This window comes from Aneurinibacillus aneurinilyticus ATCC 12856 (assembly GCF_000466385.1).
Lineage (GTDB): Bacteria > Bacillota > Bacilli > Aneurinibacillales > Aneurinibacillaceae > Aneurinibacillus > Aneurinibacillus aneurinilyticus.
In genome coordinates this window covers 1-57,671 of sequence record NZ_KE952804.1, presented here as the reverse complement: position 1 = coordinate 57,671, position 57,671 = coordinate 1, and the positions used below count along the sequence as shown (strand labels likewise).

Below are 57,671 nucleotides of genomic sequence, written 5' to 3'. Positions count from 1 at the left end.
ATATCAAAAAGAGCGATTTTCTTCTTTTTTACGTGAAAAAGGGTGCCCCAAAGTTACTTTTGGGACACCCTCGCTTCTTAAATTTCAAGCATAACCTTGCCGCTATGCTTTCAGTAACAAATTAGTAGTTCATATATTGTTCGCGCTCCCACGAATGAACCGTTGTGCGGAACATATCCCACTCGATTTCTTTTGCCTCTACGAAGTGCTCCAGCGCGTGCTCACCCAGTGCACTGCAAATAACTTCATTTGCTTTCAAATCTTCAATCGCTTCTTTTAATGTCGCAGGAAGACTGTCAATACCCGCTTCTTTACGCTCTGCTTCATTCATCACATAAATATTGCGGTCCACTGCGGCCGGAGCCTGTAGTTTGTTTTTCACACCATCAAGGCCTGCAGCCAGCAGAACTGCCAGTGCCAGATATGGATTCGCTGCCGGATCCGGGTTGCGCACTTCGATACGGGTGCTCATACCACGAGAAGCCGGAATACGAATGAGCGGACTGCGGTTTTGCGCCGACCATGCCACATAACAAGGTGCTTCATAACCTGGAACTAGACGCTTGTAAGAGTTTACAGTTGGGTTGGTGATGGCAGCAAAGCCACGTGCATTTTTCACGATACCTGCAAGGAAATGCATGGCCGTCTCGCTTAAACCAAGCTCTGTGGAAGGATCTTCGAATACATTCTTGCCGTCAGAGAACAAGGACATGTTGCAATGCATACCTGATCCGTTAATGCCGAACAGCGGTTTCGGCATAAAGGTCGCATGCAGACCGTGTTTACGTGCAATTGTTTTAACAACAAGTTTGAATGTTTGGATTTGGTCAGCTGCTTCTACCGCACTCGCATATTTGAAGTCGATCTCATGCTGGCCTGGTGCCACTTCATGGTGGGACGCTTCAATTTGGAAGCCCATTTGCTCAAGCGTCAGCACAATATCACGGCGGCAGTTCTCACCGAGATCCAGAGGCGCAAAATCAAAATATCCACCTTGGTCATTTAATTCATTGGTCGGCTGCCCTTTCTCATCAAGCTTGAACAGGAAAAATTCAGGTTCCGGTCCGATGTTGAAGGCATTGAATCCGAGACTTTCCATATCTTTCAGTGCAAACTTCAGAATTTGACGGGGATCTCCCATAAAAGGCCGGCCATCTGGAGTATATATGTCACAGATAAAGCGGGCAACCTTGCCTCCCTCTGTCGTCCAAGGGAAGATAACGAATGTGTCAACGTCCGGATACAGATACATATCAGATTCTTCGATACGTACAAAGCCTTCGATGGAAGAGCCGTCGAACATCATTTTGTTGTCGAGCGCTTTTTCAAGCTGGCTGACTGGAATTTCTACGTTTTTAATCGTTCCGAGCAGATCTGTGAACTGCAGGCGGATGTATTTTACGTTCTCTTCTTTTACCAGACGATAAATGTCTTCTTTCGTATACTTTGCTGCCATCTCCAAACTACCTCCTTAAATTCTCTCCTTAGCAAGGAGACTCCCTGTATATTTTTATAAGTTATTAATGGAAGAAGCGGGAAAGCTCCCCCCGATTAAGCAACGTTTGTCCCGGACGGCTCGTGAACATCTGTTGCTTTAGCATGTCGCGCAGTTCACGGTCGGTCAATTCCTTGCGCTTTTGTTCAACTTTCTCATCAAGCACATTACTATCATGTTTGCCTTCTTGCTTCATCGCGAGCACTTGCTTGATACCAGCGATATTGAGCCCTTTTTCAAGCAACGCCTTAATCTCCAGCAGGCGATCTACATCATTGAAGGAAAACAGGCGCTGATTGCCTTTCGTACGCGCCGGAGCAATTAACCCCTGCTGTTCGTAATAACGGACTTGACGCGCAGTTAATTCTGTCAGCTGCATAACAATTCCTATCGGAAAAAGGGCCATATTGCGGCGAATTTCATCTTTCATACCGTATCTCCTTTTACCGGTGAATCTCCTTGCTTCCTTGGTTTCATTCTACACGTGTCAGCTTTCCTCGTCAATACATGTCAGCTAACTTTACATGTATTTTTTTGATTTTTTTAGATTTTTAACAAATGTTTTTCTACCATGTCATTTAACGCAGTCAATATACCAACTTTTACATGTGAAGCAGTAAGTCCTCCCTGCACAAATCCAAGATAGGGCGGGCGAAGCGGGCCGTCTGCAGACAATTCAATGCTTGCTCCTTGAATAAAGGTACCAGCAGCCATAATTACAGGATCCGCATAGCCCGGCATATCACCCGGCTGCGGTACGACATGCGAATCGACAGGAGATGCCTTCTGAATCCCCTGACAGAATGTCACCAGACCTTCAGGCGTTCCGAATTCAACGGATTGAATTAAATCGGTACGTGGCGCGTCCCACCGCGGATTCGTCTTGAAGCCAAGCTTTTCCAGAAGACCGGCAGTAAACACAGCACCTTTCAATGCTTCTCCTACTACATGCGGAGCAAGGAAAAATCCCTGGAACGTTTCTAGTGTACCGTACTGGGTTGACCCGATTTCCGCACCTAACCCCGGAGCTGTCATACGATAGGATGCCATCTCCACCAGATCCGCACGGCCCGCAACATAGCCGCCACTTTTCGCCAGGCCGCCTCCCGGATTTTTGATAAGCGAGCCAGCTATAATATCAGCGCCGGCTTGCAGCGGTTCCCTCTCCTCAGTAAACTCACCATAGCAATTGTCCACGAATACGATAATATCCGAACGAATGCCTTTCACGAACGCAATCATTTCTTCGATTTTGGCAATAGTAAAGGAAGGGCGATCAGCATAGCCGCGCGAGCGCTGGATGCCGATGACCTTCGTATTCTTATGTATGGCCCGGGCGATTGCCTCTTTATCAATATCACCTTGTGGATTCAACGGTACAGCCGTATAGCCCACACCGAACTCTTTAAGCGACCCCTTGCCATGCCCGCGCGCCCCCACGATTTCCTCGAGCGTATCGTACGGTGCACCGGTAATGTACAACAGCTCGTCTCCCGGTCGCAACATACCAAACAATGCGATAGCAATCGCATGTGTACCGCTCAAAATATGCGTACGCACCAGCGCCGCTTCTCCGCCGAATACTTCCGCATACACCTTTTCCAGCGTTTCCCGGCCCATATCGTCATATCCATAGCCGGTTGATGGCGCAAAATGAAAATCACTCACCTGATGCTTTTGAAAAGCACGTAATACTTTAAATTGATTATAATCAGCCATTTTTTCAATTTCACGCAGACGCGGTCCAATGTCCGCTTCTACTTGCTCTACATATGGTGCCAATTTCTCTCCATGCTTTAAATATGAAAACACTCTATCTACCCTTTCCATGTAAATTGCATTTACTGATTGAATATATATGGGACTGTGCGAGGCAGGAATGAAGATGAAGAAGAGGAAGCGCCCCGCAGACAGGACGCCATACCTTCTATTATACCTGTCACCTTATAAAAATCGAGGCTCTAAATAAGATAAACTCACGAAAGGAATGTAACAAGCTCAGGAGAAATCTGTCCAATATCCTTTCCCTTTACCTCCAGTTCGTAGTGCGTACCATCCTCGTCAACCTCTTCGCGCAGTACATGCAAATTCCGGCGCACAAGGGCATACAAATCGCCGCGTACCGTCGGTAACCTCAATATATATCGACTGTACTGGCTTTCGATATGCGCTTCGACAGCCTCCAGCAGACGCTGCATATCTGCTTCTGCGTAGGCACAAAGATATAACACTTCACCTGACACCGTGGAAATAGGCCGTTCTTCTACCTTGTCCATCTTATTGAATACAGTTAGGCGAGGAATGGAACCGGCTCCAAGCTCAGTCAGAACCTCATCGACTACTTCCATATGAATCTGGTAATCAGGATGGGAAGCATCAATCACTTGCAGAATTAAATCCGCTTCCGCCGCCTCTTCCAGCGTAGAACGAAATGCAGCAACAAGCTGGTGCGGAAGATGCTGGATAAAGCCAACGGTATCTGTAACAATAATTTCTTCACCGCCTGGCAAATTCACACGACGCGAGGTGGGATCCAGCGTAGCGAACAATTTGTTTTCTTCAAGAATACCCGCACCAGTCAGGCGATTAAGAATGGTCGACTTGCCCGCATTCGTATAGCCTACAATCGCTACCTGAAATACGGCGTTTTTCTTGCGACGCTCACGATACAATTGGCGATGCCGCTTCACCTCAGCCAGATGGCCCTCGATTTCACCAATGCGACGACGAATGTGTCGACGGTCTGTTTCTAGCTTCGTTTCCCCCGGTCCCCGCGTACCGATTCCTGCACCGAGCCGGGATAGTTCAGCTCCTTTTCCTGTCAGACGGGGCAAGCGGTACTGTAGCTGGGCAAGTTCTACTTGCCACTTACCTTCTCGCGAACGGGCACGCTGTGCAAAGATATCAAGAATAAGCTGTGTTCTGTCAATAACCTTGCACTCGATAACATGCTCCAGGTTACGGATCTGCATCGGCGTCAGCTCATCATTAAAAATAACAAGATCCGCCTCCAGTTCCTGAACCAATGCATTAATTTCCTCCACCTTGCCTTTGCCAACATACAGGCGGGAGTCGGCCTGATCACGCCCTTGGGTCAGCGTAGCAACGACTTCCGCCTCTGCGGTACGTGTAAGCTCGGCCAACTCCTCCATCGAAAGTTCGAATTGACGCTGATTCTCACTTTTTTTATAATAACCGACTAATATGGCACGCTCGGTCTTTTGTTCGTTTACAATGTGTATCACAAACGCCTCCTTGAATAGAATAAAGCGTAAAATCCTTCACTTACGCGCCATTTTGCACGAAAGCACTTTGTTATTATACCATTTTACCAAATGCAACCTTTCGACAAATGTATCTGCTTGATATATCGGTGCTCTTTTTTTGGTATATGGATAATCAGCATGTACAAGTCGAAATATAAAGTGTTATTTATTATACTTATTTAATAAAGCGGGCAGCTTCACTCTATTGCCTGCCTGCAATCCAGAAGGGGGGGCAGCATTACGTGGCTTTCGGCATTACACGCACAGAACTTGCCGCCTGGAAGGCAAAAGTACGGCAAGGGGAAGTATCACTTCTAACTCATTTCTGGCTGCATCCGCGCTATCCGAACATCAAAACGGTCACAAAAGCAGGGTGTGCAGATTTGAATGCTCTGCTCAACTGGGGAGAAGCGTATGGACTTGAGCGTAAACACCTGCATCTGCGTGAAGAATTTCCACACTTCGACTTAATCGGGGACAAACAAGCGGAGATTCTCGCTCGTGAAGGCCTTTGGGATCAAATCACCCGGTTCCGTATTCAAGCATAAACAAATAAGCGTTTGTAAGTCTTTTGCAACTTTTCCCAACAAAGTACCGTCATACAGATAACGATACGGACAAAGGGGAGAAGAATAATGATTATCTCAAAAAGCATAAAGACTTTAGGCTGTACAACGCTACTTGGTGCCGTACTCTTCACAGGGCTGGCCACAGCTCCTGCTGCCCATGCTGCGACAGCCGAATCGCAGGCAAACGCTGTAAGTACGGTAGGATTGCGTACGATTACCGTGAGTGGCTATGGTGAAGTAACCGTACAGCCGGATATTGCCTATATTCAGTTGGGCCTTAACACTACCGGCAAAACTGCCCAGGAAGCACAGGAGAAAAACGCTGTACAATTCAAGGCAATAAAGACAGCACTAGAAAAACGAAACGTTCCGGCCAAGGATATTCAAACCGTCCGTTTCTCCACGATGCCGGACTATTCCTGGGATAATAATAAGCAACAGCTAAGGGGCTATCAGGTAGAGCAGATCATTCAAGTAACTTATCGTGATCTGGCAGGAGTCGGCCCGCTAATGGACGCGGCAACAGCAGCCGGGGCAAATCGGATTGACAATGTCTCATTCAGTTCTGAAAAAATGGAGGCGCACCGGTTGGATGCAACAGATGCTGCACTCGATAATGCCCGTCAGAAGGCCGAGCGCATCGCCAAACGAGCAGGCGTAACAATTAAGGGCGCTGTACAAATCTCAGACGGCACCTCACCGACACCACCTATTATGTATTCCCAGGTACGCGCAGATAGCATGCCCGCTAGCGAAAAAGCCATAAACGGCGGAAGCCAGGTCTATCCAGGCGAACTAAAGGTGGGAAGTTCCGTTACTGTAACGTACTCTTATTAAACCTTAGGTTTTCGCAGAATAGGTGTAAAACCTGAACAGGCGATTGCGTTCGAAGACTCACCTAACGGGGCACTGGCTGCCAAACGAGCAGGCATGTACTGCGTTATCGTACCTAACTTCGTTATCGAAACACTGCCATTTCATCCGATCGATGTTCGGCTGCAATCTATGGCAGAAACCGCTCTTGAACAATTGCTCGATAAAATTGCATCGTCTTCTGAAACATAGATTATTCAAAAAAGAAGCCCCACGGTGTCTATATACCGTAAGGCTTCTTTTTCATTTGTTACTATTCCCGGCCCTCTTCAGCTTCCGCCATAGATACTGCTTTTGGCGGCTCCTGTCCTGTGAGAGGAATCTCCCCATCCCGGCCATACTGATCAAGGCGTGACGGTTGGCTGCGCGGATGCGTCATCTCCATCGCCTGTCGCTTGTTTCGGTCGGTCATTGCTGCGCCTCCTTTATCCAGACACTGCCTTTAGTATGACCGAATTCTTTCTAATTACACTACTAATTTATCGATAACCTTAACCAGATTTACGATTTCCGGCTTGCTGACCTGTGCATCTGCCCCTACCTTCTCACCCTTATGGCGAAGATCGTCCGTAATCAATGAAGAGAAGATGACAACCGGCAGTTTACGAAGCTCCGGGTGTTCTTTAATGCGCTTGGTCAGATGGTGTCCGTCCATCTTGGGCATCTCGATATCGGTAATAACGAGCTGGATATGCTCAGTTATGTTCTGCTCAGTACGGGCCAAATGTTCCAGGTAGTTCCACGCTTCATTGCCATCCTGGCAGATTTCGATATGCACATATCCTGCCTCATGCAGCGTCTCTTCGATTAATTTACGCAAAATTGCAGAGTCTTCTGCCAACAGAATACGCTTAGCAGACGTATCGCGTGCTCCAAGATCTTTTAACTGCCCGACATTAATCCCTGCTTCCGGACTGATATCTACCACTACTTTCTCAAAATCAAGCAACAGAATAAAACGATCATCCATTTTCACAACACCGGTTGTACTGCTTTCCACGCCACGTGCCAAATCGGACGGCTTCTCGATTTGTTCCCAGGAAATCCGATGGATGCGTGATACAGAATGCACATAAAACGCGACTTTCATCTGATTCAATTCAGCGATAATCAATTTATCCTGTTCCGGATGATCAGACGGCGGATAGCCCAGCGCCTTTGCCAGATCGATAACTGTCAGTACTTCACCGCGCAATTGAATAATTCCCATCACATGGGGATGGATTTTCGGTGTACGTGTTACCGGTACAGGATTGATGACCTCGCGTACCTTGATTACATTAATACCGAATGTTTCTCCTGAGATGCCAAATTCGATAATCTCCAGCTCATTTGTCCCACTCTCCAACAAAATTCCCTTTTTATCGTCTATTGCCATTTGTTCCGGCTCCTTTCCTCTATCCCACTTCTGTCTCTATTATGTTATCGGCAAATTTAAGTAAGAATCTACATTATCTGCTTACCAATTGGTACGTAAGACTCTTATCCACTAGTAATATAGTAACTTATCACTTGGTTTCAGGCTAGATATTAATTATTATAATTTAATTTCACTGCCTTAAAATAAGAAGTCTTAAATTTTAAATCCGCAACTTTTCCACCTTGTGCTACATACTCTTTTCGAAAAGCAAGCTGGGAGGCGGTAATGGAAATCCAGCCCATTCCTATTAGCTCTGTTCCCTGAAATGCAAAATTCACAGTTATTGCTGTTAATAAAAATCCTGTAATACCGTTCGGCAGCCATCCTGATTTAACCAATCTTTGTTTTCTTGATGCAAAATGCATTTGCTATTTTTCGAATTATTTTTTGCATTCACTTGTTTACTCCTCCCGTTCTATTCTTTCTCCATCAAGGCACATTATTTCACTCTCCATTTGAAGGATTAGCCAATATTCAGGTAGCTGGAATTTCAGGTTTATTATCAAAAAGACAAAAATATATTTAAAAATGCAATATATATTTGTCATAAAGACATGTATGTTATATAATATCACTAAAGCAGCTTAAGGAATAATTAAGGAGGTTGGTTAAAAATGAAATTATTTAACACCAAAAGGGCAGCAATGGATGAAAGAATTGTACACACTAGAAACATGCTTTATAAAGAAGCATATATAGTAGCAATATTATTATGTTCCATATCCGTTGTCACAAAATGCATTATTTATGGTCTAAACATAGGATCTGCCATTACGGAACTAAGCATCTTATTCTTAACCGCTCTATACTATGGAATTAGAGCAGTGTTCCTTGGCTTATACTCAGATGAAGTAGAGGTGCACGATCGAACAAGTAAACTTTCCATGAACAAGAAAAATATGATTTGGGGTTTAGGTTTTGGTGTTGTTATGGCTACATTTTTTGGGATAAAAAGCGCTCTAATGTATGGAGAGGGTAATGCGCAATCATTATGGTATTTCATTCTCGTATTTTTTGCTTCTTTAATGATTTACATTCCATTTTTTGTTGGCATTTTGGCAATCTTACATGCTTTAGCATATAAGGCTAGTAAAAAAGTAATCGATAAAGATTTAGACGAGTAAGGGATAGAGCTAGGCGAGGTGATAACTCATGAAAAATATGCGATTAAAACTGGCGAGGGTTGAGAAAGACTTGTCACAAGAAGAGTTAGCACAGCTTGTGGGGGTATCAAGACAAACCATTGGACTCATTGAGCTAGGTAAATATAATCCGAGCCTCAGTTTATGTGTTGCCATTTGTAAAGCATTATCCAAAACCTTAAACGATTTATTCTGGGACGAAAATGCCTGACTGCTGTTCGAAATACGGCAGTCTTTTCTCATTTTCAATTGATTTTTAGTTAACCAATTTATACGCCTTTTGATTATCCATGTACATACTATGTTACAAGCGCAAAAAAAACAGCATTTCTCCGCCATTTTTTTTGCTTTTTTACAGTTTTTTTGCAGGATAAAATTGTAATTATATCCACTCAACTTCTTCCAACAAATCAATAAAAGCCATAAAGTAATAAAAATAATGTTATTTCAAGCATTTTCTCTCAAATTAATTACATTTTTTAACTAAAAATACATATTTACTCTCAAATGATAAGCGTTACGTCTCCTTATTAAAAATTGGCGCATGATTTGCGATAAAATTTAGTTAATTCTATTATTTCTTGCTACAAGGAGGTTGATAAACAATACATTCATATACTTTCACATTTTGGCGTTCGCTTATTATTGCGCAACGACTACATTAAACGAGGTGTTACATGAGTCAACTTCCATTACGAACAGAAGACACGGCTGACACGGCTGCTCCTGCAACCGAGTCACACCATCTGCACCGTGGTTTAAAAGCACGGCACATGACAATGATTGCTATCGGTGGTTCTATTGGAACCGGCCTTTTTCTTGCAAGCGGTGCCACCATTAACTCCGCCGGGCCGGGTGGAGCACTTGTGGCGTACCTGGCTATCAGCATTATGGTTTATTTTCTAATGACTAGTTTGGGAGAGATGGCTACGCTTCTCCCGGTATCCGGTTCGTTCAGCACATACGCGACCCGCTTTGTTGACCCGGCCCTGGGCTTTGCACTCGGATGGAATTACTGGTACAACTGGGCAGTCACTATCGCAGTGGAAATCGCAGCCGGTGCTCTTATCATGAAATTTTGGTTTCCGGACAGTTCTTCCTTATTATGGAGCGTACTATTCCTGGGCATTATGTTCGGCTTGAACTTCCTATCTGTTAAAGGGTACGGGGAAGGCGAATATTGGTTTGCCCTTATTAAAGTAATTTCAATTATCGCCTTCATTGTTATAGGGCTTGCGATGATAGTCGGAATTATGGGTGGAGAAGCGGTCGGATTCAAAAATTTCACGATAGGTGACGCACCTTTTCATGGCGGCTTTATGGCCATTCTTGGTGTATTCATGATCGCCGGCTTCTCGTTTCAAGGAACAGAGTTGGTTGGTATTGCGGCCGGAGAAAGTGAAAATCCGAGAAAAACCGTACCGAAAGCAATACGTCAGGTTTTCTGGCGCATTCTTCTTTTCTATATTCTTTCTATTATTGTAATTGGTCTGCTTATTCCATACACAGATAACCGCTTGGTCAGTGCCGATATCGAAAACATTGCTGTAAGCCCTTTCACTCTTGTTTTTGAAAAAGCAGGCTTCGCATTTGCTGCAGCAGTTATGAATACTGTCATCCTGACATCTGTGCTTTCTGCAGGAAACTCTGGTATGTATGCCTGTGCTCGGATGCTGTGGGTATTGGCAGAGGAAGGTAAAGCACCAAAATTTCTTTCAAAAGTCAACAAACGCGGCATTCCGGCTAACGCGCTGTACGTTACCTGTCTTGTAGGGATGCTGGCTTTTTTAAGTTCACTGTTCGGCGATGGCGTAGTATACATATGGTTGCTTAACGCCAGCGGTATGTCCGGTTTTATTGCGTGGGTGGGAATTGCGATTTGTCATTATCGGTTTCGCAAGGCTTACGTAGCCCAAGGAATGGAGTTACGCGATTTGCCGTATAGGGCAAAGTGGTTCCCGTTCGGACCGATCTTTGCTTTCATCCTGTGCATCATCATCATATTTGGTCAAAATTATAATGCGTTTCTCGGAGAGACTATCGATTGGAACGGCATCCTTGTATCTTATATCGGCCTGCCCTTATTCTTACTCCTTTGGATGGGCTATAAATTCATCAATAAAACAAAGATAGTTCCTTTGAAAGCCTGTGATTTCAGTCAGGAAAGTAAATCGTAATATACAATAACAAGAAGCAGGGCGGGCACCTTTTCTCCTCCATCCTGCTGCGTCCATCGTTCTGTGCCTATATGAAAAAACTCCTGATAAGAACATATCTTGTCAGGAGTTTTTTCTATAAAAGATAAGACATATTCGTGAACAAAAAAGACAGCTCCCTCCCTTCCATTTAATAAAAGTAGGTATTTACGTAAGAATGGTGTCATTTCCTATGCTGTAAGCATACCAGTATAACATTACAATTATGTATCAAAAGTTTTTTCGTTTTATGAGCATTTGCTTTTTTTATTATTTTTCCTTCACTTTAATGTTTTGGCTGGTTACAGCTGTCAAATCCCCAGCTGTTATTCTTGCTTTAATCGTGTAGGTACCTTTTTCAGAAAACGTCTTTTCAATCGCATATACCCCATTTCCTTTTGCGCTGGCTACCACTTCTTCATGGTTTTTCTCATTATGTTTGCTGATTTCGAATACGGCTTCGTTCGCATCTGCTACTTCTTTCTTACCCTGTATGACCATGGCTTCGATTGTTGCTTTTTCACCTATATGTATCGTTTCCGGTTTTATGGTCAGTTCGATTTCCAGTGGCATGACAGCAGGTGCTTTATCTCCCTGTGCAGCGCATGCACCAACAAACATCAGCAAAAAGGCTACGAAAAAGACATATCTTCTTTTTTTTCTTTGCATGTCTCTTCTCCTTTCCATGCTATCTTTCATCCTCCTCTGCTGGCCTAATCATTTCTTCTATTTTTTCAGACGGCCTGAACGATTGGACTGCTAATTTTAAAAAGCTCTGTTTTCATTGGCCTTTCTATGGGAAAAATAAACAAGTAAGCCAACCTACATTGCATGGAGGAGGAAAGCTTTCTTACTTTACTTATTATACACCGTGGAGGGGACAGCAAGTGAACATTCTTTTTTTCTTAACCGGTTTGCTACTGGTATTCATATTGGGATATCTCGCAAGCTACAATCGTAAAGGAATTCGTGTACGGCCTATCGTTGCTATGCTGCTAACCCAAATTGTACTGGCCTTCTTATTGTTGAACACCAAAGGAGGCGTGGTCTTAGTCAGCTATGTTGCCAAAGTATTCGCCAAGCTGGTGGAAATCGGCATTCAAGGGGTTGACTTCGTATTTGGCGGTCTTGAAAACCCGGGTGTATCAAACTTTTTTCTAGATGTGCTACTACCGATCATTTTCATCTCCGTGCTTATCGGCATCTTGAATCACTTGAAAATTCTACCACTCATCATCAAATATGTCGGTTTTGCCATTAGCAAAATTAACGGCATGGGACGACTCGAGAATTATATTGCCGTTTCTTCCGCCATATTAGGACAATCAGAGGTGTTCCTGACGGCCAAGCGGGAATTGGATCTCATCTCTAAGAGACGCTTATATACATTGTGTACATCAGCGATGAGTGCGGTCAGTATTGCGATTGTCGGTGCTTATATGACGATGCTAAACCCACGTTATGTCGTAGTGGCCATCATACTCAACATCTTATCAGCCTTAATTGTCGCCAACATTATCAATCCGTACCGCACCGAGGATGAAGATGATGTACAATTAGTTGAGGCTGCGGAAGAAAAAGAGGAGAAGCTAACCTTCTTCCAAATGATTGGCGAAAGCATTATGGATGGGTTAAAAATCGCCATTATTGTGGCAGCGATGCTCATCGGCTTTATTGCGCTAATCAATTTAATTAATTACTTATTTACGCTTGTTTTCCATATCTCTTTCCAGGATGTATTGGGCTATATTTTCGCTCCGATCGCATTCTTGATGGGTGTACCAGCAAGCGAAGCGGTGCGGGCTGGTAGCATTATGGCAACTAAGCTTGTGACGAACGAATTCGTCGCCATGCTCAGCTTTAAGGATATCGCTGGACAGCTATCGGAAAGAACGATAGGCATCGTCTCTGTTTTCCTAGTTAGCTTTGCCAATTTCAGCTCAGTCGGTATTATTACCGGTGCTGTACGGGCACTAAATGAGAAGAAAGGCAATGAAGTAGCTACATTCGGTATGAAACTGCTGTATGGTTCCACCTTGGCATCCATTCTGTCGGGGACAATTATCGGGCTATTTCTGTAAAGACAGAAAGCTCCGTGTATCTTCTACGCGATACACGGAGCTTTTTATAAAACAGCAAAGGTCGGTTACACTTCTTCTTCAAAATGCTTCAGATCATTGTTTTGACCAATAACGATTAAAATGTCCCCTTCTTTAATGACATCGGACGGATCAGGTGCAATATTAAAGCTGCGACCGCTTTTAATGGCTACGACGTTCACACCGTATTTGGCCCGTACATCCAATTCAATCAGGCTTTTGTTATGCATTTTTTCAGAGATCGCCACTTCGGCAACGCTATAGTCTTCCGCTAGCTCGATGAAGTCGAGCACATTGGGCGATATTAAATTATGTGCCACACGAAGACCCATATCCCGTTCGGGAAACACAACCCGATCAGCTCCAACTTTGTACAATACCTGTCCATGTCGTTCGTTTTGCGCCTTCACTACGATCCGCTTCACACCCATTTCCTTTAGAATTAATGTGGTCAGAATGCTGGCCTGAATATCAAGGCCAATGGCTACAACGACAACATCAAAATTCCGAATACCAATCTCCCGCAGTGCCTGTTCGTCAGTCGAGTCGGCCTGTACAGCATAGGTGACGATTTGAATGCTGTTTTGTACACGTTCCGCATTCTCATCGATTGCCATGACATCATAACCTAAAGAATAAAGCTGCTCGGCCAAGCTGGAACCGAAACGCCCCATTCCGATTACTGCAAAGGACTTTTTTTCCATCTTATTAAACCCCTTCGGTACCTTTTAGTTAATACTTCTATTTACATTCAGTACTTTCTATAAAAAGCAACTTTGATACATTTACACTCTTTTATGGATAAATGAAAATGAAAAAAGCAGCCGACATCATTCGGCTGCCTGAAAAAGCAAGCAAACTTTACAAAAAATTACGCATTCATTATCACATTGGCCTCGACCATGACCTCTACATTACCATGTATGGCTTTGGAGATCATACACGCTTTTTCGGCGCGCTCAGCAAGAAGAGCCACTTTGTGGAACAGATCTTCTGGCACATCATTGGCTAACATAATAGCTGGACGATGGATAATTTTATCGAAACGTGGTCTATTTCCTTCGACCGTCACGATTCCCTCGGACTCTAATGTAATGTCTATCGGAACAATGCCTCGGTTCTCCAATACAGCGGCTAATGTTATTAAATAGCACGTCGCCGCTGCCCCTACCAGCATCTCATCCGGATTCGTCCCCACACCGGGACCATTCATTTCCAATGGAATTGAAACGGCGGATACAAGATTACCAACAGAAATCCTTCCCTCACCAAGACGTCCTCCCTTCCACTGTGCGGTCAAATGAAAGTGATGTTCAGCCATCTTTCTCCTCCCTTTCTTTACATAAAATGTAATCAATAGTTCATCAACTAAAATGTTACATTCAACATATTTATTAGAGTTCCTTCTCAAAAACTCATAACAAAAAAAGTCAGAGGCCCTTATGCCTCTGACTTTCTGTATGCCTATATAGTAAGCGAGCTTACAGCTTTACAACATTTGCAGCTTGTGGTCCGCGGTTGCCTTCAGTAATATCAAACTGTACCTGCTGTCCTTCTTCCAATGTTTTAAAGCCTTCACCTGTGATGGCGCTGAAATGAACGAATACATCGTCGCCACCTTCAACTTGGATGAAGCCGAAACCTTTTTCTGAGTTAAACCATTTTACTGTACCTGTAGTCATGTATAGACCTCCAAAAAAATTACTCTAATATGCGCTTTCTTAACCGTATAAAATAAAAAATTCGCATATTATCACGGATTGTAGTGTTGAAAATATAATCCCTGATAACATGCGAATTATATGTTCTTGCTGCACCCAATTTATTATGTTTTTATCATATCATGTGCATTTATCGATTGCAAATATATTTTCACTACCGTTTGCTCTATCCATGTTATCTCTTCTTAAATCTCTTCGGCTGTTCTACATACCCTTCAACAATAAAGCCGCAATGGGTACAAATTATGTAAATAATTTTTGAACCTAGGCCAAAGCGCTCTGCCGGTGCCATAGAAGCATAACCGGAATGCATGCCTTTTCCAAGTTCATTAGAGCCGCATTTTGGACACTCAGTTGCCTTTTCTACCCTATTCATATGCTTATCTCCCCTCATTAAATATGTAGCTTTCCACGCCTGTTGATCGTCCATATATCGGAAGAAATAAGATGTACGCGCCGGATAACACAAAGAAAAACTGACGAGATACTACAAAAAACATACTTGACTATTAAACATTAGTACTATACAGTTCTAAATATGAATAATAAGAAAAAAATGTCTCAACCAGCGAATCGCCGTCATGTTGTCGAAGTCGCGGCTCAATTATTTTTAATAGGCGGCTATACTTATACAAGCATGGATGAAGTGATGCGAGAAAGCAAGGTATCAAAGTCAAATATTTACTACCATTTTAAAAGTAAGGATGACTTGCTGTTCGCAGTTGTGGAGTATTGGGTGAAGCAATATGAAGGCACTCTATTCTATTTTTTGAGTCAAAATGAGCAAACTGTGGAAGAACGCATTTTTGCATTTTTGGATTCACTTTGCAAAGGCATTTCGGAGAGAAATTACCAGGGTGGCTGCCCGTTTATTACACTGTATATACAGTGTCCTGAGCATGCAGAGCAGGTAAAATCGAGAATTTCTCGCTTCTTTATCGAACTGCAACCACTGATCGCAAAACTGTTTGAGCAAGGAATCCAAAAAAACGAGTTCCGCACTACTATCCAACCTGAACAAGCAGCATCCCTATTTATCACATCCATGGAAGGAGCACTTATGCTTGCCGAAACCAGGCACGACGTATCTGTCATTATAGAAACAGCACACAGCTTTTTTAATATGCTTCGCTAGCAGAAGCATATTTTTTTCACTAAAAATAGAACTAATTAGTACTAATTATAGTAAGGGGGATTATGTATGAGTGTCATCTTCATTACGGGAAGCACCGGATTTATCGGTAAGGAAATATTGAAGCAACTTACGGCTGGAGAAGAGAAACTGCTGCTACTTGTTCGTTCACTAAAGAGAGCCACTGCGATGCTAAACGAGCTCGGTCTAGAACAAGACGAACGTATTTGTTTGTTAAAAGGCAATTTAGCGAAACCCGAGTTGGGTATGTGTGACGCTGATCTTAATCGTGCGCTTGAAGCAGACATTGTTATTCACGCAGGTGGACCGATGAGTGTAACGCTCGAAGAAGGAGCAGCAAAACAGACGTTTTTGGATGGCGCGTACCATATCACTGAATTGGCTAGGCGTATTCATCATACACGCGGTCTGCATCACTTCATTCATGTTGTCGGCTTTATGAGTCCGTTTCATGAAGGTAACATCGACATGGAAGCGGACGTGTTCGAACTAGAAGGCTTTATGAAAGGGGAAGGGGCATATGAACGAATGAAATTCCTGGCCGACCTTTATATCCGCCAACAGGCAAAACGTCTTGGTTATCCGCTATCTGTTGTCAATCCAGGTACTGTCATCGGTGCCAAGCCCGCAGGGGTGACAGAACAAACTGGGGGAATCGGTATTCTTGTCAATGCTGTTCGTCGGCGACTCATGCCGGTAGTACCTGGAGGCCGGTCCCATTGGATTCCATTCGTCGCAAATGACGACCTCGCCCGTATGATCATTCATCTGGCCCGTAAAGTCGAGCCGAGCAGTAACACATATACTATACTCGAGGATAAGGCTTCCGGGCCAGATATGCATGAGCTGCTAACCACCATCTCGAATGAACTGCATCTTTCATCGCCCCGGTTATCAGCTCCCATGCCCTTATTACGCTCATTTATGAAAGCGGGATTTGGCCATCTAGCCGGCATCCCTGCCGAATCAATGTCATTCATCACGAACCGTTCGTTCCAAACCGCTGAGACCAAACGAGTGCTCAGAGAAATGGGAAGTGCTGACATAAATGTTAGGGACGTCATACCGATGGTTATAGCTGATCTAGATTATCGCTTCACACATCCCAATTACATATCCCCTGTCAATTTTACGAGGGAACGCAAAGGAGACATGGCCGCCTTGGTTCGGAAAGGGGATGGAATACCTTGGGTTATCATACACGGTCTGCTTAGCAGTGCGGACGATTTTGTGCCGCTCGCCCAGCATCTGCATGAGCGTACCGGTAGCCCGGTATGGCTACTCGATCTTCCCGGTTTCGGTCGCTCACCTTTCCTGGGGCATAATGATGTGCCTGATGCTTATATCGATGCCTTACACCAAATTATAGCTACTGCTCCTGGGCGTATTAGGCTAATCGGTCACTCTTTCGGTGCTATTATCGCCGCTAAAGCAGCACAGATGGCGCAGTCTCACATCGAGCAATTGTTTTTGCTTCAACCTGTACTACATCGTCCACAAAGTCTGGGCCTGCAACACTGGCTAAGCGCTTCTACTAAGCTTTCCAAATTTCTGCTCAAACGGCTCACTCCTAAAGCATTAACTAACATGATGCTGCGGGAAGGAGTATTTTCAGAAGCCAGCGAAATTCCAGAAAAATACGTGGAAACCATTGTCCGAAATTTATCCTCCCCGCGCATCGCGGCGGCGAATGCCCGGGTATTGCAGGCATTGCATTATCGATTACCATCGATATCACCGGTGGATTTTTCTAATATAAACACAACTATTATTTGGGGAACAAAGGACAAGGCCTACACATTGCCAGAACCTTTTCATTGCTTTAGCCATTTACAACTTGTTCCTTATGCACATCATTTCCCTATGTCTTACCCGCAGGAAACAGCACAATTGCTGAATAGGCTATAACATATAGTGATAGTACGGAAAACTCAAAACATCCCACAAGTGCAATGGATTTTGTCGCACAACCTGTTTTTTCCTACAGGATGACTTTCATCGCAATATGCTGGAATCACAACAGGCTGGTCTTGCTTACTATCTTTTTGCCGTTGCGGAATCATTGGCAACTCAATGAGCCGTTGAAAAAAAGAACCATTACCGTACACTCCGGTTAATGGTTCTTTTTCATCTTGCCCTACACTATTGATTAACGAACATTGTTCATCTTCTGCATACTCATACGCTTCTGCTCTTTGATTTTATTAAGAGCCTCCTGTATCCTCTTTCTATCAATTTCCCGTGAAATACTTAATGTAACTCCTATACCGATTAACGTGACCAATAATGATGAACCGCCGTAACTAATAAAGGGAAGCGGAACACCTGTAAGGGGGATCGCACCTGTTACCCCTCCAATGTTAATAAAGGCTTGAATAAAAATCATGCTGGCGACACCGCATCCAACCAGCTTTGAAAACAAATCGTCTGAATGGATACCTATAACAAGCATTCTCCAAAGTAAACACAGGAAGGTAAAAATAAAGCACAAGACACCTATAAAGCCGAATTCTTCTCCAACAATAGCAAAAATAAAATCAGTATGAACTTCAGGAAGATACAAATATTTTTCTATACTCTTTCCAAGCCCAGTTCCGGTAAGTCCTCCGTGCGCCAGCGCACTAAAAGACTGGGTAAGCTGGTATCCCCAATGAAGCCCCCCCATCCCATCATTCCAGGGGTCTAAAAAAACCAGTATACGCTGCAAACGATATTGCGATGAAAGTGTGTAAATCACACTAAATACAAGTAAAGGCATACTCAATACCAAAAGATATTTCAGACGTGCTCCACCAACATAAATGACAACACCTGCAGTAAGCGCGAGTATGGCTGCTGAACCAAAATCGGGTTGAATCGCAATTGTAAGGAAAAACAGAACGACCACTACAACCGCAGGAATAAACCCTGTTTTTAATTCCCAGAACGCTTTCCCTTTCTTTGCAATAATGCCTGCCAAATAAATAATAAGGGCAATTTTTGCAAACTCTGCAGGTTGAATTTGCAAAGGTCCAAAATCAAGCCAGCTTCTTGCTCCATTCCTCTTCGCTCCTATCCCCGGAATTAATACAATAACAAGCAAAAAATAGGCAAAAGAAAGAATATGAAAGAAATGTTTTTTATAAAATGTAAATGGGATATTCATAGTCACAAGCATAACAAAAACACCAAGCAATATGCGTGCCATATGCTTTTTTGCATAATATGCAGCATCGTTATGTGCATTAATAGCTTCAATCGAACTTGCGCTATAAACCATAACCATACCAAATCCTAATAGCCCAAAGGTCAAAAACAAAAGCAAGAAATCCGGTCTTCCCCTTCTTTTCATGTAAAAAATCTCCTTTATCAACCTATAGACATATTATGGTTCAACCTAGCAATCAAAGATATAAAGTTATATTATACTATGTTAGGGAATATTTGATGAAATTTCACCATGTATAGTTGAAGGTAGAGAGTATAACAATTTTCCCCACCTTCTAAACCTCTTTTTCTTTCCTACTCCGCTCTGCGAAAAAGAGCCCATTTATCAAAGCATAATACGAAAAAGCCTATAAGCGAGCAGAAGGGATTGAATATTTGGTCTATTGACAATAAAATATAAAACGATAATACGAAAGGAACATCATGATAATGTCTAAAGCTGACAATATGCTCTCTATTCTATGGCTACTGAAGACAAGAAAACGAATAACCGCCAAGCAATTGGCAGAGGAATTAGAGATTAGCATTCGAACTGTTTACCGATATATTGACGCACTATGCGCTAGCGGGGTTCCTATCATCTCCGACTCAGGTCATAACGGTGGCTACAGCCTGCTTCATCAATTTACGGAAGCTCCTCTCACTTTTAATTTGGAAGAGCAAAAAGCGCTTATGCATGCAGCAATATTTGCACAGGAAGCGGGCTATCCTTTCGGTGATGCCTTACATAAAGCAATTACTAAGTTGAAAATGTATACAAATCAAAACCAATTAGCTGAAATCAATCGTCATATACAGGGATTCGATGTTATTATTCCACCATCTGATGTTTCATTAAAAACAGTGCTACAAGAACTAGAGATATCTGTAGCAAATGGCTGTACCCTCTTCATCGAGTACCATAAAGGAAGAGAGGTGCCTTCTACGGTACGTCACATCGATCCTTACGGACTCGTTTATTGGAAAGACAAATGGTATACGGTCGCCTATTGCCACCTCCGCCGTGAGATCCGAAGCTTTCGTGCGGATCGTATCCGTTCTTTGTCCCATACAGCAGCCCTATTTCAACGACCGTTGGAATTTTCTGCCCGTCAGTTCTTTCTCAAAGGCATTCTATCTGATACAGGTAATAGGGAGCAATTAACCTCCCTCCGTATTCGTGGAAAGCAGCGGGCAATTGCTGATATGTGCGAGCATTGGCTATTAGGTCACGGCCTTGTAGAACGTTCAATGGATGAAGCACATTTCAAACTCGATGAACAAGCCATCCTGTCTTATGTGCCGTATCTTCTTCTTTCATACGGAAAATCGATTCAAGTACTGGAGCCCCTTGTCCTAAAGGAAAAAATGATAGCCCTTACTTCAGAATTGCTGAATTATTATCAAACGTTCTGATTTCACTGACCGCAACTGTCAGCTAAGTCCCGTTATGATACGCTTATACCGATTATACGAGGAGAGATTCTGGATGAAACACAACACATTGCAATTATACGATTATCATGTATGGGCAAATGACAAAGTATTGCAGCATCTGAAGGAATTACCGGAGGAAACGTGTCGTGCGGAAATCACAAGCGTTTTTCCTTCTATACATGATGCGCTCGTTCACATGTTTGTCGTAGATACGATTTGGCTGGGCGCCATATCCGGTGATAGCTTTGAAGAAATACGCATATCGGCAGCGTCTTTGCCAGAAAAGCTGAAGGATAATAGCATCGGGGAAATGGAGCAGCTGTTCTTCGATTTATCCTCCCGTTACCAGACGTTTTTCCGTCATCAACAAGATTTGGGTGCTGTCGCTTCTTACGATCATCCTCACTTCGGAACACTTATGGCCCGTTATTCGGATATTATACAGCATGTTGTAAACCACGGTACATATCATCGAGGAAATATTACCGCTATGCTGCAGCAATTAGGCCACTCCGGAACTTCAACCGACTACGTTTTTTACCTATATTCTATAAATAATCGCTCCTAACAAAATGCCCCCTGCCTAGTCATGGCAGGGGGTATACTATCAAATAGCAGCATACGTACCGATTACACTACGCTTTGAGCATAGTCATGCAAAGCTTTCTCACTACTATAATAGAAAAAATGCAGCAAAGTCGGCAAATCAAGAATGAAAATACTCATCTGAATGGTCGCTCCCCTCACGATATATCGATAGGAAAGAGCAGGATTTCGTAGTGGATTTACACACTCGTATACTTGCAAGCGCCTGCTGCTTTCTTCTGTTCCTCGTAACGTATAGGAAAAATTACACGGGATATAGCCGTTCAATAATAATTCACCCTCTCCCTCCTGTGCTAGACAAATCCACTCCACTTCTTTTTCATATATCGTGCCATCCCATTCGTATTCAAGTCCCTTTCTGTTTGCCACCGTGCCTGCTTCCATGATCTTGCTCTCCCTCCCGAAATAAATATACAAAATCGGCTGGCAGGGGGAATTTTCGCTTTCAGGAAACAAAAAATAACGCCCCCTTACCTCACGAGAGATAAGAAGGCGTTATACATAAACGTTTTCTCATCTCTCAGGATATGCTCCTGCAGGATTTGGCACCTTCCTTATACACCTCCGCTCATGCGTGAGATGCAAGGGGTTGCCGGGCTTCATCGGGCCAGTCCCTCTGCCGCTCTGGATAAGAAGACAACACTATTTTATTTTCGTTCATTCTATCATAGCCCATCCTGCTGCAGAATGTCTACCCAGCAAACTTTATTGCGGCCTGTCCGTTTGGCCTCATATAGCAGTCTGTCGGCAAAATGGTACATCTCTTCTGCATTCGTCTCAGGAAACGAAGCACCTCCGATGGAGATCGTGATATGAATTCTGTCTCCGTCAAGCGTCGTGAATCCGTGCTGTTCTATCATAGCACGAATATGTTCGGCATGCTCCTTTGCCTCCGTATACGAACAATCGATCATAAGAACGGAGAACTCCTCTCCCCCGTTACGTGAAACAATATCCACCGGTCGTGCAGCATCAGATAGTATCTGGCCAAGCTCTTGTAAAATCTTGTCTCCATTAGGGTGGCCATACGTATCATTTACCTCTTTAAAATGATCAATATCAATCACAAGCAGCGAAAAAGGCTCCCCCCGCTCTTTCGCCCTTTGTACATATGTATTAAAAAAAATAGTAAACTGTCTGGAATTGTTTAATCCTGTAAGAAAATCTTTCGTTGAGTACTCTTTTAGTTTTCGGAACGCTTCGTTCGATTGGTCGATATAAATATATGTATAAAATGCGAGAAAACCTGCTATGATAGAAATGCACCAATGATAAAGTGCTGTTTCAAAGAAAAGAGAAGCATCTGGAATGTTGATGAATAAGGATGTCGTGATTATCAGTAGAGAAAATAAGTTCATGAGCGTAAATTTTACTAGCGGACGCGCTTTACTGTATGTTAGTAAACCACAGCCAAGACCGATAAGCAGCATGCCGCCAAATGCTACAAGCGCTTCAGGGCCTGCCGGAAATAAAATTATCCTCGCCATGGCAATAATCAACGCGGAGACAAGTGCGGTCGGAACCCCTCCATATAACGCGGCAAAAGCTACAGGAATATGGCGCAAATCAGCAATAACACCAGGTACTATACGAATGGAAAACTCCATTAGTACCGCACCAATCAATCCGAATAGTAAGGCAGCTAGCAGCTTTAATTTTAAGGAAGAATGCGGCCTTACGGGATGATTTCTAAAAATTTGTCCCATAATAAACAATCCGGAAATAACAATCGTTCCATTAATTACAAAATCCTTCAGCATAGATTCTCCCTTTTTCATCTCTCTATCCTAAATAATACGTATTCCAGTTGCACACCAACAACAACCTAAGGTAAAAATATGACATCCTTATTATAAATTAAATAAGTGAAAAGTCCTATATTTTTTGTGTGGTACTCTTCCTTTTCATTGGCTCTAACGAGAGACATACTTACTTAACGTTGCAGCTACATCTAACGAAAAATGCATAGTAAAAAGGACGCCCCGTTATAATCAACCTGGTTCGTCCTTCTTTTCCTGCCTTAAATTACTTATGAACTGCATTATGGAACGCGAATCGCTCCTACTTCTACTGTCCAGCCAAACGTATCTTCAATTTGTCGGCTTTGAATTCGTGTAATCGTATCATACAATCTTTTAGAGATATTGCCTATCTCCCCTTTATTAACCACTATCCGCTTGTCTGTCCACTGCAGTTCACCAATAGGTGAAATAACGGCAGCTGTTCCCGTACCGAAAGCTTCTTCCAGCGTTCCATGCGTATAAGCTGAGTATAATTCATCAATCGATATTCTTCTTTCCGCAACCGGAACACCCCACGCTTCCAACAGGCGAATAATCGAATCCCTTGTTACCCCGTCTAAGATGCTGCCATTCAATGCCGGAGTCACTACCTCTCCAGCAATTTTAAAGAATACATTCATACTCCCGACTTCCTCGATATATTTCCTTTCTACACCGTCCAGCCATAAAACCTGAGAGCATCCTTGTTCCGCTGCGTTTATTTGTGCCTTTAAGCCGGAAGCATAGTTGCTTGATGTTTTAGCAAATCCTGTTCCGCCGCGTACAGCCCGGACATACTTATTTTCCACATGGATTTTTATCGGCTTGATTCCTTCTGGATAGTAAGCGCCAACAGGTGAAAGAATAATGATAAATGTATATTGTGTAGCAGCACGGACACCAAGGCCAGGCTCCGTCGCAATAATAAACGGTCTAATATAGAGGGAAGTTCCTTCCGCCACAGGAATCCAGTCTCTATCTACACTTACTAATTCCTTTATTGCTTCTATCAAAAACGCTTCATCAATCGGAGGGATATTCAGTCTTTCATTCGATATGTTGAGCCTTTCCATATTTTTGTCCGGCCGAAACAAAAGAATGTCATCGTTTTTTGTTTTATAAGCCTTCAGTCCTTCAAATACAGCTTGCCCATAATGAAATACCATCGCAGAAGGATCAAGCATCAATGGTGCATACGGAACGATTCTTGGTTCGTGCCACCCTTCTTCCTTTGTGTAATCCATTAAAAACATATGGTCTGTAAAATATTTTCCAAATCCTAAATGCCTTTGATCGGGCTTCTGCTTTGGATTTTGATTCCTTTCTATTGAAATCCGGCTCCCCATAAATATTCCTCTCCTTTGTTCTTTTAAATCATGCTTATTATAATTGTAGTACTTTTTTGATAATAAATAAAATATATATAACCTAATTAATTTATAGGCAATACCTATACGGCTCTATTCATTCACTTTTTGCTTTTTTTCCTGCAATCCTTTTTCCACAGCGAGGTCAAACGACCACCTTGTGCCACTCCTAAAAAATGCAAAACCGCTCATCATCCGAGCGGTTTTTGCAACTATCCTTATGTGGCTTTTTTCAGGCGGCGTTGCTCCAACACCCGGGATACCACGCCGTATCTTGGCGAGAACAAAAAGCAGAGCATAAAAAGAAGGCCAGCCGACGTTGTCATCGCTCCTGAGATGGAAACGTCAAAATACACAGCTATTATATAGCCTGCACATGCCGAAACAATACCAAAAACAATGCTAAGACCTAACATAGCTCCAAGTCGATCGGTCAACAGATACGCCGCAGCTCCAGGTACGACAAGCATCGCAACGACCAAAATAGCTCCTACACTTTCGAAGGCCGCTACTGTATTCATAGAGACGAGCGCCATCAGCAAGTAGTGGATAAATACAACTGGAATACCTGCGGCAGCAGCCATTTGCGCATCAAATGACACCAATTTCAGTTCCTTATAAAATAATCCTACAATAAGCAAGCTTAATGCGAACACGCCACTGATCATCCATACCGCACGCGGCATTTCCACGCCAGCCAAAGTTGCCATATCCCAGGGTACGTATGCAATTTCGCCATACAGCACATGCTGCACATCAAGATGAATATCGGAAGCAAATAGTGAAACAAGTACAACACCTATCGCAAACAACGAAGTAAACACCACACCGATAGCTGCATCCTCCTGCACACCAGCCGTATGCAATGTTTGAATGAAGAAGGCCGTCAGGACACCAATAACGGTAGCTCCCATGAGCATAAACACATTATCCGTACTATTACTGAGGAAGAAAGCAATCACAATCCCCGGAAGAACCGCATGACTAATCGCATCCCCGAGCATTGCCATCCGCCGCAAAATGAGGAAGCAGCCGACAAAGCCGCAGGATGCAGCCACAAGCGAACCGGTTATGATAATCCACAATCCGTGTGACATACTATGCATCGCCTCCTTTGGAGACGGCACCGCCATATGGTACACGTGCCCGCTCCGCTTCGCGGGAAGCTCGTTCTTCGGCCACTCTCCGACGCACTCTCATCCTCTCCACCTGCCGGACAATCAATCCTCTGCGTGGAGCAGCCAGCATGGAAAACAGGAACAAAACGGCAGCAGCCAGTACAATAACCGGACCAGTAGACAGCTTGGGAACGAAACCGCTGATAATTGTCCCGAAGACGCCGGAAATAGCACCGAAAATGCCGGAAATTAGAACCATACGCGACAGCTTTTCCGTCCAATAGCGTGCGGCCAACGGCGGAATGATGAGCATAGCTGACATCAGTACAACACCAACTGCTTGCAGGCCAATCACTACCGTCAGCACGATCATAAGCATTACCATCGCGTCCAGTATGCCCATAGGGAATCCAAGCCCTCTTCCGAAATTGGAGTCAAAGCACAGTAATTTAAATTCTTTAAACAGCAAAAGTACGAGAACCAACAGGATACCCGCTGTCGTCGCCATCATCGAAACGTCCGCCTGTACAAGTGACGCTGCCTTACCGAATAAAAAGGCGTCAAGCCCACTTTGATTGGCTGCCCCTGTCTGGGCGATGCCAGTAAGCAGCACCGTGCCGAATCCGAAAAATACAGACAATACAATCCCCAGAGCCGTATCAGATTTAATCCTTGAATGACGAACAATCGAATGGACGCACCATGTACCAAGAAGTCCGGTTCCCAGTGCTCCGAGCATGAATAGCATCGTATTTTTTTCTCCCTGCAACATAAAAGCAAGGCAAATGCCAGGCAACGCAGCATGAGCGATAACATCCCCCATCAGGCTCTGCTTACGCAAAAAGGCGAAGCATCCCAGCACACCGCTGCTGATTCCGAGCAGAAAGCAGCCGGCGATGACCCAGCGGGCATTCGGATCCTGTATTACACTAAGGAGAAAGTCCATCTTCTATCTCTCCTTCCTTCTATCATTGGGCATTGTAAGCTGCACTTTTCTGAAATAATAGCTTTCCACCGTACGCTTCCTGTAGATTGTCCGGGACAAACACTTCGGATGTAGGACCAAAGGCTACTTTTCTAATGTTCATAAGCAACAGCCAATCAAAATATTCGTTAACCGTTTGCAAATCATGATGGACGACCAGCACGGTCTTCCCCTGACTTTTCAGCTCTTCGAGCAGCAAAACAATCGCCTTCTCCGTCGCCGCATCAACACCTGTAAACGGTTCATCCATAAAATATACGTGCGCATCCTGTGCCAGTGCCCGGGCAAGAAATACACGCTGCTGCTGACCACCGGAGAGCTGGCTAATCTGTCGTTTCGCATAATCGGCCATGCCTACCTTTTCCAGGCAAGCATAGGCAAACTCCTTATCATACGCGCGAAGGCGCCGAAACATTCCTGCATGACCATAACGTCCCATCAGCACTACATCAAGCGCATTGGTAGGAAAGTCCCAATCCACGCTTTCCCGCTGCGGCACATATCCAATCAGCTTACGTTGGCTTTTATACGGTTTTCCATAAATGGATACTTCTCCAGACACAAGCGGAAGCAAGCCGAGAATCCCTTTAATTAACGTCGACTTGCCCGCTCCGTTCGGCCCCATAATACCGACAAGTTTTCCTTCGGGTACGGTAAAGCTTACTTCCTGTACGACCGGTTTTTTGCGATAGGCAATCGTTACATCCTTTACAGTTATAGCTGTCGTCATTATGATTCCTCCTTACTTAAGCGCCGCCACAATGGAATCGATATTATGGCGAACCATGCCAATATACGTCCCTTCCGGTGTTCCTGCTTCACCCATCGCATCCGAGAACAGTTCGCCACCGATTTTTACTTCATGGCCTTTTTCTTTGGCTCCCTGCACCACCGCCTCAATTGCCTTCGGTGACACGCTTGACTCGATGAATACTGCTTTGATTCGCTGATTTACAAGAACATTCACTAAGTTCTGTACATCTTTTAACCCATATTCCGCATCCGTACTGATCCCCTGAAGCCCCATCACTTTAATTCCGTAGGCATCCCCGAAATATCCGAAAGCGTCATGGGCTGTTACAAGCACACGAGATGCTTCTGGAATAGACGCAATTTGTTCTTTCGCGTAAGTATCAAGTTCTTCTAGTTTTTTCAGATAGGCAGCAGCATTTTGCTCATAGTCTTCTTTATGGGCCGCATCCTCCTTGATGAGCGCTTCTTTCACGCGCTCAGTCGCCTGCATCCACAGTTTTACATTGAACCAGATGTGTGGATCATAATGACCTTCGAATTCCGGAGGCTCACGCAATATGCCAGGGTCAATTTTTTCAGAAACCGCAATGGTCGGCTTCTGATTGGCCATTCTTACAAAAATATCCCCCATCTTCCCTTCAAGATTCAGTCCGTTATAGAAAATAATATCCGCTTTATCCAGCTTACCGATATCGCCCTGTGTCGCTTTGTAAAGATGCGGGTCCACTCCGGGGCCCATCAGCGGCATTACTTCTACATGTTCTTTGCCGACATTGGCTACAATATCCGCAATCATTCCTATCGTAGTAACAGCTGTAAGCTTTTCCTTGCTCTTTCCTTCATCAATATTTCCCTGAGTCGTGCTTTTTTCTGAACATCCGATAAGTGCCCACCCTATAAGAAAGAAAATCATTATCAATTTTGTTGCTCGATTAATCACTTTTTCCCTCCTGACATTTTATTTACGAAAAACAATTTAATTTTCACAAGCTAAATATTTTTCATTAAGCAAACATTTTACATAAAAAAAAATGGACTGCTCCCTTATATCTTTTTTCGCCCCCCTTTTCTTTTTATTAGGGCATGCTATCTTACTACTCCTTCATTTATTCTATATGAGCATCCGTTCTCCCTTACGATTTTACATCAAGAAAAAAAATTTGTATATACTAAATATTTTTCCTTAGGGCAAAAATAAACTATCATCCCCGTCCAATGCCTCTTGCAGCCGGTACGGGGATGATATGAAACAACATTATTTTCTTACTTGAAGCAATGCCTCCGCAATTCCGATAAAATACTCAGATTCACGCCGTATGTGGTTTAATACCGTAATGGCCGTTGGGTTCGTCTTGAGCGCTTGACTTTCAAGGCCCAGCTGGTTTAGTAACTGGACAAACTGCCAGCTTTGTTCCAACGCAAAATAGAGCAGATTCATAATTTCTCCGTACACTGCTGGACTTATCGGGTGTCCCATCCGCACCACCATTTCTATATATCGAACAAACACTGCCTCCGTTTGTGATAACGCCTGTTCCCATACCTTGAGCGCCTGTACAAAAGGTGCCTCAAGATTGGGCACCAGTGCACGGATAACGTCTGTATGCTCTGCCTCCTGACGCTTCCAGAACTCTCCTTCATCCAGAATTCGGAGCGGCATTTTTTCTCCATAATAAAACTGCATAATGTTTTCCCCTTTCAACTTTGAAGATGGGCCCACCCCAGTGTATGTCGGTGGACCACAATCCGTGAAAAGGTTCTTTATTCTTCAAATTGTAAATTCAACGGCTGCTCGGGAAGCTGTATATCTTCTTCCATATTTGTAGAGGGAACTTTCTCATCTACAATATCAAACGATAGACTGTCCAACCATACTTGTCCCGGGCCTTCCAATAACAGGCCGAAAGCGATCGCCATACTATCATTCGGCACATCCAGCACGACACTATAATGGTTCCAATTAGTCGTTCCCTTAATTGGACGATTGTACATGTTATCAAACTGCAACAGCTCGTTATCCTTCCCATCCACACGCATCCACAAGCCTGCCCACCGCTCCACTTCCTCTGTTTTTACGAATCCGGAGAGGCGAAGGCGATGACCTTTATAATTATCTGCCTTGAATTTTTGCATCATCGTAGCGAATCCGGATGCTTCCTTCTTGTTTGAACGTATATATCCAGATGCCGTTCCCTGATGCACGTTTTTACGATCAACTCCCATTGTATAGTCGAACGGATGACTTCCGCTCTCAATCCATCCTTGCGGTAAATTCGTTGCTGTCATATCATTTCCTCCTTTATTTTCTGTGGTTCCATCAACCAATTGCATCAGATAAGTACGATATCTTCCCGGCGGCATATAAAACATTTTCTTGAAAGCACGCGTAAAGGATTCCTGCGTAAGAAATCCGTGTTCTACCGCGATTTCAAGAATCCGTTTGTCTGTGCTGAACAACTCGTATGCCGCATGAGTCAATCTTCTCTTCCGTACATAGTCCGTTACAGTCATACCGGTGATCGTTTGAAAAATACGGTGAAAATGGTACATCGAAAACGACGAATACGTAGCAATTTGTTCTAAAGAAATGTCTTCCATAAGGTGGGCTTCGATGTATTCAATCGCCTTCTGTACACTTACCGTATACTCTTCATATGCCATAAATCCTCTTCCTTTTTGCTTGATTCTCTTGCATCATATCATGTGGCAAAATCTTGGATTTGATTTTTTTTGCGCAATGTTCCTAACTATTAAAAAAGAAGCCGCCTCTTCGAATAAGAGACGGCTCCTTGCTACAAATTCCAAAAAAACATAACATGGGCAAATACAAAAACGACCAACAAAAAATTATAGATACTCAAAAAAAACTTTCGCTTAAACACTGTTACAAGAATGGCAATCACGCCAAGAACGAACGTAGACATCGCTGCATACACAGTCGCATACAGACTATCTATGCCATAAGCCACCGCATAAATAATAACGCTGGCAACTAGTAGCACTTCCAGAATAGTAATCATTTTTTCTTCTTTAAACATAGCTTCCTTCCTTATTCAATCACGATTCGTTTTCTGTACTATACAAACATTTTAGCATACTCGCTCCATAAATACAGTTGCCATCAATACGTTCGTTCATTTGGAAACGCGGCTTTACAAACGTACGTTCCCCTCATATAATAAAAACAGTTTAAAGAAACGAAAAGGGGACAAGATGATGATACATTTTTATTATCTGGAAGAAACAGCAAAATATCAGACTAAGCAAATCGAGAAAGCGGCACGTGAAGCCTGGAAAACTGCAAGCATAAAAAACCCGGAACACACGGACCAAAACTCTTCCTATCACGGGGTAGTGCTGACCGCAAAAAACGCTGCCAAGCGTTCTTATCCGTTCCGGTAAGACATGAGAATAAGCCGTGAATATTGTCGCTCGTTTTTTTCTCATAAAAAAGAGACAAGCAAACTGTTTATATGTTTGCCTGTCCTCTTTTTCAGCATCATATTTGCTGCGCGATCTGCAATTCCTTTACACAAACGAAGTTAAGCTAATCATTCCCATTGCGACTGCAGCCGTAAGAATCCCGCTCCAGACAACAATGCCAATGACCATCCAGATAAACAATGTAACAGGCTTCGCACCGAATGATACACCGATCGCAGCGCCAAGCGGTGCCCCGGTAAGCAAAGGCGAAGCTAATCCTAGTCCAATAACACCGTATTTTTCCCAAATTCTTCCCATGCGTCCCTGTTTCTTGTTTTTACGTTCCATTCGCTTCATCAGCCAATTGCGCAATGATTTAGCTAAGAAAATAACGACTGCCGCAGCGATAATGGAGCCGAAAGCACTTGCTATAGCAATAACAACAGGATGAAGACGAAGAGCAAATCCAAGCGGAATCGCCATCCATAACTCCAGAATGCTTGCACCGATAACGGAAGCGATTTTCATCCATATTTCCACATTTATCCCTCTCTACCCTTTTTATTTCATTTAAGTTATACGTAAACAAAAGCATATTGGTTTCACATTCTTTTTTCTGAAAACAGAATGAAACCCGGTGCGTAACCGGGTTTCATTTACTTCTTCTCGTTATTTTTATACACGACAAGCGGCACTTCTGTAGTATTTGTGCCCACGACGGACTTTGTTCCGGCAATCTTTCCTTGTTCGATTTCTAAAATTCTATTTCCCAGTCTCTGCGCTTCTTGTTCATCATGTGTAACGAGAAGAACGGGGATTTGCCAAAGCCGGTGCAAATCCAGTAATTCATCCTGACATTGACGCCTCGTCCCCGCATCAAGCGCGGATAACGGTTCATCCAATAATAGCACATCAGGCTTGCCTGCAAGCGCCCGAGCCAAGGCCACCCGCTGCTTTTCCCCGCCCGAAATCTGGTGCGGGTATTTCTGCAACAGATGGCGAATACCAAGAATGCTAAGCAGCTGCGAGAGAAAGGCTTGCTGGTTACCATCAGGGTTTCCTTTCATCCCATATGAAATGTTTTTTTCTACCGTCATATGAGGGAAAAGCGCATAATCCTGAAACAGATAGCCAAGCCGGCGCTTTCTCGTAGGCAACGGCTTCTTATTCGTCTCGAAAAAAACGGTTTCATGCAATTGAATCAATCCTGCGTCCGGCTGAACTAACCCTGCAACACTATTCAGGATAGTAGTCTTTCCCGCTCCAGACGAACCAAATAACACAACTATTTCATTTCCGACTTCCACCGTAACATCAAGCTGGAAATAAGGGAGCGTTTTTTGTATGTTTACATAAAGCACGTATCCTCATCCTCCCTTATCTCTCCCGCTGAGCAAAGCGGCGCATATTTCTTCGTCCCCACCAGTTTAGCCACATCATGGCGCTAAATCCGAGCGCGATAATAATTATCACCCAGCCGGTTGCCTGCTCCATCTGTCCCGCTTCCGCCGCAAAATAAATGGCAATAGGAAGCGTATCCGTTTGTCCCGGAATATAACCGGCTATCATCAATGTAGCTCCGAATTCGCCAAGCGCCCGAGCAAATGATAGTACCAGCCCCGCCAAAACGCCCGGCCAGGCCAACGGAAAAGAAACAGTCCAGAATACTTTCCATTCAGAAGCACCCATCGTACGCGCTGCCTGCTCCAGCTTCTCGTCCAATGTTTGAAAAGCAGCGGACGCTGCCTGATACATCAATGGAAACGCAACTACTACCGAAGCGATAACAGCTCCTACCCACGTGAACACAATTTGAATGTCGAACCAATCGATAAGCCATTTTCCAATCCAGCCGTTTTTTCCAAACAGCACAAGCAATCCGAAACCAACAACGGTAGGAGGGAGGACAAGTGGTAGCAGGAACAGTGATTCTATGACGCTTTTTCCGATAAAGCTACGGCGTGCAAGCAAAAATGCCATGCTTACCCCGACTATGAATACGATTACCGTAGCAATTCCCGCCACCTTCACCGACAATATGAGTGGGTGTACATTCATCTCCATCACTTCCTATCCGTTCATTCCTTCTTATTGAAAGCCGTACTTCTTCAACACTTCCTGCCCTTTCTCGCTTTTCAAGTAATCTAAAAATGCCTGTGCTTCCTTCGAATGTTTCGTGCTGGCCACTACGGCACCTGGGTAGACGATAGGTTTGTGCCATTCCGGTTTTGCCGTTGCGAGCACGTTTACTTTTTCCGATGTTTTCGCATCGCTCGCATATACGACTCCAGCATCCGCATTTCCGGATTCTACATACGTAAGCACTTGGCGCACATCCTTTCCGAGCACAAGCTTATTTTGTAGCTTTTGCCACATGTCAAGCTTCTCGAACGTTTCCTTCGTATATCTTCCCACCGGTACACTTTCCGGTTCGCCGATTGCCAAATTTTTTAATTGATCAGGGTTAATATCCTCGAAGGACTTGACCGCCAATTGACTATTCTTTGGTACAATAAGAACAAGTTCGTTTTTGGCGAAATCAGCACGCGAATTTTTTGCGATCGCATTTTTATCCTGGAGCGTGTCCATATCTTTCTTGCTGGCTGACAGAAATACGTCCGCCGGTGCACCCTGCTCGATTTGCTGAGCCAGTTTGCCTGAGCTTCCAAAGCTGTATGTAACGGATACATCGTTATGTTCTTTCTCAAAAGCCGGTTTCAATTCATTGAGCGCATCGGTTAAGCTGGCTGCAGCCAATACCATCACTTCTGTTTTATCAGAAGATGCGGCCTCTTTGTTTGCTCCGGTATCGCTGCTATTGCTCCCACAGCCAGCCAAGGCTAACATGCCTACTACTAACATAAAAATAAAAGCGATTCGTTTCAACATTCTTCTCTTCCTTTCATCATTTATAACTGGATATATTTAATTATAATTAAATATATCCAGTTATAAAGATAAATTTTTAAAATAACTGTTTTTAGTGGAGGAAAACCATGAATGACATTTCTTATACAACCGAGGAAATCGCGGCCATCCTAAAAGTTTCTAAACTTACCGTATACGATTTAATCAAAAAAGGAGAATTGCCCGCCTACCGTGTCGGCCGGCAAATGCGGATTGATGCACTAGATTTGGAGGCGTACAAAACGAGGGCAAAAAAAGGGGCTGCATCCATATCACATACAGATCAAACACAGTTTACGCCTGATGCAGCTTCACCTGCCGGATCAGTTATTATTTGCGGACAGGATATTAGTCTTGACATATTAACCAAGCATATGGAGAAGCCCGGAATTCCCTATCGTCCGCTCCGTTCATACATAGGCAGTTTAAATGGCCTGCTTTCCATGTATAAGGGAGAAGCGCACATCGTCAGCACTCATCTCTGGGATGGAGATACGAATGAATATAACATTCCTTATATTCGAAAAGTCCTCGTCGGGCATCGTTACCTCGTCGTCAACCTGCTGTGCCGCCGGGCAGGTTTCTATGTATCAAAAGAAAATCCGAAGAAAATTAAAAACTGGGCCGACATAACACGGAAGGACATTCGCTTTGTAAACCGGGAAAAAGGGTCAGGGGCACGCGTTCTGCTGGATGAACAACTGCGCCTGCATAACATCCGCGTATGGGATATTTCTGGATATGAGAGAGAGGAAACAAATCATTTGGCGGTGGCAGGCGCTGTCGCAAGCGGCGAAGCGGATGTAGGACTCGGTATCGAGAAGGCTTCCTATATCGTGGGAGTAGACTTCATTCCACTTATTGAGGAACGGTACGATCTGGTCATGTTAAAGACTAAAGACAATGAGCCCTTGCGCGATCTGCTTCTCAATACACTGCGCTCCCCGGCTTTTCAGCACGAGCTTGCAACAATTGGCGGCTATGATTTATCTTCAACAGGTACCATTATGTATGAAACGTACTGACCAACTGCATATGCGCTATACCCAGAACACAAAACCAGGAGAAAAAAGGAACTGTTAAATCGCTCATCCTTGTACCTATGGCTGTAATCCCGGGTAAACAAAGAACACCGCCCATCAATAAATGAACAAGGGCGGTGTTTCTTCCTGGTAGCAATTGTTACATACACTGATTCATAGTTACCATCCTAAACAGGACGGAATAAAAGGCATTTAATGTAGCTATTACACCATTATTTTGCAAATATCATTTGTAAACTCTACCGGATCATCGATTGGCAATCCTTCGATTAGAAGTGCTTGATTGTACAATAAACTTGTATATAAATTTAATTTCTCTTTATCTTTTTCAAAAGCATCCTTTAATGATTCAAATACCTCATGATTTATATTAATTTCCAAAACTTTTTCAGCTTTTATATTTTGGTTATTTGGCATTGATTTCAGTATTTTTTCCATTTCTATCGTTACTTCACCATCGGTAGATAAACATACAGGATGATTCTTTAATCTTTTTGAAATTCTTACATCCTTTACTTTGTCTGATAATATCTTTTTCATGTGGTCAAAGAGAGCTTTGTTCTCCTTCTCTTCTGCATCAGTATTATTTTGATTCTCTTCTGTTTCAATACCTAAGTCACCACTTGATACAGATTTGAATTCCTTATCTTTATATGTCATTATCATTTTTATAGCGAACTCATCTATATCATCGATAAAATATAAAATTTCATACCCTTTTTCTAATACTAACTCTGTCTGTGGCGATTTTTCAATTCTTTCATATGTTTCTCCTGAAGCATAATAAATATATTTTTGCTCTTCAGGCATTCTTGAAACATATTCATCCAGGGTTATCATCTTCTTCTCTTTTGATGAGTAAAACATCAATAAATCCTGTAATGCCTCTTTATTACTTCCAAAATCACTATAAACGCCATATTTTAATTGTCTGCCAAAGGATTCATAAAATTGTTCATACTTATCCCTATCATCTTTTAATAAACTTTGCAGTTGACTTGTTATTTTAGTTTTAATGTTTTTGGCAATTAGCTTCAACTGTCTATCCTGTTGCAAAATCTCTCTGGATATGTTAAGAGATAAATCTTCCGAGTCAACCATTCCTTTGACAAAGCTAAAATAGTCAGGCAGCAGGTCTGAGCATTTGCTCATGATTAATACACCATTGGAATATAGCTCTAATCCTTTTTCGTATTCCTTTGTATAATAATCAAAAGGTATTTTCTCTGGAATAAATAAAATTGCATTGTATCTTACTGCACCATCGACGCTAATATGGATATGCTTTATAGGTTTGTCAAAACCGTAATGTTTTTCTGCATAAAAATTCTCGTAATCTTCAGATGTAAGCTCACTTTTATTTTTTCTCCAAATCGGAACCATGCTATTTACAATCTGTTCTTCCTGGTACTCTTCAAACTCATCTTCGCTACCTTCTTTAAGCTTTCTTCCGGTAATATCCATTTTTATTGGATATCGAATGAAATCAGAGTATTTTTTAATAATCGCTTTTAATCGATACTCTTCCAGGTACTCGTCATAGCTCTCATCTTCCGTATTTTCTTTGATTTTGAGAATAATCTCTGTGCCCACTGAATCTTTCTCGCATGGAACAATCGTATATCCATCAGCACCCTCAGATTCCCACTTGTAGGCATCATCACTTCCTAAAGCCTTGCTAATTACGGTGACGACATCAGCTACCATAAAAGCTGAATAAAATCCGACCCCGAATTGACCAATAATATCATGTCCATCTTTTAGTTCCGTTTCATTTTTAAATGCTAAAGATCCGCTCTTGGCAATAACTCCAAGGTTATTTTCAAGTTCTTCTTTAGTCATTCCAATACCGGTATCTGAGATTTTCAATAGTTTATTTTCCTTGTCAGCAACCACTTTTATATAGTAGCTGTCTTTATCAAAATGTAAAGTATCATCGGTTAATGCTTTATAATATATTTTGTCAATTGCATCACTGGCATTAGAAATTAACTCCCTTAAAAATATCTCCCGATGAGAATAAATGGAGTTAATCATCATATCCAATAGTCTTTTGGATTCTGCTTTAAATTGTTGTTTTACCATTCAAATCTCCCCTTTCAACATAAAAATCATTCAAACATACCATGAACATAATAACTATGATTGTACAAATATCAAATGATTAGCACTCGTATAAATAGAGTGCTAATCATTATTTTAATAGCATATACTTTAGTTTGCGTCAATATGTTGCAGGTTTTTTTGAGATGAAAACAGGTGGATATTTACCTGATCTTTTCTCGTCTGCTGCTCTCAAAGGGGCTAATACCGCTCTGGCCGTAGCCAGCGGATCAAGCATCTGTTGAAATTGTTGCATATTCTGTTCAAGAAAGGATATGGCCTGTGGATAGCAAAGAAGCTTATCTACCCAGTCAGCAATTTCTTCTTCGGTATCAATGCGGATTGCCAGTTTATGTCTGATCAAAAACTCGCAATTGTTCTCTTCATGCCCGGGAAGCGGCTGATAAATAAACAAAGGAAGTCTTTTAGCTAAAGCTTCAAAGCAGGTGATTCCTCCCGCCTTCGTAATCAGCCAATCAGATGCGTCCATCCATCGATCAATATTATTAACAAACCCAAGAATATGCACGTTCGGATGATGCAGCTCCGCCTCCAGCACACGTCTCAGCCTCTCGTTATGGCCTGTACAAATAACGATTTGCAGAGAATCTCGCCATTTTGCGAGAATGTTAGCCAGCCGCTCCATCCCTCCCAATCCTAGCCCTCCGCCCATAACCAGCATCGTAGGCATATCTTTAATACCCAGTAATTGCCGCATTTCCTGTTTGTTATGCTTTATGCGAAAATTCATCGTTAGAGGAATTCCCGTGATACTAACTTTCTCCTTTGGAACCCCCATCTTCATAAGCTGTGTGTATACTTCTTCTCCGGAAACAAGATAATGATCCACCTCTGGCTGCACCCACGCCCCATGTGCATGGAAATCCGTAATCATTGTACATAGCCTAAGCGTATAGCCTGCCCGTTTCAAGCAGGCAACGGACGAACTGCTAAAAGGGTGCGTACAAATAATCAGATCTGGAGAGATCAGATTAAGCATATCCTTCATCGTCCTGTGGAACATTCGATAAATGAATGACTGCTTCCACAAAGAGAGAGGCTCATTTTGTTTATAATCGTACACTTTACGCCATACGCCCGGATAACGAGTCACCATATTCAAATAACAGCGATATAAAAGCCCAGCCGAAACAGGATGGAGCTCACGTCCTAACTCCAGCACCTGTACCTCAATCGAAGGATCCAGGAGCTCTATCCCTTGCATAAGTGCTTCTGCCGCTTTCGTATGTCCCACTCCGACCGCTTCCGATAAAATTAGCACATTTTTATTCAATGAAAGCTCCTCCGCTAATGGAAGTTTTACTTTATTTGTCGGCTTCCCCTTTTTCTTTTATACACAAAATCTTCCTTTTGATGTTTATTCTGCAGCAAAAACACCAACACTGAAGAACAATGAATATGAGAATTTATGTATATACATATGTACATGCTGTATATTTCATGTTTTGATATTTGTATCAAGGAGATAGGAGTACATATGAGTAAACAACGGATCCTTGCTCTTGAATGGGCTATTTTGTTTCTTTTTATTCTTCCTCCCATAGGGATTATATGGCTAATTGGCATGGGTATTTGTCATGGAATTAATCGAATGCTGCGTAAAGAGAACCTTCACATTCTTCATCCTCCTACCTTCTTCTTTTTTGTAGCATCGCTTGCTTCTATAGGAGCGTGTCTCAGAACCGAAAAAGTGGTATACGCATGTATTCCTGTTATGATATTGGGCTATTTCGGCATGTACCTGTACATAAAAGATAAACGTTCAGCATGGAGACTACATCATTTTAGTCGAATGCTTATTATTGGTGGCCTTTATGTCGCTATGGTAGGACAATTCCAGTTGCAGGAAGAATACACGTATGGCGGGGATTGGCGGATCGGCATGCTGACCGGACTTATGCCACTGGGACTTGAAGAGACAGGACGACTGTTTGGCAGCGCATATAACCCCAATTTTGCCGCATTTCTACTTTTGTTAGCTCTATCCAGCCTAATTGTAGGCGCACTTCAAGCATCTGAGAATTTCAAAAGAAAAAAGATATCTTTCATCCTTCATACCGCTCTTACGCTTCCAATTGGAACGGCGATTATCCAGACGGGGTCCCGGACCGGTGTAGCCATTATGATCGTTCTGCTTATTTTATTTGCATGGAAAATAAGTCGGTGGGTCAGTGCATCCTTGCTCGTATTTTGCTGCATTTGCCTGCTTTATACCGGATCTCTTTCAAACGTTATTCCACGTTTTGAAAGCATGTCGCAATCATTCGAAACAAGGCAGATCATCTGGAAGCATAGCATGCAGGTATGGCAAACGTCGCCTCTTTTCGGAGTAACGCCCCTTGGGTTCCAGGAAACGTACGCGTTGTTTGACAAGGCAGGGGTTGCCCATGCTCACAACTTACTTCTTGGCCTTTTTTGCGAGTATGGAGTACTCGGAGGCACCGCGTTTCTTTTCTTGGTTATTTGGTATATACATAAGGCAGTCAAAGCGATTATGCCGTCGCAGCAGCACAAAAAACCAGGACTATTTCTCTTTTCTCTGCCAATACTTCCACTCACAGGTATTTTCGATCATCCGCTTGCCTCTCCACAAACGGCATTGCTTGCCATTATTCTGCTCGCCGGGTGGGAACGCGAAGCCGACGAGGTGCAACTCAGTTCCCTCGCTTTCCCTGTCAGAAACACGGACATCGCCCGCATCGAACAACCGGGAAGCTGATTAAAAGCTTGACAGCCCTCTTTCGTTTAATTAGCGTTAGAAAGAGATGTACAAAGATTCAAGTTCAGCAAAGCCGGGAAAAATGATAGAAGAAAGCATTGATGAGGAGGTTCGATGCATGGAAACCAATCAGCAAATTCTTCTTGTAAGCCGACCAAGCGGTATGCCGACAAAAGAAAACTTTGCCTTCAAGCAAGCGCCTATCCCCGATGTTGGTGAAAACGAGGTACTCATTCGTACCCTGTACTTGTCGGTTGATCCGTATATGCGCGGACGCATGAGCGACCGAAAATCATATGTTCCGCCATTTCCTCTTAACGAAGTAATTGTAGGCGGAATCGTAGGAGAAGTTATCGAATCTAGGGCCGATGACCTGTCTGAAGGTGATATTGTCATCGGAAATCTGGGGTGGCAGCTATATAATATCGCTGACACGGCTGAAGTACGTAAAATCGACCCAACGATAGCTCCTATTAGCACGTATCTTGGCGTACTTGGTATGCCTGGTCTTACGGCCTATTTCGGTTTATTGGATATCGGTCAACCAAGAGAAGGTGAAACTGTAGTTATTTCCGGAGCGGCTGGGGCGGTAGGTATGCTCGTCGGTCAAATCGCCAAAATAAAAGGCGCCCGCGTAGTTGGCATCGCTGGTTCCGATGAGAAAATCGATTATATTACCAAAGAATTGGGATTTGACGCGGCTATTAACTATAAGACAACAAATGACATTAAGCAAGCGCTTCATAAAGCTTGTCCGGATGGTGTGGACGTCTACTTCGATAATGTAGGCGGTGAAATCTCCGATGCTGTTCTCTCCCTTCTCAATCATGGAGCACGTATTCCGCTGTGCGGCCAAATCTCACTATATAATCTGGAAAAACCTGATATAGGTCCCCGTCTGCAATCACAGTTGCTCATTGCTAGCGCGCTTATGAAAGGCTTTATCGTTTCCGACTATGCAAAACAATTTAATGAAGGGGCCTCTCAGCTGGCACAATGGGTACAAGAAGGAAAAATAAAATACAAAGAAAATATTGTAGAAGGATTTGAGAATACGATCGATGCGTTCCTCGGTTTATTTACAGGCGAGAATCTTGGGAAACAAATTGTAAAAGTAGCGGAACACTCCAGGTGACACGATTCAATCCAGTTAAAAAAATCCTGTACCGATTCGGTGCAGGATTTTTTTAACTGAATGTAAAATTTATTATAGATATAGAAAAGTATTTATGGAAATTTGATGAAGGAGACTCTCATGAATAACACAATTCCGCCGCTTTCCGCGTTTTCACCTTACCTTTCGTTTACGCGGGAAGAATGGGCACACCTGCGGGATGATGCCCCTCTTCCCCTTACGGAAGCAGAAATTAAAAACCTTCAAGGAATTAATGAGCGGCTTTCTATCGAAGAGGTAAACACAATTTATCTTCCGCTTTCCCGTCTGCTGAACTTGTATGCGACAGCATCACAAAAACTACATCAAACAACTAACGTATTCTTAAACAAACAGGAGAAAAAAGTCCCGTATATTATTGGGGTTGCCGGCAGTGTTGCCGTAGGAAAAAGCACAACTTCACGCATCATTCAGGCTCTTCTATCACGGTGGGATAACCATCCAAAAGTAGAATTGGTGACGACGGATGGTTTTCTTTATCCTAACCACGTATTGGAGAGCAAGGGTCTGCTGCAGCGAAAGGGCTTTCCTGAGAGTTATAATATACGACGCCTGATGAAGTTCTTATACAATGTAAAGTCGGGAAATCCGAATGTAGAGGTCCCGCTGTATTCCCATCTGGCTTACGATATCCTGCCAGATGTATGCCAAACCATCCAACAGCCGGATATTCTTATTGTCGAGGGAATTAACATTTTGCAAACAGGGAAGCAGACCGATGAAACCTCCGGCCCTCAAATCTTCGTCTCGGATTTTCTCGATTTCTCTGTTTATGTTGATGCCAGTGAACAGGACTTGCTAAGCTGGTATTTACAACGATTCGAAATCTTGCGAGAGACAGCATTCCAAAATCCAGCCTCTTATTTTCATCGATACGCCTCTTTATCCAAGGAGGAAGCCCTACAATTCGCCAGGGGGATATGGAAAGATATTAACGGTATGAATCTGCGGGAAAACATTCTACCGACCAAATACAGAGCTACTCTCATTTTGGAGAAAGCATCTGATCATTCGGTTGAAAAAATCCAGCTTCGAAAAATATAAAAAGAACCTACAAAAAATCCGGGAAACCGCCACACGCAGCAGTTTTCCGGATTTATATCAATCGCACACAGGAACATGTCCTGCATCGTTTGCTCATCGCTGATGTGTGACTTCCTTCTATCCCTGTTCTTTAAGTATTTCATCCAATCTCATCAATTGCTTCTTTCGCTCCATTCGTGCCTGTATCGCCTGATCTACTGTAATGGTCAGAAAACGGCAGCGCGTCATTGGTCTGGACTGGGCAATCAGATCCAGGTCCGGGCTGATAACCGTCCCGATTGTAACGAACCCGCCGCCGGAAGTAGCATCATTAAGCAGTACGATAACCTCTCCTTCATTCGGGACCATAAGGGCCCCGATAGGGTACGCGAAATCAACTACATTCGAGGAACTGCTGCCTGCGCCGAACGGAGGAGCATGTTCTTCAAAGGAAATAGATGAACCCATATAGCGGTATGCCACCCGATCCGACTCTGCCGATACGATCCATTCTGAATCAAGAAACGTCTTAATGCCTTCATCGCTTATCCGGTTTCCTGATATCCCCATAACAACGCGCAAATTTTTAGCATCGTTCCATTCGGGAATAAATTCGACAGGCACACGCTTTCCAATTTGCTTAAACGCCCCAGGAAGCGGTTCGCCAATCATCAGTTCATCTCCGACACCCAGCTTGCGTCCTTCATGCCCGCCCAGCCTGCTTAGCACATATGTGGAACGGCTTCCCAGCACTTCCGGCACTTGAATGCCGCCGGAAACACAAAGATAGCTTTTGACTCCTTTTTTGCAAAATCGAAAGGAAAGAACATCCCCTTCATCGACTGCAACCACTTCCCACATCGGAAGAGGCCGATTGTTAATAAACGCTTGTACCGATGCACCCGTTAGGGCTATACTCGTTTTTTTTCCAAATTCGATGACAGGACCGAGCAGCGTCATCTCTAGTCCGGCACATTCAACCGGATTGCCAAGCAACAGATTTCCAATGATAAAGGAATACTTATCTGCTGCGCCGGAAGGAGGAAGCCCCAGATGATAATATCCTTGACGTCCCATATCTTGTACGGTTGTCCATAACCCGCCCTCTCTGATTCGCAGCATTCAGAATCCCTCCATCAACTCCTGAATATATGCCTTTCCTTTCATTACATATTCCTGCGGAGAAAAATCAATTTGCTTCATATGATAGCGGTAGGTTCCCTGCTCCACCTCCGCAACAATCCGATTATATTCCTGTTCATCAATCGGCCGATGCTTCCACAAATCCCCGGGCCGTGCCAAAAAATACGCATCCTCCAAATCAATGAGCCGCTTGTCTGCGTCATAGACAGGAACCGCTGACATACCAATTAACTGGTAGCTTCCCGTCCCATTCACCGGATAGACAACAGTAAATGCTCCTCCGATGCCTACCCCCTGTCTTGGTGTATGCGTTCTCGGACTTAAATACTTAGGCGTCTGGATAATCTCTCCGGGGGCAAGACCTAGCGGAAATCCCCAGGCTGTTCCAGGCAAAAAACCTACCATCGTAATCAAGTTGGGCATCCTGGAATGCGCTTCAATAAACGCTTCTTTATCCGTAAAGCCATTTGCTTTCATCGCAAATTCAAAATTGGACAGGCCCGGTTCCTGATGCCTATTTTTAAACCGCTCCGAATATTGACGCGAAATCGGATCATCATACCATGTAGGAATTTCCACCATACGAATGGACAGATTTAATTGTGCCGGATCACTTTTTGTAATATCAATTTCCTTCAAATAATCCAGTAAATCTCGGGGGGAAAGAATCTCGGGATTATACCGGACGAGATAGGAGGCATTAGACGGAACAATGTCAACAATTCCCGGAATGTTGCGTTCTCTCAGTTCGTTTACGATTGCTAGCGCCTTAAAATTGCTCTCCGCGCTCATATCACGTGAGATTTCCGCGTAAATATATTCATCTCCCCCAAAATCAAACCTTGTTTCCGGCAACGTAAACAAGGGATCTCCCCCTTCCCTTTATCTCAAGCGCTTATTCATCCGTCTGCTGATAGTAGCCGGGCTAACCCCGAGCGCTTCCGATACTTTTAATGCTGTCCCATACTTTTTTAGTCCAAGTTCAATCAGCTGGCTTTCAAGTTCGGCTACCGCTTCCTTCAACGGCATAAGCTCAAACACCATCGGTTGCTTGCGCCTTCTTCCTGTCTCGCCATACAGCACCCGCAATACGTCCTCACGCTGAATAAATTCTCCCTGGCTTGTGACAAGCAGCCGTTCTACGATGTTCTGCAACTCCCTTACATTACCGGGCCAATCATAGTTCTCCAACACCTCAAGCGCTTCCGGCGAAAACCCTTTCTCTATCTGATACGAACGGGCAAATTGCTGAAGAAAATAAATAGAAAGGGAAAAAATATCCTCCATACGTTCCCGAAGCGGTGGAATACGGATTGGAATCACATTAAGTCGATAATATAAATCCTCGCGAAATTCTCCACGTTCTATCATCTCTTGCAAGTTTTGATTCGTAGCCGCAATAACCCGAACATCCACCGGAATTGTGTGCACACCGCCTACACGAACAATCTCCTTCTCCTGAAGCACCCTCAGCAGCTTAACCTGCACGTTCGGCGACAATTCACCGATTTCATCCAAGAAAATAGAGCCACGGTGAGCCATCTCAAACAGACCCGGCTTACCTTTTTGATCCGCACCTGTGAAAGCCCCTCTCTCATAACCAAACAATTCGCTCTCGATTAAGCTCTCTGGTATAGCGCCACAATTCACCCGGATAAGCGCTTGCTCGCTACGGCGACTGGCTGCGTGAAGGGCTCTAGCAAACACTTCTTTTCCTACCCCTGATTCCCCAGTAAATAAAACAGTAGAATCAACCCGTGCTACTCGCTTCACCTCGTCTACCAGGTCTTCTACAACACGGGAACGGTAGATGAGCGGCTTATCTGTATGGGAAACAGGCATGGATTGCTCCAGTGCTTCCTGTTCGCTTGCCGTTGGTGCCGTTTTTTCACGTAAACGGCTTGTTTCCGTAATATCGCGCGACAGGACAACGACTTTCTCCAATTTCCCTTCATGATACACAGGCGTTGCAACCGACCAGACCTTACGTCCGCGGATCGTATCCTGAATCATTGTTAATTTTTTCTTCTTTTTTATGCATAGGTCCACGATGTTTGGGCGGAACATTCCTTTGTTCTCAAAATCATAAATGTTTCCGCCAATAACTTCTTCAGGCCCCTTCATCTCCCAAAACTCTTTTAAAAATGTCCCGGCCACCCGCATGACCTCTCCGTTAGGATTAACCACCAGAATTTGCTCATGGGAAGAGGCATATACCGCTTGTAAATCGGAATACAAATTACGTACAAATTCCAGCTCCTGCACAGCTTCCTCAAATGTCTCTCGCAGAAAAAAAATATGCACCAGACCGGTTACTTTTCCATCGATCCGTAAAGGGGAAAAATTTCCGCTAATCTGTTTAAAGTTAATCGAACTGCTTACGCTCATTAGCGTCTCGCCCTGAATGACCCTGTTTATATCCTTATTTATGGTCAACAACTTCTTATAATTTCGGTTTATGAGAAAAGAGCGGGATAGCCCCAGAATATTTTCTGCCGTTTCATTGATGAACTCAATTTCAAAGTCGGTATTTGTTCTCACTACGCCTGCACCGGCTCCATTCAGTATCTCGTTCATATGCGTAAGCTGCAATTCGTTCATCTGATAACGTGCCTGCCGAACCGTGCTGTAACCTGTAATGTCACCATTCGTATTCATTCCCAGCACAACCGAAATATTGTGGTAGTATTCGACCGGATGCAGATGGGGAACTTTAAGGATGTCCTTTCGGTACTGAATCGGCTGCTGCAAATCCGGTATGTCCCTAAGCTGTTCCAACAAGGAGTCGGTGTGGACGTACCCAACGATGTTTCCATTCTCCGTAACAAAAGCAATGTCTGTTCCTTGTTCGTGCATTTCGCGCAGTACGTCCTGCAACTCGGCTCGTCTGTCAATGATAGCCGAAATCGGGCGCAAAATTTGCTCCCAAATCATCATGCAGTACACCTCCTGCCAACAACGGGCTCCGCTTTCCCCAAGTATAACAAATTATTTTTCTAAATTGAAATTCTTTTCATAATTGAAAAATTACACAAGCAGCTTATCCAGGAATCGCGTCGTATACTGGCCTTTCCTAAACTCTTCATCCCGCATGACCTTCTGAAGAAGGGATGTATTTGTTTTTACTCCCTCTACCTTGCATGCCTCGAGCACCTTTTCCATTTTACGTATTGCATCCGCCCGATCCTGTCCATGTGTGATGATTTTCCCGATCATCGGATCGTAAAACGGTGTAACGACGCTTCCCTCTACAACGGCAAAGTCTAAACGTACATCGGTTTCTGGTATATGCAATCTCGTAAGCGTTCCCGGGGACGGAAAGAATGTTTGTGGATCCTCTGCATATAATCTACATTCAATCGCATGCCCGTTTCTCCTAATGTTCTCCTGTTGCAAAGGCAACGGTTCTCCGGCCGCCAATCGAATTTGCCATTCTACCAAATCCAGCCCCGTAATCTCCTCCGTTACCGGGTGTTCCACCTGCAAACGGGTATTCATCTCCAGAAAATAAAAATTCTTCTTATCATCAAAAATAAATTCCATCGTTCCTACAGTAACGTAGCCAATCTGCTTTACCCCTCGCAGGGCAGTCTCCAAAAGCTCGGCACGAGCGCGCTCATCAAGATAAGGTGACGGACTTTCCTCGATAACCTTCTGATTTCTCCGCTGCACGGAGCATTCCCTCTCAAACAAATGCACCGCATTGCCCTGCGCATCACAAGCTACCTGCACTTCGATATGACGTGGATTCGAAATCCACTTCTCCAGGAATAAGGTTCCGTCTCCAAAATAGGAAGCGGCCCGCTGCATGGTGGAGTCAAACGCTTTTTTCAATTCGTCCGGGGTATGCACCAACTGCATTCCGATGCCGCCTCCCCCTGCACTTGCTTTCAACATAAGCGGATAGCCCAGCTTCTCAGCTATAGATAACGCTTCTTCCACGGAAGCAAGCTTACCATCAAAGCCGGGAACAACCGGGACGCCAGCGGATTGCATCTGGCGACGCGCTTCGATTTTGCTTCCCATCAGTTCGATGATCCGTGCATCTGGCCCGATAAACACAATCCCCTCCTCTTCACAACGGCGAACAAACACCGGATTCTCAGAAAGAAAACCATACCCTGGATGGATAGCCTGAACCTCGGTTTCCTTTGCAACCTGGATGACCCGTTCGATATCCAGATAACTTTTTTTCGCCTGCGCCGGACCGATGCAAACTGCTTCATCCGCCTCCTCCACAAAAGGGGCATCTACATCCGCTTCCGAGTAAACAGCTACGGTACGGATTCCTATATCCTTGCATGTCCGTATGATGCGCCGGGCAATTTCTCCCCTGTTGGCAATTAGGATTTTGTCAAAGTAACTCATATTTTATCTACCTCCAGATAGAACAGGGACTCAAGCGATCTTGAATCCCTGTAGGAATCTTTTTTATTTCATTACGGCAACTTCCTGTCCCGCATCCACGATGTCTTCATTCTCCACGCAGAACCGCTCCACTATTCCATCAGCCTCCGCTTTGATTTCATAGAAATTTTTCATAACCTCGATTAAACCGATAACATCGCCTGCTTTTACGCTATCTCCTTCATTTACGAATACTTCTTTATCAGGAGACGGCTTGCGATAAAATATACCTGGAACTGGTGAAATAATTGATTTATTTTCTGACAAAGTTGTTACCTCCCATTTTCTGCAATCGCTTGCTTGATATGCGCAATCCTATCTTTCACTTCGCTTCTGGCCTGCAGTGCTTCTTCCAGCGTAACGGACACAAAACGCACTTTTTCATTACTTTTAATCTGCGCCATCCGGTTCAAATCAGCGCTGATAACCGTAGCAATCGTAGCATAGCCGCCTCCTGTTACTGCATCATTCAAGAGAGCGATCGGCTCCACGCCGTCTGGCACCTGAATGGAACCGATTGGATAGCCTAAATCCACTACATTCGATGGATTGCTCCCCGCTCCGAACGGTTGCTCGCGCGGCACAAAACCCAGGCGCTCCCCCTTAAAGCGGTATCCGACACGGTTTGCTTCCGGCGTTACTGTCCACTCCTGGGAAAGGAAGCTTTGCTTACTCTCCGCTGTTAAACGGTAGCTGCAAAGTCCGATAACAACCCTGATTTCATGCGATTTGGCGAACTGTGGAATCAACGCATCCGGCACACGGGTTCCAACCCGGACGGATTCACGAGCCACAGGGCCAACCCGGAGTTCATCCCCCTGTTGCAATGCACGGCCTTCAAATCCGCCGATGCCACACAATGTATACGTAGAACGCGATTCCATAATGGCCGGTACATCCACACCACCCGCAACGGCAAGGTACACCCGTGCTCCCTGCTTGACAAAATCAAACGATAATTGATCGCCAGACGCAACGGAAACAGTCTCCCACATGGGTATCGGTTTCCCATTGATTTTCGGTGGAATCTCCCCGCCCGTTACGGCAATAACTGTATTCTCCCTAAACTCAAGCGTCGGACCCATATACGTAATCTCCAATGCAGCTGCATTCTCATCGTTACCGACAAGCAGATTGGCAATTGTATAGGAGTATTTGTCCATCGCTCCAGAGGGGGGCATACCGATTTCATAATAGCCGATACGGCCTTGATCCTGAACCGTGGTCTGAAGCCCGGGGTTAAGTACGTGAATCATTCATATAACCTCCCCAACACGTTTTCGGAGAACCGTTGCGGATTCTCGGTCACTTCATCAGGAGTGAATGTAATCTCCTTGGTCAAATAGCGGAAGGTTCCGTCCTCTACCTGCTTACGAATCGATTCATATTCATCCATCGTAATACCACGATAGCGGAAAATATCCCCCTGCTTCGGAAAGGTGATGGCGTCCTTAAAGTCTGGCAACCGCTGCTCCCTGTCGTATATCGGGGCGGCTGCTATACCGAATAATTGATACCCACCTGCACCTTGCACCGGATAAATAACCGCAAAAGCTCCGCCAAAACCAAATGCCCGCTCCGGTGTAAAGGTACGTGGACGAACATATTTCGGCACTTCGATCTGCTGCTCGCGCGGAACCATCTGATAGCACCAGGGCAGGCCCGGGACAAACCCTACCATGGATACAAGGTAGGGAAATCCGGTAATCGCCTCGATTAATTCCCCTTTGGATTTGAAACCATTAATACGAGCCGCGTACTCCAGATCGGTAGAATTCGGGTCCTGATGGCGTTCCCGGAAACGCATTAGCGCTTCATGCGTCCATGGGTCTTCAAATAAAACGGGTACATCTACCAAACGGGCAGAAATTTCAAAATCATCTAACGAAACGGATTCCTCCAGATTTTTCAATTCTGCAATAAGCGCATCCGGATGCAATTGATCAGGGTCGACCCGTATCATGTAGGAAGCATTCGAAGGGCAAATATCGAGAATGCCTGGAAGTTGTCTTTCTCTTAATTTTCGAGTAATAGCCATTCCCCGGAAATTCGCCTCAAGGCTCATCTCTTCCGCTAATTCGACAAAGACAAACTCATCTCCGCCATATTCGTAACGTATCATGCGTTGCTTCACCTCTTTCAAAAATATGTACTTTTACCCTTGCTTCTTTCAAAAGGAAGCAAGAAAAATACCAACTATGAAATCCATCATAAAATCAGGCATATCATATCGTTACACAACAACATTTTTTCAAAAAAGAAATCTATTTTTCATTTTTGAAATCATACTGTTTAACATCTTCCGGCGTATCCAAATCTATTACAGTTCCTTCATCCTCTACCGGTACAAAAATACGTCCGTCCAGCTTCCCTAAAATGCCTTTAGCCCCTTGATCTCCCTGCAGGCAGAGGATATCAGCATGCGGCGGCCTAACAAAAAATACAGGGTGCCCAATCCGGCCTCGAAATGAAGGTTGAATGACGACGGAACCTTGTGTTTCATTCAATATAGAGCTTCCTTCTTCGAAAATGTGACGAATGGTTTTTTCAGAAATGAAAGGTTGATCTCCGAGCAAGACCATCACTCCCTCCACTCCTTCTCCTAACGCTCGAAATCCAGCTTGCAGCGACGTACTCTGTCCCATTAGCGCATCAGGATTCACCGTCCATCTGAACCTGGTGTCTTCTATTGGAATAAGCCGACGAATTTGTTCCGAGTGACACCCTACTACCGCCACAATTTCCGTAAACTCGGCAGATAAGGCCAGCCGAATGACTTGTTCCAACATGTATTTTTCACCCAGTTTCAACAATTGCTTAGGTTTTCCCATCCGGCTTGACGCCCCGGCCGCAAGAATTAAGGCTGCTATATCGGACTGCATACACATGCCCCTTCCTACTTATTTATCCTGCAGGCATGAAAGCCCGGTTGGTGGATCGCTTCCTTCCCGTGAAGAAATCCGCCACTATGGCCATTTCGAACCGATAGAATTTCCGCAGCAATACTCGTCGCGATTTCCTCTGGTGATACGGCACCGATATCAAGACCGACTGGACTGTACACCCTCTCCATACACAAAGGCGCAAATATTGTCCCCTCTTTTTCAAGCGCTTCAAGCATACGAATCCGCCGGGAACGCGGCCCCAGCACGCCAACGTACGGCGCGTTTGATGGCAGAACAAACTTTAGCGTTTCCTGATCCCGTTCCAGATGATGATTCATCACGACTACATATGTCCGCCGACCGATGCTTACCTTCTCCTGAAAAGAGGAAGGATGAATGAGAATTCGATTTACTCCCGGAAAGCGCTGGTCATCATTATAGGCAGGACGCGGATCAATCACTGTCGTTTGCCACCCTAGTGTACGGCTTATATTTGCTAGCGGAATGGCGTCATGTCCGGCACCGAAAATCATTAGTTCAATCGGTGGAACATGCACATCGGTAAATATTTCTATGTTCTCTCCATCCGGCAATGTAAAAAGTTTCGTCTCCGATTTCGGGGCTTGCTCCTCCAACTTGCGCTTTGCTATTCCTACAAACCATTCGTCGAGCATAAATGCACCTAAACTACCTGTAACCATCCCTTCTTCAGAAACAAAAATCCGGCCTCGCCCCTCTTCCGCCTTCTCATTCAGCACCGTGCCGAGTATACCGGCCTTCTTCTCTTTCATACAAGCTAACCAGACACCAAACGGACCGGCTGGTTTTGTATCTTCAAGCGCAACGGGCTCCAGGTAGAGATCCACCGTTCCTGGACAACCTAGCCCCAATCCCCATACCACATCTTCATCCAGAACATACTGTTTGTTCAACGGCACTCCTTTGCTGATAACTTCTTCAGCCATCTGCACTACATCAGGCTCCAGGCAACCTCCCGAAATCATGCCACACGTGCCGCCTTGCTCATCAATAACCATCTTCGCCCCCTCGCGCCGATACGCGGAGCCTTTCACTTTTACTACGGTTGCCAGCACTATTTGCCTTCCTGATCGCACCGCTTCTTCTATGGCCAAGGCTATCTGTAAATTTTCCGTCACCGTACCACCTCTGTCATCGTATTGGTTTAAGCCATCGCAAACCGGTAAACAAACTTTCTACAGAAGTAAATACATCAATGTAGGGTAAAGCCGTCTTCATCCCTCTTGCTTCCGGAAGATAGCCAGATAAGGACAGCAGCGGATTAAGCCATATTATCCCGGCCGCTTTGCGACGAAGGATACGCATGGCACTCTCCAATTCCTCTATAGCTCCTGTATCCAATCCATCGCTGGCAATAATCACTATCGTGTTCGGATTCAATAGCTGTGAGCCGTAACGTGACACGAAGGTATCCAACGACTCACCAATACGCGTGCCTCCGCCCCATTCCGTTCCTTGTACCGTAAGCTTTGGCCTTGCCTTGCCAAACGCAAGCTTAAATTGACCTGTAACGCGCTTCAGCCGAGTCGAGAATAGAAATGTTTCCACCCGTTTCGCAGAACGGGTCAGTGCCCAGGCGAATTGCAGCACCGTCTCGGCGATCCCCTCCATGGAACGGCTTCCATCACACAATAGAACAAATTCCGCCTGACGCGGAGGTTTCCCTTTACGGACCAGATTTAGAACTTCTCCCCCATATGCCACGCTCTTGCGAAAGGTCCTACGCATATCCAGTCGCACACCATGCTTCATCGGCTTCCAGCGCCGGCTTTTACAAAGCTGCACCTGCCGACAAAGGTCTTTTGCACTTTTTAGCACTTCCGCTTCCTTCTCCTGCGGGATACAGGGAGTTGCCGAACCGTTTACATCATAAAGTGCAAGACGAGCGGAAAGAGAGAAGCCCTTGCTTTCTCCCATCTTATCGTTCGACGGCGCGGCCAAAACGCTTCCCGGTGCATACCGTTCTTGCCGTTTATCCTTTTCTTGTTTATCATCTGTGTGCATTTCTTCCGAAAACAACGCGATTCCAGCTTTATCCTCTTTTTTATATTGAGAATGAAAATATAGCTGATAAATACGGTCGAATTTTTCCTGTTCTTCCAGACTTGAGCAAAGCACCAGCCGAAGCGCCGAATGGAAGATACGTTCATCAGCCATATCAACTGCTTCAAGTGCTCGCAGAGCATCCATCGTTTCACCCGGACCTACGTTTACACCATTTTGACGAAGCTGTTGACAGAAACGCAAAACATGCCCCGACAGCACCTTACACATTGCCGGACATCCACCCTTCTTCTAACGCCTGTTCAATCTGTTTCCAATCATCCAGATCCTTGGCGATGCATCCAAGTGTTTCTTTTACAGTTTGTGCATCCAATTCGCCCTGGTGAAGTACAGTCAAAGCATGCGCCCAATCCAGGCTTTCCGCGACACCCGGAATTTTATCAAGCGGCATACGGCGTATTCTCTCCATTATGTTTACAATTTGTCCTGCCAATCGTGTGTCAATGCCCGGTAAGCGTGAAGCCAGAATCGCCTTCTCCTTCTCCGGATCCGGATACGAAATCCAATGATACAGGCACCTGCGCCGTAGGGCCTCACTCAATTCCCGCGTCCGGTTGGACGTTAAAATAACATAGGGGCGATGCCGGGCGTAAAGTGTACCAAGCTCAGGAACCGTTATTTGAAATTCGGCCAACACCTCCAGCAAAAAGGCTTCAAACTCTTCATCTGCCCTATCCACCTCATCTATTAGTAGCACCGGTGAAGCATCCACATCCGAAATTGCTTCAAGAAGCGGGCGGCGAAACAGGAAATCTGAACTGAAAATTTCGGCTTCCCTTTCCGCTGGTGTCATTCCGCTTTGCTCTGTTAGTTTAAGATGAAGCAGCTGTTTCTGATAATTCCATTCGTATAATGCTGTATTTACATCCAGCCCTTCGTAGCACTGCAGCCGAATAAGCCGTGTATCCAGTGCACGGGCCAATACTTTGGCAATTTCAGTTTTTCCCACGCCTGCAGGCCCTTCCACAAGCAGTGGTTTTTTTAGTGCCATCACGAGTTGCAGTGCCGTGGCAGTCGAACGGTCTGTCACATAACCTTGTTCCTGAAAAGCTTGTTCAATGAACATCATGTTCGTCTCGATTCGTCCCATCCCCTTTCTTTCCCGGATAATCAAGGACCCTCAGCACAGAGGGTCCTCTCGATTACAACAATACTTGTTTTAATGCACGTTCCGTATATATACTACAGAGATGGCTCCTATATTCGGCAGAAGCAAACATATCTCCGCTCATCTCTGCATCCTTTGTCGCCAGCAGTGCCGCTTTGCGGATGTTTTCTTCCGTCACCGCTTTGCCCAGCAGCGCTTCCTCCACCGCAGAGGCTCGATAGGCAACATCACTCACTCCATTAATCCCAACCCGGATGAAATCCACCTTACCGCTGGCATTTTTCCCTGCAATCGCGCATACACCAACCACCGCATAGCCCGAAGCCGGATGTTCATACTTTACATAGACGCTCTTCGCATGCATAGGCGGAATAAGGAAAGAGACGGCTGTCAGAACACTCGTCTCAGGCAAAGCGGTCAACAGCGGTCCGAAAAAAAAGCCATCGGCGCTCACCCGCTGTTTGCCGTCTTCATCTTGCAGTTCGATCTCCGCCTCCAATGCAAGTGCAACCCCCGGCAAATCGGCGGCCGGATCGGCATGTGCAATGTTTCCCCCGACTGTGCCGCGGCTACGAACCTGTATATCTCCGATTTGACGGGCAGTCTGTGCAAGCACGGGAATATGCTCCTGAACGAGCTGATCCTTGATTATGTCACGATGAGTAGTAAGCGCACCGACCACTAGCCTCTCATCCTTCAGTTGAACGCCCTGCAAATCGGAAATATGGTTAATATCGATTAATGTACCCGGTGAAGTCAAACGGAATTTCATTAACGGCAGCAAGCTGTGGCCTCCGGCAAGCAGCTTCCCTTCCCCTTCGCTTTCCACTAGCAGCTTAATAGCATCTTCTACCGTTTCGGCGCGGACATAGTCAAACGTGCTCGGTATCATGCTTCCTTCCTCCCTTTCTGCATCGCTCTCCAAACCTTCTCAGGCGTCAGCGGCATATCCAGATGCGTAATACCGAACGGTCGCAAGGCGTCCAGCACGGCGTTGACAACCGCCGGTGGAGAAGCTGTCGCTCCCGTCTCGCCGACGCCTTTGGCTCCTAATGGATTGACCGGGGAAGGCGTTTCGGTAAAGGCGGTTTCCAGCACAGGAAAAAAATCAGCCTTAGGCATCGTATAATCCATGAATGTACCGGAAATAAGCTGACCATTCTCTTCGTATACCGCACCTTCCCATAACGCTTGCCCAATTCCCTGGGCCAGTCCGCCATGCACTTGCCCCTCCGCAATCATCGGATTGATGACACGCCCTACATCATCGACCGCAATATAGCGTTTTAATTCGATTTGACCTGTATTCGAATCCACTTCCACCACACAAATATGGGCACCGAACGGGTAGACGAAATTCGATGGATCGAAGAATGATTGGGCTTCAAGCGCAGGCTCCATTCCTTCCGGCAGATTCCAGGCCATATTGGCTGATCTTGCAATTTCCTGGAATGTACGCTGGTGTCCCGGCACACCCTTCACCTGAAAAATACCATCAGAAAATTCAAGATCTTCGGTAGATACTTCCAGCTCATGGGCAGCAATTTTCTTCGCTTTCTCGGTTACACGTTCCGCTGCAATAGCTACAGCGGCACCACCCACCGGAGTCGTACGCGACCCGTATGTGCCCCAGCCCATCGGTATCATCTGTGTATCGCCGTGTAACACCTCGATATCTTCTAGCGGTACACCAAACTTATCCGCTACGACCTGGGCAAATGTCGTATCTTCTCCCTGACCGTGCGGCGAAGCCCCTGTGAGCACAGTTACCTTACCGGACGGATGTACCCGTACAGTAGCGTTCTCCCACTGCCCGAATTGCAGGCCGATGGCGCCAGCTACTTTGGATGGTCCAAGCCCGCACAATTCTACATAAGTGGAAAGCCCGATGCCCAGATAACGTCCTTGCTTGCGCAAAGCTTCCTGTTCTCGGCGAAGCTCTTCATAATCCGCTATCTCCAAAGCCTTGTCCAATGTCAGCATGTAATCACCGCTGTCATACGTAACTGCCATCGCAGTATCGTAAGGAAACTTCTCTTTCGGAACAAAATTTTTGCGTCTGATTTCTACAGGGTCCATGCCAATCTCACGCGCGAACGCATCAACCGCACGTTCGATTTGATAGGCGGATTCCGGCTTTCCTGCACCGCGATATGCATCGGTCGGCGTCGTGTTCGTATACACGCCATATACTTCTACTGCCGCCTGTGGAATCGCATAGGCACCGGTTACCATTAAACCAAAGCAGATAGTCGGAACGCCTGCACCCATCGTAGACAAGTAGGCACCCATATTAGCCGTATTACGTACACGCAGCGCCGTCATCGTACCGTCACGTTTTCCGGCCAGCTCCACTTCAATAACTTCATCGCGGGCATGGTTCGTAGCCATAAAATGTTCTTTCCGATCTTCCATCCATTTAACAGGACGCTTAAGATGACGGGCAGCATAAGCCACGACTGCCTCATCGGCATACACGCCGATTTTGGCTCCGAATCCGCCGCCGACATCGGGCGCTATAATACGCAGCTTGGATTCCGGGATACCGAGCACCTCCGCATATACCATCCGATGAATGTGCGGATTTTGCGATGTACACCATACCGTCATATCTCCGCTACCCGAATTGTATTGCGCTACAGCTGCTCTCGTTTCCATCGGGTTCGGTACAACCCGCTGTTCATAATACCGCTCACGAACTACGACTTCTGCATTGGTGAATGCTTCATCTGGCACATCTCCCGCTTTCCAAAGAAAGGCAAGGTTGTTCTTTACATCCTCATGTACGAGTGGCGCACCGTCCTTCAACGCCGCTTCCTGTCCGGTAACAGCCTTCAATTCTTCATACTCCACCTCAATCGCATTGAGTGCATCGTATGCTGTATAGCGATCCTCCGCTACCACCATAGCTACTCCTTCGCCTACGTACAATACCTTATCGACCGCAAGGGGGCTCCGATCTTTCGCTTTCAAGTTGCAGCCAGGCACATACCAGGATGTCGGCACAGACTTTATCTTTCCCGTTAGATCCTCTCCCGTATAAACTGCCACAACACCTGGAAGCTCTACAGCCTGACTAACATCGATCCGCTTGATTCGGGCATGGGCATGTGTGCTGCGCAGAAACGCTGCATATAACATGCCGGGAAGTTTAATATCATCCGTGAAATTCCCGTTACCGGTAATCAGCTTAGGATCTTCTTTACGCTTGACCCGCATTCCAATCATGCTTGCCATTCTTATTTGCCTCCTCCCGCATGTAGCGTTTCGATCTCTTCCCCACGTTTGGCTTCGGACATACGCTGCGCCGCATCCTGGATTGCGCCAACGATATACTGATAACCTGTACAGCGGCAGATTACACCCTTTAGGCCTTCACGAATTTCCTGTTCTGTTGGCTCTGGGTTCTCCTGCAGTAATCCCATCGTAGCCATCATGACACCAGACGTACAAAATCCGCATTGCAGTCCATGTTTTTCCCAAAATCCTTCCTGAATCGGATGGAGTTGCTCCATACTGCCGATCCCCTCTACCGTCATCACTTCTCCCCCATCCGCCTGAACAGCGAGAACGGTGCAGGATTTAACGGCTTCGCCATTTAGCATAATCGTACAGGCTCCGCACTGTGTCGTATCACAGCCGACATGTGTTCCTGTCAAATCCAGAACATCGCGCAAATAATGAACGAGCAGCAAGCGCGCTTCCACTTCTGCCGTATGCTGAATCCCGTTCACCTTTACCGAAATTTTTATTTTTTTTGCAGACACGTCTGGCCACCTCCGTATAGGATTCATTAGCATTGTGTTTGTCGTTGCTTCATTTCCTTATCCATAGCTTTGAAAAACTGGCCCAGCACAACTTTTGCCGCTCCGTTCATAATGCGCTGACCGACAGAAGCGAGAACACCCGTTACCTGCACATCAGCACTGCAAATCAATTTCGTTCCCTGTTCCGCTTGGTTCAGCTTCATATCAGCAACTGCATCGATCTCACCTGGCTTTCCTTTACCGCGTACCAAGAGACGATAATAGGTAGGCTCTTCCTGATTTATCTGCTGAACCTTACCAGTAAAAATACCTTTCACCGGACCGATGCTTACTCCCATCTCCGCATGATACACATCGTCTTCTCCGTGTTCAAATGCTTTACATCCCGGCAAGGAGGCACGAAGCGCATCTTCATCCTGAATAACGTTCCATACCACTTCTCGAGGCATGTCAAAGGTGTATTCATATTCGATCTTCATAGTAGCCACCCTTTCTTAAATCAGAAAAATTATTTTATTCAATAAATTTAGTATTTTGCAAATTTAATGCCAATAGTCACGCCTGATCTTTTGCGTACTTGCTTTCCTTGTTTCTTAATTTTTATTTCATTATCGAAAAACATTTTTTCATAATTGAAAAAAATAGAAGGGTGTTGATTATCCAGTACGATCCAGAGTGG

60 protein-coding genes, 1 pseudogene and 1 riboswitch are annotated in these 57,671 nt (G+C 44.7%); of the genes and pseudogenes, 17 read left to right on the top strand and 44 right to left on the bottom strand.

Features of this window, described 5'->3' with window-relative positions; genetic code table 11:
• Positions 1-121: 121 nt before the first annotated feature.
• The 4 genes from glnA to hflX all read right to left on the bottom strand — a co-directional run bounded on the left by glnA (position 122) and on the right by hflX (position 4,740).
• Complete coding sequence (gene glnA / locus HMPREF0083_RS13920) at positions 122-1,456, bottom strand: type I glutamate--ammonia ligase (RefSeq protein ID WP_021622098.1); 1,335 nt, start codon at positions 1,454-1,456, stop codon at positions 122-124.
• Between the two features lie 64 nt (positions 1,457-1,520).
• On the bottom strand, positions 1,521-1,925 hold the full coding sequence (locus HMPREF0083_RS13915; RefSeq protein ID WP_021622097.1) for a MerR family transcriptional regulator: 405 nt from the start codon (positions 1,923-1,925) through the stop codon (positions 1,521-1,523).
• Between the two features lie 113 nt (positions 1,926-2,038).
• Complete coding sequence (locus HMPREF0083_RS13910; protein WP_040302807.1) at positions 2,039-3,307, bottom strand: methionine gamma-lyase family protein; 1,269 nt, start codon at positions 3,305-3,307, stop codon at positions 2,039-2,041.
• A 164-nt stretch (positions 3,308-3,471) separates the two neighbouring features.
• Positions 3,472-4,740, bottom strand: coding sequence for a GTPase HflX (gene hflX, locus HMPREF0083_RS13905; RefSeq protein WP_021622095.1), 1,269 nt, complete (start codon positions 4,738-4,740; stop codon positions 3,472-3,474).
• A 263-nt stretch (positions 4,741-5,003) separates the two neighbouring features.
• On the opposite strand from hflX, the gene HMPREF0083_RS13900 reads away from it, so the two are divergent.
• The 3 genes from HMPREF0083_RS13900 to HMPREF0083_RS29770 all read left to right on the top strand — a co-directional run bounded on the left by HMPREF0083_RS13900 (position 5,004) and on the right by HMPREF0083_RS29770 (position 6,395).
• Complete coding sequence (locus tag HMPREF0083_RS13900; protein WP_021622094.1) at positions 5,004-5,309, top strand: hypothetical protein; 306 nt, start codon at positions 5,004-5,006, stop codon at positions 5,307-5,309.
• 87 nt (positions 5,310-5,396) lie between these two features.
• Entirely contained in the window at positions 5,397-6,167 is a 771-nt protein-coding gene (locus tag HMPREF0083_RS13895; protein ID WP_021622093.1) for an SIMPL domain-containing protein, read from the top strand.
• 18 nt (positions 6,168-6,185) lie between these two features.
• The gene (locus HMPREF0083_RS29770; protein WP_148315972.1) at positions 6,186-6,395 is read left to right on the top strand and encodes an HAD family hydrolase; all 210 of its coding nucleotides are present in this window, start codon (positions 6,186-6,188) and stop codon (positions 6,393-6,395) included.
• 61 nt (positions 6,396-6,456) lie between these two features.
• Here HMPREF0083_RS29770 and HMPREF0083_RS28105 read toward each other — a convergent pair whose 3' ends face one another.
• From HMPREF0083_RS28105 to HMPREF0083_RS13885, 3 genes are all read right to left on the bottom strand, one after another.
• Positions 6,457-6,615, bottom strand: a complete 159-nt coding sequence (locus HMPREF0083_RS28105) for a hypothetical protein (RefSeq protein WP_021622091.1) — start codon at positions 6,613-6,615, stop codon at positions 6,457-6,459.
• A 54-nt stretch (positions 6,616-6,669) separates the two neighbouring features.
• Positions 6,670-7,575 (bottom strand): chemotaxis protein, encoded by a 906-nt coding sequence (locus HMPREF0083_RS13890; RefSeq protein WP_040302820.1) that lies wholly within the window; start codon positions 7,573-7,575, stop codon positions 6,670-6,672.
• A gap of 158 nt (positions 7,576-7,733) precedes the next feature.
• Positions 7,734-7,961, bottom strand: a complete 228-nt coding sequence (locus HMPREF0083_RS13885; RefSeq protein WP_040302805.1) for a hypothetical protein — start codon at positions 7,959-7,961, stop codon at positions 7,734-7,736.
• Positions 7,962-8,237: 276 nt separating this feature from the next.
• Here HMPREF0083_RS13885 and HMPREF0083_RS13880 point away from each other — a divergent pair, with 276 nt between their 5' ends.
• The 3 genes from HMPREF0083_RS13880 to HMPREF0083_RS13870 all read left to right on the top strand — a co-directional run bounded on the left by HMPREF0083_RS13880 (position 8,238) and on the right by HMPREF0083_RS13870 (position 10,942).
• Positions 8,238-8,747, top strand: coding sequence for a DUF6773 family protein (locus tag HMPREF0083_RS13880; protein ID WP_021622087.1), 510 nt, complete (start codon positions 8,238-8,240; stop codon positions 8,745-8,747).
• A 28-nt stretch (positions 8,748-8,775) separates the two neighbouring features.
• Positions 8,776-8,976: a helix-turn-helix transcriptional regulator gene (locus HMPREF0083_RS13875; RefSeq protein WP_021622086.1), complete on the top strand. Its 201-nt coding sequence runs from the start codon at positions 8,776-8,778 to the stop codon at positions 8,974-8,976.
• Between the two features lie 466 nt (positions 8,977-9,442).
• A complete protein-coding gene (locus HMPREF0083_RS13870) occupies positions 9,443-10,942 on the top strand; it encodes an amino acid permease (protein WP_021622085.1) in 1,500 nt (499 codons plus the stop codon).
• A gap of 288 nt (positions 10,943-11,230) precedes the next feature.
• On the opposite strand, the gene HMPREF0083_RS26435 is transcribed toward HMPREF0083_RS13870, so the two are convergent.
• The gene (locus tag HMPREF0083_RS26435; RefSeq protein ID WP_051354658.1) at positions 11,231-11,629 is read right to left on the bottom strand and encodes a FixH family protein; all 399 of its coding nucleotides are present in this window, start codon (positions 11,627-11,629) and stop codon (positions 11,231-11,233) included.
• A 218-nt stretch (positions 11,630-11,847) separates the two neighbouring features.
• Here HMPREF0083_RS26435 and HMPREF0083_RS13860 point away from each other — a divergent pair, with 218 nt between their 5' ends.
• The gene (locus tag HMPREF0083_RS13860; RefSeq protein WP_040302804.1) at positions 11,848-13,041 is read left to right on the top strand and encodes a NupC/NupG family nucleoside CNT transporter; all 1,194 of its coding nucleotides are present in this window, start codon (positions 11,848-11,850) and stop codon (positions 13,039-13,041) included.
• A 65-nt stretch (positions 13,042-13,106) separates the two neighbouring features.
• Here the strand turns inward: HMPREF0083_RS13860 and HMPREF0083_RS13855 are convergent, their stop codons facing one another.
• The 4 genes from HMPREF0083_RS13855 to HMPREF0083_RS13840 form a co-directional block, all read right to left on the bottom strand.
• The gene (locus HMPREF0083_RS13855; RefSeq protein WP_021622081.1) at positions 13,107-13,763 is read right to left on the bottom strand and encodes a potassium channel family protein; all 657 of its coding nucleotides are present in this window, start codon (positions 13,761-13,763) and stop codon (positions 13,107-13,109) included.
• Positions 13,764-13,930: 167 nt separating this feature from the next.
• The gene (locus tag HMPREF0083_RS13850; RefSeq protein ID WP_040302803.1) at positions 13,931-14,380 is read right to left on the bottom strand and encodes an SACOL1771 family peroxiredoxin; all 450 of its coding nucleotides are present in this window, start codon (positions 14,378-14,380) and stop codon (positions 13,931-13,933) included.
• Between the two features lie 160 nt (positions 14,381-14,540).
• The gene (locus HMPREF0083_RS13845; RefSeq protein WP_021622079.1) at positions 14,541-14,741 is read right to left on the bottom strand and encodes a cold-shock protein; all 201 of its coding nucleotides are present in this window, start codon (positions 14,739-14,741) and stop codon (positions 14,541-14,543) included.
• A gap of 214 nt (positions 14,742-14,955) precedes the next feature.
• Positions 14,956-15,156 carry a hypothetical protein gene (locus HMPREF0083_RS13840; RefSeq protein WP_040302801.1) on the bottom strand — a complete coding sequence of 67 codons (201 nt, stop codon included), beginning with the start codon at positions 15,154-15,156 and terminating at the stop codon, positions 14,956-14,958.
• Positions 15,157-15,318: 162 nt separating this feature from the next.
• On the opposite strand from HMPREF0083_RS13840, the gene HMPREF0083_RS13835 reads away from it, so the two are divergent.
• From HMPREF0083_RS13835 to HMPREF0083_RS29415, 3 genes and pseudogenes are all read left to right on the top strand, one after another.
• A complete protein-coding gene (locus HMPREF0083_RS13835; protein WP_021622076.1) occupies positions 15,319-15,915 on the top strand; it encodes a TetR/AcrR family transcriptional regulator in 597 nt (198 codons plus the stop codon).
• A gap of 66 nt (positions 15,916-15,981) precedes the next feature.
• The gene (locus HMPREF0083_RS13830) at positions 15,982-17,841 is read left to right on the top strand and encodes an alpha/beta fold hydrolase (RefSeq protein ID WP_021622075.1); all 1,860 of its coding nucleotides are present in this window, start codon (positions 15,982-15,984) and stop codon (positions 17,839-17,841) included.
• 29 nt (positions 17,842-17,870) lie between these two features.
• Positions 17,871-18,010: pseudogene (locus HMPREF0083_RS29415) on the top strand (MerR family transcriptional regulator); the annotation flags it as partial.
• Positions 18,011-18,082: 72 nt separating this feature from the next.
• On the opposite strand, the gene ftsW reads toward HMPREF0083_RS29415, so the two are convergent.
• Complete coding sequence (ftsW, locus tag HMPREF0083_RS13825; RefSeq protein ID WP_021622073.1) at positions 18,083-19,264, bottom strand: putative lipid II flippase FtsW; 1,182 nt, start codon at positions 19,262-19,264, stop codon at positions 18,083-18,085.
• 305 nt (positions 19,265-19,569) lie between these two features.
• On the opposite strand from ftsW, the gene HMPREF0083_RS13820 reads away from it, so the two are divergent.
• Positions 19,570-20,535: a helix-turn-helix transcriptional regulator gene (locus tag HMPREF0083_RS13820; RefSeq protein WP_040302799.1), complete on the top strand. Its 966-nt coding sequence runs from the start codon at positions 19,570-19,572 to the stop codon at positions 20,533-20,535.
• Positions 20,536-20,608: 73 nt separating this feature from the next.
• The gene (locus HMPREF0083_RS13815; RefSeq protein WP_040302798.1) at positions 20,609-21,124 is read left to right on the top strand and encodes a DinB family protein; all 516 of its coding nucleotides are present in this window, start codon (positions 20,609-20,611) and stop codon (positions 21,122-21,124) included.
• A 62-nt stretch (positions 21,125-21,186) separates the two neighbouring features.
• Here the strand turns inward: HMPREF0083_RS13815 and HMPREF0083_RS13810 are convergent, their stop codons facing one another.
• The 10 genes from HMPREF0083_RS13810 to HMPREF0083_RS13765 form a co-directional block, all read right to left on the bottom strand.
• Complete coding sequence (locus HMPREF0083_RS13810; protein WP_021622070.1) at positions 21,187-21,546, bottom strand: hypothetical protein; 360 nt, start codon at positions 21,544-21,546, stop codon at positions 21,187-21,189.
• Positions 21,547-21,672: 126 nt separating this feature from the next.
• Positions 21,673-21,797, bottom strand: a riboswitch (SAM riboswitch).
• A gap of 30 nt (positions 21,798-21,827) precedes the next feature.
• The gene (locus HMPREF0083_RS13805; protein WP_021622069.1) at positions 21,828-22,940 is read right to left on the bottom strand and encodes a diguanylate cyclase; all 1,113 of its coding nucleotides are present in this window, start codon (positions 22,938-22,940) and stop codon (positions 21,828-21,830) included.
• Positions 22,941-23,203: 263 nt separating this feature from the next.
• A complete protein-coding gene (locus HMPREF0083_RS13800) occupies positions 23,204-24,289 on the bottom strand; it encodes a branched-chain amino acid aminotransferase (protein ID WP_021622068.1) in 1,086 nt (361 codons plus the stop codon).
• Positions 24,290-24,528: 239 nt separating this feature from the next.
• The gene (locus HMPREF0083_RS13795; protein ID WP_040302795.1) at positions 24,529-25,407 is read right to left on the bottom strand and encodes a metal ABC transporter permease; all 879 of its coding nucleotides are present in this window, start codon (positions 25,405-25,407) and stop codon (positions 24,529-24,531) included.
• 1 nt (position 25,408) lies between these two features.
• Entirely contained in the window at positions 25,409-26,374 is a 966-nt protein-coding gene (locus HMPREF0083_RS13790; protein WP_021622066.1) for a metal ABC transporter permease, read from the bottom strand.
• A 22-nt stretch (positions 26,375-26,396) separates the two neighbouring features.
• A complete protein-coding gene (locus tag HMPREF0083_RS13785) occupies positions 26,397-27,143 on the bottom strand; it encodes a metal ABC transporter ATP-binding protein (RefSeq protein ID WP_021622065.1) in 747 nt (248 codons plus the stop codon).
• 12 nt (positions 27,144-27,155) lie between these two features.
• On the bottom strand, positions 27,156-28,079 hold the full coding sequence (locus HMPREF0083_RS13780) for a metal ABC transporter solute-binding protein, Zn/Mn family (protein ID WP_021622064.1): 924 nt from the start codon (positions 28,077-28,079) through the stop codon (positions 27,156-27,158).
• Between the two features lie 342 nt (positions 28,080-28,421).
• Positions 28,422-28,850: a DUF2935 domain-containing protein gene (locus HMPREF0083_RS13775; RefSeq protein ID WP_021622062.1), complete on the bottom strand. Its 429-nt coding sequence runs from the start codon at positions 28,848-28,850 to the stop codon at positions 28,422-28,424.
• A 77-nt stretch (positions 28,851-28,927) separates the two neighbouring features.
• The gene (locus HMPREF0083_RS13770; protein ID WP_021622061.1) at positions 28,928-29,827 is read right to left on the bottom strand and encodes a helix-turn-helix transcriptional regulator; all 900 of its coding nucleotides are present in this window, start codon (positions 29,825-29,827) and stop codon (positions 28,928-28,930) included.
• A gap of 131 nt (positions 29,828-29,958) precedes the next feature.
• The gene (locus HMPREF0083_RS13765; RefSeq protein WP_021622060.1) at positions 29,959-30,204 is read right to left on the bottom strand and encodes a hypothetical protein; all 246 of its coding nucleotides are present in this window, start codon (positions 30,202-30,204) and stop codon (positions 29,959-29,961) included.
• Between the two features lie 175 nt (positions 30,205-30,379).
• On the opposite strand from HMPREF0083_RS13765, the gene HMPREF0083_RS13760 reads away from it, so the two are divergent.
• Positions 30,380-30,568 carry a hypothetical protein gene (locus HMPREF0083_RS13760; protein WP_021622059.1) on the top strand — a complete coding sequence of 63 codons (189 nt, stop codon included), beginning with the start codon at positions 30,380-30,382 and terminating at the stop codon, positions 30,566-30,568.
• A gap of 126 nt (positions 30,569-30,694) precedes the next feature.
• On the opposite strand, the gene HMPREF0083_RS13755 is transcribed toward HMPREF0083_RS13760, so the two are convergent.
• From HMPREF0083_RS13755 to modA, 4 genes are all read right to left on the bottom strand, one after another.
• Positions 30,695-31,129 (bottom strand): small multi-drug export protein, encoded by a 435-nt coding sequence (locus HMPREF0083_RS13755; protein ID WP_040302791.1) that lies wholly within the window; start codon positions 31,127-31,129, stop codon positions 30,695-30,697.
• Positions 31,130-31,245: 116 nt separating this feature from the next.
• The gene (locus HMPREF0083_RS13750) at positions 31,246-31,950 is read right to left on the bottom strand and encodes an ATP-binding cassette domain-containing protein (RefSeq protein ID WP_021622057.1); all 705 of its coding nucleotides are present in this window, start codon (positions 31,948-31,950) and stop codon (positions 31,246-31,248) included.
• Positions 31,951-31,966: 16 nt separating this feature from the next.
• Complete coding sequence (modB, locus tag HMPREF0083_RS13745) at positions 31,967-32,647, bottom strand: molybdate ABC transporter permease subunit (RefSeq protein ID WP_040302789.1); 681 nt, start codon at positions 32,645-32,647, stop codon at positions 31,967-31,969.
• A 30-nt stretch (positions 32,648-32,677) separates the two neighbouring features.
• Positions 32,678-33,478: a molybdate ABC transporter substrate-binding protein gene (modA, locus tag HMPREF0083_RS13740; protein WP_021622055.1), complete on the bottom strand. Its 801-nt coding sequence runs from the start codon at positions 33,476-33,478 to the stop codon at positions 32,678-32,680.
• Between the two features lie 107 nt (positions 33,479-33,585).
• On the opposite strand from modA, the gene HMPREF0083_RS13735 reads away from it, so the two are divergent.
• Positions 33,586-34,521, top strand: a complete 936-nt coding sequence (locus HMPREF0083_RS13735; protein ID WP_021622054.1) for a helix-turn-helix transcriptional regulator — start codon at positions 33,586-33,588, stop codon at positions 34,519-34,521.
• A 222-nt stretch (positions 34,522-34,743) separates the two neighbouring features.
• Here HMPREF0083_RS13735 and htpG read toward each other — a convergent pair whose 3' ends face one another.
• Positions 34,744-36,624: a molecular chaperone HtpG gene (htpG, locus tag HMPREF0083_RS13730; RefSeq protein ID WP_021622052.1), complete on the bottom strand. Its 1,881-nt coding sequence runs from the start codon at positions 36,622-36,624 to the stop codon at positions 34,744-34,746.
• A gap of 139 nt (positions 36,625-36,763) precedes the next feature.
• Positions 36,764-37,936 carry an MGDG synthase family glycosyltransferase gene (locus HMPREF0083_RS13725; RefSeq protein ID WP_081696075.1) on the bottom strand — a complete coding sequence of 391 codons (1,173 nt, stop codon included), beginning with the start codon at positions 37,934-37,936 and terminating at the stop codon, positions 36,764-36,766.
• Between the two features lie 204 nt (positions 37,937-38,140).
• On the opposite strand from HMPREF0083_RS13725, the gene HMPREF0083_RS13720 reads away from it, so the two are divergent.
• The 3 genes from HMPREF0083_RS13720 to coaA all read left to right on the top strand — a co-directional run bounded on the left by HMPREF0083_RS13720 (position 38,141) and on the right by coaA (position 41,600).
• The gene (locus HMPREF0083_RS13720; protein WP_040302787.1) at positions 38,141-39,382 is read left to right on the top strand and encodes an O-antigen ligase family protein; all 1,242 of its coding nucleotides are present in this window, start codon (positions 38,141-38,143) and stop codon (positions 39,380-39,382) included.
• A gap of 118 nt (positions 39,383-39,500) precedes the next feature.
• Complete coding sequence (locus HMPREF0083_RS13715) at positions 39,501-40,517, top strand: NADP-dependent oxidoreductase (protein WP_040302786.1); 1,017 nt, start codon at positions 39,501-39,503, stop codon at positions 40,515-40,517.
• Between the two features lie 120 nt (positions 40,518-40,637).
• The gene (gene coaA, locus HMPREF0083_RS13710) at positions 40,638-41,600 is read left to right on the top strand and encodes a type I pantothenate kinase (protein ID WP_040302785.1); all 963 of its coding nucleotides are present in this window, start codon (positions 40,638-40,640) and stop codon (positions 41,598-41,600) included.
• 117 nt (positions 41,601-41,717) lie between these two features.
• On the opposite strand, the gene HMPREF0083_RS13705 is transcribed toward coaA, so the two are convergent.
• The 15 genes from HMPREF0083_RS13705 to HMPREF0083_RS13635 form a co-directional block, all read right to left on the bottom strand.
• Positions 41,718-42,701 (bottom strand): 5-oxoprolinase subunit C family protein, encoded by a 984-nt coding sequence (locus tag HMPREF0083_RS13705; RefSeq protein ID WP_021622047.1) that lies wholly within the window; start codon positions 42,699-42,701, stop codon positions 41,718-41,720.
• A complete protein-coding gene (locus HMPREF0083_RS13700) occupies positions 42,702-43,586 on the bottom strand; it encodes a 5-oxoprolinase subunit B family protein (RefSeq protein ID WP_040302783.1) in 885 nt (294 codons plus the stop codon). It lies immediately after the preceding gene.
• An 18-nt stretch (positions 43,587-43,604) separates the two neighbouring features.
• Positions 43,605-45,659 (bottom strand): sigma 54-interacting transcriptional regulator, encoded by a 2,055-nt coding sequence (locus HMPREF0083_RS13695; protein ID WP_021622045.1) that lies wholly within the window; start codon positions 45,657-45,659, stop codon positions 43,605-43,607.
• Between the two features lie 90 nt (positions 45,660-45,749).
• Complete coding sequence (locus HMPREF0083_RS13690; RefSeq protein WP_021622044.1) at positions 45,750-47,090, bottom strand: acetyl-CoA carboxylase biotin carboxylase subunit; 1,341 nt, start codon at positions 47,088-47,090, stop codon at positions 45,750-45,752.
• A 63-nt stretch (positions 47,091-47,153) separates the two neighbouring features.
• Positions 47,154-47,396, bottom strand: a complete 243-nt coding sequence (locus HMPREF0083_RS13685) for an acetyl-CoA carboxylase (RefSeq protein ID WP_021622043.1) — start codon at positions 47,394-47,396, stop codon at positions 47,154-47,156.
• 5 nt (positions 47,397-47,401) lie between these two features.
• Positions 47,402-48,385 carry a 5-oxoprolinase subunit C family protein gene (locus HMPREF0083_RS13680; RefSeq protein ID WP_021622042.1) on the bottom strand — a complete coding sequence of 328 codons (984 nt, stop codon included), beginning with the start codon at positions 48,383-48,385 and terminating at the stop codon, positions 47,402-47,404.
• Positions 48,382-49,251 carry a 5-oxoprolinase subunit B family protein gene (locus HMPREF0083_RS13675; RefSeq protein ID WP_021622041.1) on the bottom strand — a complete coding sequence of 290 codons (870 nt, stop codon included), beginning with the start codon at positions 49,249-49,251 and terminating at the stop codon, positions 48,382-48,384. Before HMPREF0083_RS13675 ends, HMPREF0083_RS13680 begins: the two co-directional genes overlap by 4 nt.
• A 142-nt stretch (positions 49,252-49,393) precedes the next feature.
• Positions 49,394-50,011, bottom strand: a complete 618-nt coding sequence (locus HMPREF0083_RS13670; protein WP_021622039.1) for a nucleotidyltransferase family protein — start codon at positions 50,009-50,011, stop codon at positions 49,394-49,396.
• Between the two features lie 14 nt (positions 50,012-50,025).
• Positions 50,026-51,171, bottom strand: coding sequence for an XdhC family protein (locus tag HMPREF0083_RS13665; RefSeq protein WP_021622038.1), 1,146 nt, complete (start codon positions 51,169-51,171; stop codon positions 50,026-50,028).
• A 13-nt stretch (positions 51,172-51,184) separates the two neighbouring features.
• Positions 51,185-52,327 (bottom strand): vWA domain-containing protein, encoded by a 1,143-nt coding sequence (locus HMPREF0083_RS13660; protein ID WP_021622037.1) that lies wholly within the window; start codon positions 52,325-52,327, stop codon positions 51,185-51,187.
• Positions 52,320-53,207 carry an AAA family ATPase gene (locus HMPREF0083_RS13655; RefSeq protein ID WP_021622036.1) on the bottom strand — a complete coding sequence of 296 codons (888 nt, stop codon included), beginning with the start codon at positions 53,205-53,207 and terminating at the stop codon, positions 52,320-52,322. Before HMPREF0083_RS13655 ends, HMPREF0083_RS13660 begins: the two co-directional genes overlap by 8 nt.
• Positions 53,208-53,259: 52 nt before the next feature.
• Positions 53,260-54,117, bottom strand: coding sequence for an FAD binding domain-containing protein (locus tag HMPREF0083_RS13650; protein ID WP_021622035.1), 858 nt, complete (start codon positions 54,115-54,117; stop codon positions 53,260-53,262).
• Positions 54,114-56,462: a xanthine dehydrogenase family protein molybdopterin-binding subunit gene (locus HMPREF0083_RS13645; protein WP_021622034.1), complete on the bottom strand. Its 2,349-nt coding sequence runs from the start codon at positions 56,460-56,462 to the stop codon at positions 54,114-54,116. The genes HMPREF0083_RS13650 and HMPREF0083_RS13645 overlap by 4 nt, the downstream gene beginning before the upstream one ends.
• A gap of 2 nt (positions 56,463-56,464) precedes the next feature.
• Complete coding sequence (locus HMPREF0083_RS13640) at positions 56,465-56,992, bottom strand: (2Fe-2S)-binding protein (RefSeq protein ID WP_245191343.1); 528 nt, start codon at positions 56,990-56,992, stop codon at positions 56,465-56,467.
• 26 nt (positions 56,993-57,018) lie between these two features.
• Complete coding sequence (locus HMPREF0083_RS13635; protein WP_021622032.1) at positions 57,019-57,471, bottom strand: SRPBCC family protein; 453 nt, start codon at positions 57,469-57,471, stop codon at positions 57,019-57,021.
• Between the last annotated feature and the right edge of the window lie 200 nt (positions 57,472-57,671).

Coding starts and splice junctions, on each gene's coding strand:
- HMPREF0083_RS13790 (WP_021622066.1), bottom strand. CDS start 26,374: ATGGACTTTCTCCTTAGTGTAATACAGGATCCGAATGCCCGCTGGGTC.
- htpG (WP_021622052.1), bottom strand. CDS start 36,624: ATGGTAAAACAACAATTTAAAGCAGAATCCAAAAGACTATTGGATATG.
- HMPREF0083_RS13780 (WP_021622064.1), bottom strand. CDS start 28,079: ATGATTTTCTTTCTTATAGGGTGGGCACTTATCGGATGTTCAGAAAAA.
- HMPREF0083_RS13895 (WP_021622093.1), top strand. CDS start 5,397: ATGATTATCTCAAAAAGCATAAAGACTTTAGGCTGTACAACGCTACTT.
- HMPREF0083_RS13845 (WP_021622079.1), bottom strand. CDS start 14,741: ATGACTACAGGTACAGTAAAATGGTTTAACTCAGAAAAAGGTTTCGGC.
- ftsW (WP_021622073.1), bottom strand. CDS start 19,264: ATGAAAAGAAGGGGAAGACCGGATTTCTTGCTTTTGTTTTTGACCTTT.
- HMPREF0083_RS13815 (WP_040302798.1), top strand. CDS start 20,609: ATGAAACACAACACATTGCAATTATACGATTATCATGTATGGGCAAAT.
- HMPREF0083_RS13690 (WP_021622044.1), bottom strand. CDS start 47,090: ATGAGTTACTTTGACAAAATCCTAATTGCCAACAGGGGAGAAATTGCC.
- HMPREF0083_RS13765 (WP_021622060.1), bottom strand. CDS start 30,204: ATGTTTAAAGAAGAAAAAATGATTACTATTCTGGAAGTGCTACTAGTT.
- HMPREF0083_RS28105 (WP_021622091.1), bottom strand. CDS start 6,615: ATGACCGACCGAAACAAGCGACAGGCGATGGAGATGACGCATCCGCGC.
- HMPREF0083_RS13720 (WP_040302787.1), top strand. CDS start 38,141: ATGAGTAAACAACGGATCCTTGCTCTTGAATGGGCTATTTTGTTTCTT.
- HMPREF0083_RS13770 (WP_021622061.1), bottom strand. CDS start 29,827: ATGGCATATGAAGAGTATACGGTAAGTGTACAGAAGGCGATTGAATAC.
- modB (WP_040302789.1), bottom strand. CDS start 32,647: ATGAATGTACACCCACTCATATTGTCGGTGAAGGTGGCGGGAATTGCT.
- HMPREF0083_RS13830 (WP_021622075.1), top strand. CDS start 15,982: ATGAGTGTCATCTTCATTACGGGAAGCACCGGATTTATCGGTAAGGAA.
- HMPREF0083_RS13695 (WP_021622045.1), bottom strand. CDS start 45,659: ATGATGATTTGGGAGCAAATTTTGCGCCCGATTTCGGCTATCATTGAC.
- HMPREF0083_RS13880 (WP_021622087.1), top strand. CDS start 8,238: ATGAAATTATTTAACACCAAAAGGGCAGCAATGGATGAAAGAATTGTA.
- HMPREF0083_RS13835 (WP_021622076.1), top strand. CDS start 15,319: ATGAATAATAAGAAAAAAATGTCTCAACCAGCGAATCGCCGTCATGTT.
- HMPREF0083_RS13820 (WP_040302799.1), top strand. CDS start 19,570: ATGTCTAAAGCTGACAATATGCTCTCTATTCTATGGCTACTGAAGACA.
- HMPREF0083_RS13855 (WP_021622081.1), bottom strand. CDS start 13,763: ATGGAAAAAAAGTCCTTTGCAGTAATCGGAATGGGGCGTTTCGGTTCC.
- glnA (WP_021622098.1), bottom strand. CDS start 1,456: ATGGCAGCAAAGTATACGAAAGAAGACATTTATCGTCTGGTAAAAGAA.
- HMPREF0083_RS13805 (WP_021622069.1), bottom strand. CDS start 22,940: ATGAAAAAGGGAGAATCTATGCTGAAGGATTTTGTAATTAATGGAACG.
- HMPREF0083_RS13650 (WP_021622035.1), bottom strand. CDS start 54,117: ATGATACCGAGCACGTTTGACTATGTCCGCGCCGAAACGGTAGAAGAT.
- HMPREF0083_RS26435 (WP_051354658.1), bottom strand. CDS start 11,629: ATGCAAAGAAAAAAAAGAAGATATGTCTTTTTCGTAGCCTTTTTGCTG.
- HMPREF0083_RS13715 (WP_040302786.1), top strand. CDS start 39,501: ATGGAAACCAATCAGCAAATTCTTCTTGTAAGCCGACCAAGCGGTATG.
- modA (WP_021622055.1), bottom strand. CDS start 33,478: ATGTTGAAACGAATCGCTTTTATTTTTATGTTAGTAGTAGGCATGTTA.
- HMPREF0083_RS13785 (WP_021622065.1), bottom strand. CDS start 27,143: ATGACGACAGCTATAACTGTAAAGGATGTAACGATTGCCTATCGCAAA.
- HMPREF0083_RS13635 (WP_021622032.1), bottom strand. CDS start 57,471: ATGAAGATCGAATATGAATACACCTTTGACATGCCTCGAGAAGTGGTA.
- HMPREF0083_RS13660 (WP_021622037.1), bottom strand. CDS start 52,327: ATGTGTAAGGTGCTGTCGGGGCATGTTTTGCGTTTCTGTCAACAGCTT.
- HMPREF0083_RS13735 (WP_021622054.1), top strand. CDS start 33,586: ATGAATGACATTTCTTATACAACCGAGGAAATCGCGGCCATCCTAAAA.
- HMPREF0083_RS13795 (WP_040302795.1), bottom strand. CDS start 25,407: ATGTCACACGGATTGTGGATTATCATAACCGGTTCGCTTGTGGCTGCA.
- HMPREF0083_RS13655 (WP_021622036.1), bottom strand. CDS start 53,207: ATGGGACGAATCGAGACGAACATGATGTTCATTGAACAAGCTTTTCAG.
- HMPREF0083_RS13675 (WP_021622041.1), bottom strand. CDS start 49,251: ATGATACGTTACGAATATGGCGGAGATGAGTTTGTCTTTGTCGAATTA.
- HMPREF0083_RS13840 (WP_040302801.1), bottom strand. CDS start 15,156: ATGAATAGGGTAGAAAAGGCAACTGAGTGTCCAAAATGCGGCTCTAAT.
- HMPREF0083_RS13680 (WP_021622042.1), bottom strand. CDS start 48,385: ATGATTCACGTACTTAACCCCGGGCTTCAGACCACGGTTCAGGATCAA.
- HMPREF0083_RS13870 (WP_021622085.1), top strand. CDS start 9,443: ATGAGTCAACTTCCATTACGAACAGAAGACACGGCTGACACGGCTGCT.
- HMPREF0083_RS13645 (WP_021622034.1), bottom strand. CDS start 56,462: ATGGCAAGCATGATTGGAATGCGGGTCAAGCGTAAAGAAGATCCTAAG.
- HMPREF0083_RS13775 (WP_021622062.1), bottom strand. CDS start 28,850: ATGCAGTTTTATTATGGAGAAAAAATGCCGCTCCGAATTCTGGATGAA.
- HMPREF0083_RS13800 (WP_021622068.1), bottom strand. CDS start 24,289: ATGGGGAGCCGGATTTCAATAGAAAGGAATCAAAATCCAAAGCAGAAG.
- HMPREF0083_RS13875 (WP_021622086.1), top strand. CDS start 8,776: ATGAAAAATATGCGATTAAAACTGGCGAGGGTTGAGAAAGACTTGTCA.
- HMPREF0083_RS13670 (WP_021622039.1), bottom strand. CDS start 50,011: ATGCAGTCCGATATAGCAGCCTTAATTCTTGCGGCCGGGGCGTCAAGC.
- HMPREF0083_RS13760 (WP_021622059.1), top strand. CDS start 30,380: ATGATGATACATTTTTATTATCTGGAAGAAACAGCAAAATATCAGACT.
- HMPREF0083_RS13810 (WP_021622070.1), bottom strand. CDS start 21,546: ATGGAAGCAGGCACGGTGGCAAACAGAAAGGGACTTGAATACGAATGG.
- HMPREF0083_RS13915 (WP_021622097.1), bottom strand. CDS start 1,925: ATGAAAGATGAAATTCGCCGCAATATGGCCCTTTTTCCGATAGGAATT.
- HMPREF0083_RS13705 (WP_021622047.1), bottom strand. CDS start 42,701: ATGCTGCGAATCAGAGAGGGCGGGTTATGGACAACCGTACAAGATATG.
- HMPREF0083_RS13850 (WP_040302803.1), bottom strand. CDS start 14,380: ATGGCTGAACATCACTTTCATTTGACCGCACAGTGGAAGGGAGGACGT.
- coaA (WP_040302785.1), top strand. CDS start 40,638: ATGAATAACACAATTCCGCCGCTTTCCGCGTTTTCACCTTACCTTTCG.